Consider the following 57,671-nt stretch of genomic DNA (forward strand, 5'->3'; position numbering starts at 1 on the left):
CGCCCGGGTGCTCGCCCGAATTGCGGCTGCCCGCTCCCGCCCCGTCTTCCCGGCCCGTTCCGACCCCCTGTCGACCCCCCCGTGGCCCCCCCTGTCCGACCCCTGCCGGCCCCGCGCCCGCCCGGACGCGGGGCCGTGCTCCCCGTCCCGCTCAGATGCCGCCGTTGACCACCGCGTTCTGGGCCGCGCCCGCGGAGACGTTCCACTTGGCGAGGATCTTGTCGTACTCGCCGCTGCGGATCAGCTGGTCGACCGCCTTGGCCAGGACGTCCCGCAGCTCGGTGTCCTCCTTGCGCAGCGCGATCCCGTACGGGTTGGACCGGGACTGCGAGCCGGTCACCTCGAAGCGGTTGCCGCCGTCGGTGGTCTTGGCCGCGTAGGCGGCCACCGGGAAGTCGTTCAGGCCGGCCTGCGCGGCGCCCGAGGCGACCTCGGCCAGCGCCTTGGAGTCGGTGTCGAACTTGTGCACGGTGAGCGGCTTCCCGGCCCGGGTGCAGGCCGTCACCTGACGGGTGACGATCTCGTCCTGGGTGGTGCCCTGCTGCACCGCGACCGTCCGGCCGCACAGGTCGTCCAGGGTGTGGATGCCCTTGGGGTTCCCCTTCGGCACCACCAGCGAGGTGCCGGCGATGAAGTAGTCCACGAAGTCCACGCCGGGGCCGGTCTGCTTGCCCGTGTCGTCCACGCCCTCCCGGCGCTGGCGGATGTCGCTCAGCGCCGACATCACCACGTCGAACTGCTTCTTGTGCAGGTCCGGTATCAGCTTGTCGAACGGGGTGTCGACGTACTCGACCCGCAGGTCGAGGATCCGGCCGAGGGCCGTGGCGATGTCCGGGTCGAGACCGTCCGGCTTGCCGTCGGCGCCGCGGAACTGCACCGGCGGGTAGTTCACGTCCATCCCGATCCGGAGCGTCTTCGCCGTCTGCTGGGCCTTCGGGATCTTCCCGCGGATCTCCTGGAGCGGGTCCTTCGCGGCCTCCTCGCCGCCGCCGCCGCAGCCGCTCAGCAGCAGGGCTCCGGCGGTGGCCAGCGCGAGTGCGGCGGCGGCCGGTCGTCGGGAGTGGGGGCGGTGATGCATGGAGGTGCTCCTGTGGGAGGGGTGGAGTGGCACCGCAGCGTCGCGGAGGTGTACGCGAGATGGCGGGATGAGGGATCCTCCCATCCCGCTCTGCCGGGCCCGTGGGCGGGTGTGTCAGAATTCGGTACCGGGTGACCCCCGACGCTCGAACCAGACCGCCGAGCCGCAACCGGCTCGGGGTGCGCAGGAACGGAAGTCCATGACGTCGACTCCGTATCCGAGGCACCGGCCTCCCCTCCGTGTCTGCGTTCACTCCTGCGGGTGCGCGTGCTCGTTCGCCATTGCCGCCGCCGGGGCCCGGTGCTCGCGACACCTGGTGCCCCAGGTGGCCGTGAGGCGTATGACAAGCATGTGACTTGGACGAAAAGGCATGGGTGCGATGCCGTCGTCCGACCTACGCTCGGCCCGGAAGCACAACGCAGCTCACACAACTCGAATAAAACCCTCATCCGAGGGCGCTCGTCCGACGGCGGCGCCCCGACCCGGCCTTCCCCGGGGGCGTCCCGGCGTCCCCGGACACCGGTTACCGGTCACCGCTGACCGGACGTCGAGCCCGGCCGGGCCGTCCGCTCCGTCGGTGGTGCGCCCTCGCTCGATCAATGACGAAGAGGTCATCGTGGCAGCGGAGATCATCCACAGCACTACCCAGGACACCGACGATCCGGTCGACGCCGTGTTCGCGCTCCACCGCGGCGGCAAGATGGAGGTCCGGGCGACCGTCCCGGTGCGCGACGCGGACGACCTGTCCCTCGCCTACACCCCCGGTGTCGCCCGCGTCTGCACGGCCATCGCCGAGCAGCCCGAGCTGGTCAACGACTACACCTGGAAGGCCAACACGGTGGCCGTGGTCACCGACGGCACCGCCGTGCTCGGCCTCGGCGACATCGGCCCCGAGGCCTCCCTGCCGGTCATGGAGGGCAAGGCGATCCTCTTCAAGCAGTTCGGCGGCGTGGACGCCGTGCCGATCGCGCTGGCCTGCACCGACGTGGACGAGATCATCGAGACCGTGGTCCGGCTGGCGCCGTCCTTCGGCGGGGTCAACCTGGAGGACATCTCCGCCCCGCGCTGCTTCGAGATCGAGCGCCGGCTCCAGGACGCCCTGGACATCCCGGTGTTCCACGACGACCAGCACGGCACCGCCATCGTCACCACCGCGGCGCTCTGGAACGCGGCCAAGGTGACCGGCCGGGAGATCGGCTCGCTGCGGGCCGTCATCTCCGGCGCCGGCGCGGCCGGCATCGCGATCGCCAAGATGCTGCTGGCCGCCGGCATCGGCGACGTGGCGGTCTGCGACCGCAAGGGCGTGGTGTACGAGGGCCGCGGCGACCTCACCGACGTCAAGGCGGAGATCGCCGCGCTGAGCAACCGGACCGCCGTCAAGGGCTCGCTGGCCGACGCGCTGAAGGGCGCCGACGTCTTCATCGGCGTCTCCGGCGGCACCGTGCCGGAGGAGGTCGTCGCGACCATGGCCGAGGGCGCGTTCATCTTCGCCATGGCCAACCCGAACCCGGAGATCCACCCCGAGGTCGCGCACAAGTACGCGGCCGTGGTGGCCACCGGGCGCAGCGACTTCCCCAACCAGATCAACAACGTGCTGGCCTTCCCCGGCATCTTCGCCGGTGCCCTGCAGGTCCGGGCGACCCGGATCACCGAGGGCATGAAGCTGGCCGCCGCCAAGGCGCTGGCCGGTGTGGTCGCGGACGAGCTGACGCCGCAGAAGGTGATCCCCTCGCCGTTCGACGAGCGGGTCGCCCCGGCCGTCAGCAAGGCCGTCGCCGAGGCCGCCCGCGCGGAGGGCGTCGCCCGCCGCTGACGCGTGCCGGGGGAGCGCCGCCCTTCCGGGGGGCGCTCCCCCGCCCCGGGACGCGCGTCACACGGTCACGCGGTTCCGGCCCCGGGCGCCCGCCGCTATCGTCCGGACCATGTTTGCTGCCTACGCCGCACGAATCGACGCAGACGACCCGCTCGCCGGGCTGGAGCTGGGCGAACGCCCCGAACCGGAGGCCCGCCCCGGGTGGAGCGTGGTCACGGTCAAGGCCGCCAGCCTGAACCACCACGACCTCTGGTCGCTGCGGGGGGTGGGCCTGCCGGCCGGGAGGCTGCCGATGATCCTCGGCTGCGACGCCGCCGGGATCGACGAGCACGGCAACGAGGTGGTCCTGCACTCCGTCATCGGCCAGTCCGGCCACGGCGTCGGACCGGACGAGCCCCGCTCGATCCTGACCGAGCGCTACCAGGGCACCTTCGCCCGGCAGGTGGCCGTCCCCACCTGGAACCTGCTGCCCAAGCCCGCCGGGCTCTCCTTCGAGCAGGCCGCATGCCTGCCCACCGCCTGGCTGACCGCCTACCGGATGCTGTTCACCAACGCCGGGGTGCGTCCGGGCGACACCGTCCTGGTGCAGGGCGCCGGCGGCGGCGTGTCCACCGCGCTGGTGGTCCTCGGCAAGGCGGCCGGGCTGCGGGTCTGGGTCACCGGCCGGGACGAGGCCAAGCTCGCCCGGGTCCTGGAGCTCGGCGCCGACGCGGCGTTCCCCAGCGGGGCCCGGCTGCCCGAGCGGGTGGACGCGGTGATGGAGACGGTCGGCGCCGCGACCTGGTCGCACTCGGTGAAGTCGCTCCGGCCCGGCGGCACGATCGTCATCTCCGGCGCCACCTCCGGCCCCAGCCCGGCCGCCGCGGAGCTGAACCGGATCTTCTTCCTGGAGCTCAAGGTGGTCGGCTCCACCATGGGGGACAAGGACGAGCTGGCGGGACTGCTCTCGTTCTGCGCCACCACCGGCGTCCGCCCGGTGATCGACACGGTGCTGCCGCTGGCCGGGGCCCGGGACGGCTTCGCCCGGCTCGCCGCGGGCGACGTCTTCGGGAAGATCGTCCTGACCCCCTGAACGCGGAGGTCCGGCACCCCCCCGGGGGGTGCCGGACCCGGTGGCCGTCGGGCGGATCAGCCCAGCAGGCGCTTCAGCCGCTCGCCGGCGGCGGCCAGCACCGTACGGGCCTCGGCCAGCCGGTCGGGGCCGACGCCGCCGTCCCGGGCCGCGTCGCGGACCTGGTCGCGGAACCGGTCGAGCAGCCGCTCCAGCTCCCGGGCCGGGTCCCCGGCCGGGTCGGTGGCCGCCCACCCGGGCAGGTCGGCCGGGGCCGCGCCGGCCGACTCCTCGTCGTCGAGGTCGATCCGGGTGACGGTGACCTTCTCGGCCGCCCGGTCGGCGGTCCGCCCGGCGCGCCCGGCGCGTCCGGTCCGCTCCCCGGCCGACTCGTCGGTCCGCTCCTCGGCGGGGTGGCCCCAGCGGGCCGCGTCGGCGAGCCCGGCCAGGCCCTTGGTCAGCTCGGAGAGCCCCTCGGCCAGTCCGGTCGGCCAGTCACCGCGCGCGGCGTGGTCGCGGACCTGCTGCTCCACCCGGCGCTTGATCCGCAGCGCCTCCTGCTGCGCCGCCGTGCGGGCCGCCCGGGACTGCTCGCGCAGCCGGCGGGCCTCCTCCTCGGCCGCCTTGGCCTTGGCCTTGGCGGCCTTCTCCTGCTCCTTGGCCCGCTTGGCCTGGTCCCTGGCCTGCCGCTTGAACTCGGCGAACTCCTCCTTGGCGCGCTGCCAGGCCTCCTTGTCGCTCCACGGCCCGGACCACGGGCTGCCCTCCCCGGTGCCGCCCCCGTTCCCGTCCCCGTCCGCCTCCGGGGCTCCGGGCCCGCTCCGCCGGGCCTGCTTCGCGGCGCCCCACAGCTGCTCGCGAAGGTCCTTGGCGCTGTCCCGGACGTCTTCTCGGATCGCCCCGGCGAGCTGGGTCACCGAGTCGTGGATCTCCAGCTCCAGGTCGTCCAGCTCGCCCTGCCGGGCCTCCAGCTCGGCCCGGCCGGCGTCGGTGAGCCGGTAGACCTTGCGGCCGCCCTCGGTGCTGTGGGCGACCAGGCCCTCCTGCTCCAGCTTGGCGAGCCGCGGGTAGACGGTGCCGGCCGAGGGCGCGTACAGGCCCTGGAACCGCTCCTCCAGCAGGCGGATCACCTCGTAGCCGTGCCGCGGTGCCTCGTCCAGCAGCTTGAGCAGGTAGAGGCGGAGCCGGCCGTGGCCGAAGACGGGCGTCATCTCAGGCCTCCTTGGTGAGGTCGGGGCCCTTGGTGAGGTCGGCGGCCGGCAGTTCCCGGACCACCACCTGGGCGTCCTCCTCGGCGTCGGGCCGGTGCAGCACGGTCACCGCGCCGGAGACGGTGGTCACCGAGAGGCTGCCCTTGCCGTCGCCGAGCTGGCCGGAGAGCCGCTTGGTGCCCCAGGAGCCGGCGACCTTGAGCTGCTCGAAGGAGGAGGAGAGGTCGCCGCTGGTGGTGCCGGCCTCGACCTTGGTGTCGGCGAGCGACGGGAGCCGGATGCCGACCGGGCCGCTGACCGTGGTGACCTTGATCTCGGTCGGGGTGGCGGCGGCGAGGTCCAGGGTGACCGCGCCGGTGACGGCGTTGACCGAAACCTTGTCGGCGGTGCCGGCGACCACGGTGAGCTGGCCGGAGACGGTCTTCAGCTTGAGCTGGCCGGCCACCGACTGGGCGTCGACGTCGCCGGTGACGGTGTTGGCGTCGGTGCGGCCGGTCAGGCCGACCAGGGTGACGTCGGCGCTGGCGGTCTGCGCCGAGACGTGCGCGGTGAAGCCGGAGACCGTCGTCGCGGCCGAGACGGTGCCGACCTTGACCTCGGTGCCGGCGGGCACGGTCAGGGTGACCGCGGCGGTCCGCTTGTGCTTGAACGAGGAGAAGAAGCCCTTCACCGAGTCGACCGACTTGAGGACGTCGCCGAACTCGTTCCAGCTGCTGAGGTCCTTGTAGGTGACGGTGAGCACGCCGTCGACGAGGGTGACGTGCAGCGGCTCGCCCTTGAGCTCGGTGACCTCCAGGCGGGCCGGTCCCTCGGCGGCGACCACGTTGACCGTGCCGTCGACGGTCCGCACCTGGAGGGTCCGGACCTCGTCCTCGATGGTGATCCTGTCGGGTCCCTCGACCGTCCACTGGCTCATGTCTGTCGCCTCCCGTTGGTGACTCGCGATGTATCGCGTTCTCTCCTGAAAACGATATATCGCGTGACGGCGAAGTCAAGGGAATCCGCCCGGACCCCGACCCGGAGCGGACCCGGACCGGACCCGGAGGCCGCCCCCGGGCGTCCCCTACGGGGCGGGCCGCGGCGGGAAGCACGGAGGGCCCGGAGAGCGGTTGCTCTCCGGGCCCTCCGGGCCGTGGCCTGCGGCGGCCTACCGGGTCACTCGTCGTCCTCGTCGTCGAGCCGGGCCAGCCAGGTGGCCAGCCGCTCGACCGGGATCTCGAAGTCCGGGTTGAGGTCGACGAACTCGCGCAGGCGCTCGGCCAGCCACCCGAAGGTGACCTCCTCGTCGCCGCGCCGGCTCTCCAGCTCCTCGATGCCGCGGTCGGTGAAGTACACGGTTCGCTCCGGTCCGATGGGGATTCGACCCGGTCAGGATAGTCGGGTCAGCTGGCGCGCCAGGTGGACAGGGTCACCTTGGCCGCACCGGTGGTGGCGTCCGCGACCTCGACCGCGGCGATGGCGATGTTGCGGGTGACGCGGTCGCGGATGCAGAGCAGCCGGCCCGGGGTGACCCGGTTGAAGGTCAGGTCGGTGTCCGGCCGGGAGTCGATCGCCACCGCGCACTGCTCGGGGGAGACGGTCGCCTCGGTGATGACCGCGAAGTCCGACTTGCTGTCGCCGGAGCTGGCGAAGGAGTCGGCCCGGCTGCCGCTGGAGGTGGACTCCCGGCTCAGGCCGAGCCCCCACTTCAGGTCGGAGCCGCGCGGCACGACGTTGCCCGTGGTCAGGTCGATCCGGTAGGCGTCGCTGGAGTACTCGGCGGCCGGGATCGACAGCGGCTTCTTGTCGATCACCGGCTGGTAGCCGGTCGGCCGGGCCGGGGCGGTGACCCCGGCGCCGGAGGAGGCCGGCAGGGGCGCGGCGCTGACCGGCGAGGAGGCCGCGGACGGGCTCGACGTGGCCTTCGGAGACGAGGCGGCGGCCGGGGTGCTCGGCGCGGTCTCGGCCGGGGTGGTCGGCGCGGGGGCGGGCTGGGACGCCCCCGCGCCGCTCTGCGCGCTGCTCGACCTGTCGTCGTCCTTCTTCATCTTCTCCATCAGCACGACGCCGCCCGCGGTGCCGCCGAGCGCCATCACCAGGGCGACGGTCAGCAGCACCTTCCAGGAGACGCCGCCCTTGCGCTTCGGCTCCGGCGCGGCCGCCGCGGTGTCGGTCACCACCGGCCCGGGCGGCGGGGTGTCGTAGGACGGCGGCTCCTGGCGGAGCTGGACGGTCGGCGGCGCGGAGAGCACCGGACCGGTGGGCGCCTCGGTGGGCGGCTGCGCGGTGCCGTACGCGCCGAGCGCGGGCGGGACGAAGCCGGGCGGCGGGGTGCCGGGCTGGGTCGGGCCGTAGCCGGAGCCGGGCGCGGTGGGGGCGAACCCGGGCGGCGGGGTGGCCGGCTGGGTGGGCCCGTAGCCGGAGGGCGGGCCGAAGGCCGGCGCGCCGCCCGGGAGGGTCGGTCCGGTGGCGGGCTGCGGCGGCGCGGTCGGCGGTCCGGCCGGGGCCGGGGGGAGGGTGGGAGCGGCCGGCAGCGGGGTCGGCGGCGTCTTCGGGAGGTCGGAGCGGCGGGTGATCTCGGTGTTGACCTGGCGGGGCAGCCAGTCGTCGGAGAACCGCAGCTGGCCGCCGACCACCGGGTGGTTGCGGGCGATGTCGATGATCTCGGCGGGCCGGGGCCGGTCCTCGGGGGACTTGGCCAGGCAGCGCAGGATCAGCTCGCGCAGGCCGGCCGGGACGCCGTCCAGGTCGGCCTGCTCGTGCACCACCCGGTAGAGCACGGCGGTGTCCGGGCCGTCCCCGAACGGCGCGGAGCCGGCGGCCACGTACGCGGCCAGCGCGCCGAGTGCGAACACGTCGGTGGCCGGGGTGACCGGGCGGCCCTGGGCCTGCTCGGGGGACATGAAGGCGGGCGAGCCGATCCGGTAGCCGGTGCCGGTGAGCGCGGTGGCGTCGGCGGCCCGGGCGATGCCGAAGTCGATCACCCGCGGGCCGTCCCCGGCCACCAGCACGTTGGCCGGCTTGAGGTCGCGGTGGACCACCTCGACGCTGTGGATCGCCTGGAGGGCCTCGGCGATGCCGCCCATCAGCAGCAGCACGGTGCGGACCGGCAGCGCGCCGTTCTCGCGGACGACCTGCTGGAGCGAGGGGCCGGGGACGTACGCGGTGACCAGCCAGGGGGCGTCGCCGTCCAGGCCGCCGGAGTCGATCACCTGCGCGGTGTAGAGCCCGTGGATCCGCTGGGCGTTGGAGACCTCCTGCGCGAAGCGGCGGCGGAACTCGCCGTCCTCGGCGAACTCCGGGCGGACCACCTTGAGCGCCACCGGCCGACCGCCGGGCGTGTACGAGAGGTAGACCCGGCCCATGCCGCCGGCCCCGAGCCGGGCGAACAGCCGGTAGCCGCCGACCTCCCTCGGGTCGTCCGGGTGCAGCGGCTGGAAGACCGGCGGGAGCGGTGAGGAGGCGTCCGTTGGCGTGTCGGCGGTCATGCGGTTGTTCCCCCTGGGAGAGCGGTGACGTCGTCCGACCGCGTCCCGGGCACGTTGACGGGAGCCCCGACGGCGGTCTGGCGAGGCCTAACCTATCGACCCGTCAGGCTTCCCCGCAGGTCGGTACCGCTTTGGTTGCAGAGCTGGGACCTTCGCACACGCCTCCGTGATACGGCGCCGGCCCCCCGCGCGACCCTGGGGACCAGGGTTGCGCGGGGGGCCGGACGGGTCGCTGCCGGGGGGCCGGCCGCCGGGTCAGAGGGTGTAGATCTCCTCCAGCAGCGCCTGCTGCTCGGCGGCGTGGCGCTTGGCCGAGCCGACCGCGGGGGCCGAGGAGGCCGTGCGGGCGACGCGGCGCAGGCGGGCGCCGTTGGCACTGCGGCCGACGACGACCTGGAGGTGGTCGACCAGGTTCATCGCGATGAACGGCCAGGCACCCTGGTTGGCCGGCTCCTCCTGGGCCCAGACGAACTGGACGTCCTCGCCGTACTTGGCCAGCTCCTCCTGGAGCTCGGCCACCGGGAGCGGGTAGAGCCGCTCGACCCGGACGATCGCCGTGTCGGTGATGCCGCGCTCGGTGCGGGCCGCCTCGACGTCGTAGTAGAACTTGCCGGCGGTGATGACCACCTTGCGGACGTTCGCCGGGTCGACGGTGGTGTCGCCGATGACCGGGCGGAACGAGCCGGACAGGAACTCGTCGGTGGCGCTCGCCGCGGCCTTCAGACGCAGCATCGACTTCGGGGTGAAGACGACCAGCGGCTTGTGGTGCGGGTTGTGCGCCTGCCAGCGGAGCAGGTGGAAGTAGTTCGACGGCAGGGTCGGCATGGCGACCGTCATGTTGTTCTGCGCGCACAGCTGCAGGAAGCGCTCCGGGCGGGCGGACGAGTGGTCCGGTCCCTGGCCCTCGTAGCCGTGCGGCAGCAGCAGGGTGACGCCCGAGTGCTGGCCCCACTTCTGCTCGGCGGAGGCGATGTACTCGTCCACCATGGTCTGCGCGCCGTTGACGAAGTCGCCGAACTGCGCCTCCCACATGACCAGCGAGTTCGGCCGGGTCAGCGAGTAGCCGTACTCGAAGCCCATGGCCGCGTACTCGGACAGCAGGCTGTCGTACACGGTGTAGCGGGCCTGGTCCTCGGTGAGGTACTGCAGCGGGGTGTAGTCCTCGCCGGTCTCCCGGTCGATCAGGACGGCGTGCCGCTGGCCGAAGGTGCCGCGGCGGCTGTCCTGGCCGGCCAGGCGGACCGGGTGGCCCTCCATGAGCAGCGAGCCGATGGCGAGGGTCTCGCCCATCGCCCAGTCGATGGTGTTGTCCTCGACCGAGGCGGCGCGGCGCTGCAGCTGCGGCAGCAGGCGCGGGTGGACGGTCAGCCAGTCCGGCAGGTTGACCTGCGAGGCGGCGATCCGCTTGACCATCTCCTGGGAGATGCCGGTCTGGATGTTGACCGGGAAGTCGGCGACCGGCTTGCCGTTGGTGGCGACGGCGGGGGTCTGGGCGGCGTCGCGGACCTCCGCGAAGACCTTCTCCAGCTGGCCCTGGAAGTCCTGGAGCGCCTGCTCCGCCTCTTCCATGGTGATGTCGCCGCGACCGATCAGGCCCTCGGTGTAGAGCTTGCGCACCGAGCGCTTCTTGTCGATCAGGTCGTACATCAGCGGCTGGGTGAACGACGGGTTGTCGGCCTCGTTGTGACCGCGGCGGCGGTAGCAGATGAGGTCGATCACGACGTCCTTGTGGAACTCCTGGCGGAACTCGAAGGCGAGCCGCGCGACGCGGACCACGGCCTCCGGGTCGTCGCCGTTCACGTGGAAGATCGGGGCCTCGATCATCCGGGCCACGTCGGTGCAGTACATCGAGGAGCGCGAGGAGGCCGGGGCGGCGGTGAAGCCGACCTGGTTGTTCACCACGACGTGCACGGTGCCGCCGGTGCGGTAGCCGCGCAGCTGCGACATGTTCAGGGTCTCCGCGACGACGCCCTGGCCGGCGAAGGCCGCGTCGCCGTGGATCTGGATCGGCAGCACCGGGAAGGTGGTGCCGCCCTGGTCCAGGATGTCCTGCTTGGCGCGGGCGATGCCCTCGACGACCGGGTCCACGGCCTCCAGGTGGGAGGGGTTCGCGGCGAGCGAGACCTTGATGGTCTCGCCGTCCAGGCCGGTGAAGGTGCCCTCGGAGCCGAGGTGGTACTTCACGTCGCCGGAGCCGTGCATGGACTTCGGGTCGAGGTTGCCCTCGAACTCGCCGAAGATCTTGCCGTACGGCTTGCCGACGATGTTGGCCAGCACGTTGAGGCGGCCGCGGTGGGCCATGCCGATGACGGCCTCGTCCAGGCGGTGCTCGGCCGCCGAGTCGATGGTGGCGTCCAGCAGCGGGATGAGGGACTCGCCGCCCTCCAGCGAGAAGCGCTTCTGCCCGACGTACTTGGTCTGCAGGAAGGTCTCGAAGGCCTCGGCCGAGTTCAGCCGGCGCAGGATGCGCAGCTGCTCCTCGCGCTCCGGCTTGGTGTACGGCTTCTCCAGGCGGTCCTGCAGCCACTTGCGCTGCTTCGGGTCCTGGATGTGCATGTACTCGATGCCGACGGTGCGGCAGTACGTGTTGCGCAGCAGGCCGAGGATGTCGCGGAGCTTCATCATCCGCTGGCCGCCGAAGCCGCCGACCGCGAACTCGCGCTCCAGGTCCCACAGGGTGAGGCCGTGGGTGGTGACGTCCAGGTCGGGGTGCTTGCGCTGCTTGTACTCCAGCGGGTCGGTGTCGGCCATGAGGTGGCCGCGGACCCGGTAGGAGTGGATCAGCTCGATGACGCGCGCGGTCTTGTTGACCTCGTCGTCGTGGGTGGTGGCGACGTCGGTGGCCCAGCGGACCGGCTCGTACGGGATCCGCAGCGACTCGAAGATCTCGTCGTAGAAGCCGTTCTCACCGAGCAGCAGGCGGTGGATCTCGCGCAGGAACTCGCCGGACGCCGCGCCCTGGATGACGCGGTGGTCGTAGGTCGAGGTCAGCGTCATGATCTTGGAGACGCCGAGGCGGGCCAGGGTCTCCGGGGCGGAGCCCTGGAACTCGGCCGGGTACTCCATGGCGCCGACGCCGACGATGGTGCCCTGGTTCTGCATCAGGCGCGGCACGGAGTGCACGGTGCCGATGCCGCCGGGGTTGGTCAGCGAGACCGTGACGCCGGTGAAGTCGTCCATGGTCAGCTTGTTGGCGCGGGCCCGGCGGACGATGTCCTCGTAGGCCTGCCAGAAGCCGAAGAAGTCGAGCGTCTCGGCCTTCTTGATGGCCGCGACGACGAGCTGGCGGTCGCCGTTCGGCTTGACCAGGTCGATGGCCAGGCCGAGGTTCACGTGCTCCGGCTTGACCAGGAAGGCCTTGCCGTTCTCCACCTTGTAGCTGTGGTTCATCCCGGGGGAGGCCTTGACGGCCTGCACCAGGGCGTACCCGATGAGGTGGGTGAAGGAGACCTTGCCACCGCGGGCGCGCTGCAGGTGGTTGTTGATGACGATGCGGTTGTCGATCAACAGCTTGGCCGGGACGGCGCGGACCGAGGTGGCGGTCGGCACCTCCAGCGAGGCGTCCATGTTGGTCGCGACGGCCTTGGCGGGGCCGCGCAGCGGGACCAGCTCGGGGCCGGTCGCGTCGGCGGCGGGCGCCGGCGCCGGGGCGGCGGCCTTGGGGGCCGGGGGCGCGGCGGGGGCTGCGGCGAGCGGCGCGGGGGCCGGGGCGGCGGCCGGCGCGGCCGGAGCCGGGGCCGGGGCAGCCGGAGCGGCCGGAGCAGCAGCGGCGGCGGGGGCGGCGGCGGGGGTCGGCGCGGGGCCGACCTGGGTCGCGGCCTGGGTCACTGGGGTCACCTCGGTACCGGGCTTGTAGTCGGCGAAAAAGTCCCACCAGGCTCGGTCGACCGAGTTCGGGTCCTGGAGGTACTGCTGGTAGATCTCGTCGACGAGCCACTCGTTGGGGCCGAAGCCAGTGGAGCTTGCCGAGCTGTTGGAGGTTTCATGGGACTGTGGCGACACGGCGGCAACCGCCCTCTTCCGCTTCCTTTTGGGATGTTTGGACAGCGGGGATTAAGGCTACGCCTCTGACCAGTGATCGCGCAGTCCCCGGGGCTCAGGCGTCGCCCAGATCACAGTCCTGACCTGCAGTTTGGCTGAAAATGTGCGTTAGAAGGCCGCATTCGAGGGGAACCGATCGCGCCTGACCGCATCATATACTCGGGCAAAACCGGACATAAGTATTCGGTTGACCGGCGGACTCCGCCGCGCACGTCTGTGTCGCTTCTGTGACATGCGGGCGAAGTCCGCTCGACGCGAACACGGTCGGGGCGACCCGGCCGGAGGTCAGCGCGGGCCGGGCAGCCGGACTTCGATCCGGCAGCCGCGCTCGGCCTCGGCGACCTCGATCCGGCCGCCGTGCAGGTCCACCGCCCAGCGGGCGATGGCCAGGCCCAGGCCGGTGCCGCCGTCGGCGCCCGGCCCGGAGGCCGTCGCGGTGCCGCTGCGGCTGAACCGCTCGAAGACCCTGGTCCGGTCGGCCGCCGGGATGCCCGGGCCCTCGTCCTCGACCTCCAGCAGCAGGCCGCCCGGCCTGTCGCCGGGCCGGGCGCGGACCGTCACGGTGCCGCCCGGCGGGGAGTGCTTGCAGGCGTTGTCGACCAGGTTGGCGACCACCTGGTGGAGCCGTTCCGGGTCGGCGACGCCGGTCAGTCCGAACGGGCTGACCTCCAGGGCGAGCCGGACGTCGCCGCGGCGGGAGAACGCCCCGCCGGCCGTCGCGCCGTCCACGGTGACCCCGCGCAGCACGCCGTCCAGGAACTCGCGCACCTCGAAGGGGCGGGCGTCCAGGTCGACGACGCCGTCGTCGATCTTGGACAGGTCGAGCAGGTGGGCGACCAGGCGGCCGAGCCGCTCGGTCTGCTCCAGCGCGGCACCCAGGGTCGCCGGGTTCGGCTGGACCACGCCGTCGACCACGTTCTCCAGCACGGCGTGCAGCGCGGCGATGGGCGTGCGCAGCTCGTGCGAGACGTTGGCGACCAGCTCGCGGCGGTGGCGGTCGGCGGCCCCGAGATCGGCCGCCATCTGGTTGAAGGTCGCCGCCAGCTCGCCGATCTCGTCGCGCGAGCCGACCTCGACCCGGCGGGTGTAGTCGCCGGAGGCCATCGCGCGGGCGGCGGCGGTCATGTCGCGCAGCGGGGCGGTCAGCCCGTGCGCGAGGAACTGCATGAAGAGCAGCGAGGCGATCATCGAGAAGATCATGATGATCCGGATCTGGGTCTCGGACCGGATCGCCACGACCACCATGCCGGTGGCCAGGAAGACCGAGACGATCACCAGGAGGGCGAGCTTGCCCTTGATGGAGCGGACCGGGTCGAGCGGCCGGATGTCGGCCCAGACCCGGCGGGCGGCGCGCGTGGCCAGCGTGGGCGGCCGGCTGCCGTCGGTGTCCCCGTTGCGTTGCTGTGGAAAGGTCATTGGTCCCCTGTGATCCCCCGCGTGATCCCTCGGGCGGTGCGCACGGCGGTTCGGGACACGGGCCCCCCGGAGGCCCGTCGCCCGAGGCGCCGCTACGAGAGCGGGGCCTCCAGCGCGTACCCGACACCGTGGACGGTGCGGATCCAGCTGGCGCCGATCTTGCGGCGGAGCGCCTTGACGTGGCTGTCGACGGTGCGGGTGCCGGACGCGTCCGTCCAGTCCCACACCTCGGCCAGCAGCTGCTCGCGGGTGAGTACCGCGCGCGGCTGTGCGGCCAGGCAGGCGAGCAGGTCGAACTCGGTCGGCGTCAGGTGGACGTCCCCCGAGGCCAGCCGGACCCGGCGCTGCACGTGGTCGATCTCCAGCTCGCCGAAGCGCAGCGAGCCGAGCGCGGGCGTCCGGGCGGCCTGCTGGGCGCGCTCGACGCGGCGCAGCAGCACGTTGACCCGGGCGGCCAGTTCGCGCATGGAGAAGGGCTTGGTCATGTAGTCGTCGGCACCGACGCCGAGTCCGACCAGCAGGTCCGTCTCGTCGTCGCGCGCGGTGAGCATCAGGACCGGTACCGGGCGCTGGGCCTGGATCCGGCGGCACACCTCCAGCCCGTCGAAGCCGGGCAGCATGATGTCGAGGACGACCAGGTCGGGCTGCCAGGTGTGGAAGCCGTCGACGGCGCCCGGGCCGTCGTGGGCCACGGCGACCTTGAAGCCCTCCGCGCCCAGCCGGGCCGCGATGGACTCGGCGATCGTGGGCTCGTCCTCCACCACCAGCACTCTGCGCTGGCTGCTCACCGTGCCGCCGTTGTTCTGGTTGTCCTGCTGAATTTCTGTCACGGTCACGCCACCGCCCCCAGGGCTGCGGGCCGGCCACCTGTGGGGATGGCGAGGCTCCGCTCGTAGTCTTGATTCCGTCGTGGACTGTGCCGGGTCCGCCGTCCCGTTGCGCGTGCGGCATCGGAGGACGGGTGTGGACCGTCCTTCTTCTCCCGCACACTCCGCAGCGTACGGACAGAGGATGCCTCCCGGCAGGCGGACCGGACGTTTCCGGCCCGCGGACCGGCCTTTCGGGCCGGTTTCCGGACCCACTCGGAAGTGGGCACGGGCCGATACCTTACCCGGCGATTTTTCACTCCGTAACGGTACGTATGCACATGAGTTGACACCAAGCCGCCGGTCAGGGGGGCTACCGCCGCGTAGTCGGAGGGATGGTCTGGACCAATGTCGGGTCTCGACCGGTATCGGGATACTCACGGCATTTTCCCAGCCGGCTCCCAGGAGCCGGCCGTACCGTGGGCACGACAAGTCGTGGAGGTGGGACTACCGGAGCGCCCCGGTACGTTGGCACCGGGCGGGGCCGGTGGCTGCGGGCGGTGGAGCGGAGGCGACATGACGGAGCGGCAGGCGTCCGCGGGGCCGTACGGGCCGCCGTACGGGATGCTCCGGCACGGACTGCGGGCCGGCCCGGTCGAATGGGTGCTGGCCCGGGTGCCGACCCCCCGGCGCAACCCCTTCGCGCTCGGCTACCTCGCGGTGGTGGCCACCACCACCACCTTCGCGGTGCTCGCCGATCCGGAGCTGGTCACCCGCCTCCAGGAGGCCTCCAGCTCGGACGGGAACAACCTGTTGCACCACCCGCTGCGGGCGCTCCTGCTCAGCGGCTTCTGGGTGGCCGGCACGGTCTGGATGCCGTACCTGTGGGCCTTCGCCCTGACCGTCGCCCCGCTGGAGCGCAGGGTCGGGGCGACCCGGGCCGCCGCGGTCTTCGCGGCCGGGCACGTCACGGCCACCCTGCTCTCCCAGGCCGTGGTGATCGTCGCGGTGGAGACCGGGCGGCTGCGGGCCTCGGCGCTCGACGACCTGGACATCGGGGTCAGCTACGGGGTGCTGGCCAGCCTCGGCGCGCTGGCCGGCCTGCTCTCCGTGCGCGGCCGGCTGCTCGGGCTGGGTCTGGCCGGGGCGCTGATCGCCGAGCAGATCGCCACCGACCGGGACCTGGTCACCGGCGTCGGCCACCCGGTGGCGCTGCTGGCCGGGGTCGCACTCTGGCGCTGGCTGCGCCGCTGGGACGGCCACGGGCCGGGGCGGGGCCGGGTCGCGGTGCCCGCCGGGGTGCCGAAGCAGGCGCCCGCGCGCGGGCGGGCCGCGGTGCTGGACCGGCTGTAGCGGCGTCCGCCGTCCGCCTCCGTTCGCCTCCGTTCGCCGCCCGTCCGCGGTCGTGGTCCGTTCCGTCCGCCGCGGTCGGTCCCGGTCGGCGGCCGGGGCTTCCGCGGATCACCGCGAGGTCTCGGCCGGCGGTTTTTGACAGCTCCGCCGGGGTCTTCCCGGGCCCGCCCGGCGTTCGCTCACGGCGAACACGGCCCGGGGAACATCCGGCGCCCGCCAAGCCTTAGTCAGGTCGACTCAAGTTCGCTGACTGGGGAGAGATCATGGCATCGACGTCCACACCGCTCACCCTGCCCGTGCTGCCCCTCGACGACGAGGTCGTGCTCCCGGGCATGGTCGTCCCGCTGGACCTGAAGGACACCGAGGTCCGCGCCGCCGTCGAGGCCGCGCGCGCCGCGGTCACCGGGACCGGCAGGCCCCAGGTGCTGCTGGTCCCGAGGGTGGACGGCTCGTACGCGGCCGTCGGCACCCTCGCCACCGTCGAGCAGGTCGGCCGGCTGGCCGACGGAGACCCGGCCGCACTGGTCCGCGCCGTGCGCCGGGTGCGGATCGGCGTCGGCACCACCGGGCCCGGCGCCGCGCTCTGGGTCGAGACCACGCCGTTCCGGGAGTCCTCGGTCGGCACCCCGGTGGCCGGGCGCGCCGCCGAGCTGCTCAAGGAGTACAAGAACCTCTCCACCCAGTGGCTGCGCAAGCGCGGCGCCTGGCAGATCGTCGACCGGGTGGCCGCCATCGAGGGCGTCGGCGAGCTCGCCGACAACATCGGCTACGCGCCCTTCGCCACCGCCGAGCAGAAGCTCAAGGTGCTGCTGGAGGCCGACCAGGTCGCCCGGCTGGAGTACGCGCTCGGCCTGCTCCGCGACCACCTCGCCGAGGAGGAGGTCAACGACACCATCCGCAAGGACGTCGAGGAGGGCGTGGCCAAGCAGCAGAAGGAGTTCCTGCTCCGCCGCCAGCTGGAGGCCGTCCGCAAGGAGCTGGCCGAGCTGAACGGCGACCCGGCCGACGAGGAGGAGGACTACCGCGCCCGGGTCGAGGCCGCCGGCCTCCCGGAGAAGGTCCGCGAGGCCGCCCTCAAGGAGGTCGACAAGCTGGAGCGGGCGAGCGACCAGTCGCCCGAGGGCTCCTGGATCCGCACCTGGCTGGACACCGTGCTGGAGCTGCCCTGGAACGAGCGGACCGAGGACGCCTACGACATCGCCGGCGCCCGCGCGGTGCTGGACGCCGACCACGCCGGCCTGGCCGACGTGAAGGACCGCATCGTCGAGTACCTCGCGGTCCGCAAGCGCCGGGCCGACCAGGGGCTCGGGCAGGTGGGCGGCCGCCGCGGCGGGGCGGTGCTGGCGCTGGTCGGCCCGCCCGGCGTCGGCAAGACCTCGCTCGGCGAGTCGGTGGCCCGCGCCATGGGCCGCAACTTCGTCCGGGTCGCGCTCGGCGGCGTCCGGGACGAGGCGGAGATCCGCGGCCACCGGCGCACCTACGTCGGCGCGCTCCCCGGGCGGCTGGTCCGCGCGATCAAGGAGGCCGGTTCGATGAACCCGGTCGTCCTGCTGGACGAGATCGACAAGGTCGGCTCCGACTACCGGGGCGACCCGGCCGCCGCCCTGCTGGAGGTGCTCGACCCGGCGCAGAACCACACCTTCCGCGACCACTACCTGGAGGTCGAGCTGGACCTCTCCGACGTGGTCTTCCTCGCCACCGCCAACGTGCTGGAGGCCATCCCCGAGCCGCTGCTCGACCGGATGGAGCTGGTCAGGCTCGACGGCTACACCGAGGACGAGAAGGTCGTCATCGCCCGCGACCACCTGCTCCCGCGCCAGCTGGAGCGGGCCGGCCTGCGGAGCGAGGAGGTCTCGGTCGACGAGACGGCGCTGCGCCGGCTGGCCGGCGAGTACACCCGCGAGGCGGGCGTCCGGAACCTCGAACGGTCGATCGCGCGGGTACTGCGCAAGGTCGCCGCGCAGAGCGAGCTCGGCGAGCGCCGGCTGCCCGCCGCGGTCGGGGCCGACGACCTGCGCGCCCTGATCGGCAGGCCGCACCACGTCCCCGAGGCGGCCCAGGAGCCGGCCGAGCGCCGCACCGCCGTCACCGGGGTCGCGACCGGCCTGGCGGTCACCGGTGCGGGCGGCGACGTCCTCTACATCGAGGCCTCGCTCGCCGACGCCGAGACCGGCGGCACCGGGCTCACGCTGACCGGCCAGCTGGGCGACGTCATGAAGGAGTCCGCCCACATCGCGCTCTCCTACCTGCGCTCGCGCGGCGCCGAACTGGAGCTGCCGGTCACCTCGCTGCGCGACCGCGGCGTGCACCTGCACGTCCCGGCCGGGGCCGTCCCCAAGGACGGGCCGAGCGCCGGCATCACCATGACCACGGCGCTGGCCTCGCTGCTCTCCGGCCGCAAGGTGCGCACCGACGTGGCGATGACCGGCGAGGTGTCGCTGACCGGGCGGGTGCTGCCGATCGGCGGGGTGAAGCAGAAGCTGCTCGCCGCCGACCGGGCCGGGGTCACCACGGTGATCATCCCCAAGCGGAACGAGGCCGACCTGGACGACGTCCCGGCCGAGGTGCTGGAGCGGCTGACCGTCCACCCGGTCTCGGACGTCCGGGAGGTGCTGGGGCTGGCCCTGGAGCCGGCCGCGGTGCTGGTCGCCGCCGCCTGACGCGGGCCCGCGGCCCGGCCTGCCCCCCCGGGGGGCCGCGCCGGGCCGCGACCGCAGGGTGAGACGACCCTTGTGAGACACCCCGTCAGCCGGGCAGGCTGGCGGGGTGGATCGCCATGCGCACCTGAGCCGTCGACTGGACGTCGACCTGGCGCACGCATGCTCCGCGATCTGTCGCCGCGCGCACTGACCAGCGCGGTGACCCACCCGGCGCCCCCCGCCGGGAACCCCCTCCCGGGTGGTGTGCACCGCCGTGCGCGGTCCGCCTGCTCACTCACCCGATGGGACGACACCCCATGCGCTTCGCGCTGCCTCCGCGTGCCGCCGTGCTCGCCGCCGCCGCCCTCCTCCTCGCCTGCGCCGCCCCGGCGCACGCCGCGACCCCGTTCGGCCCGCTGCCGCCGCACAACCCGTACGCGGGCCCGGACGGCACCGCCACCATGCACGGCGACACCGGCTCCTCGGACGCCACCCCGCTGCCCGGTCCGCCGCCCGGCCCGCTCACGTCGCACCGGGTCGCGCTCCAGTCCGCCTGCCCGACCGTGCTGGTCGGCTCCGACGGGTACCCCGTCGCCCTGTGCACCGCGATCTTCGGGCTCACCCCCACCGTCCACCTGCTCGACCCGGCCGACGGCGGCTCGCTCGCCGAGCTGCCGCTCGCCAAGGGCTCGCTGCTCGGCGGCGTGTACGCCTACCTCGACCACCAGGACCGGCTGGTGGCCGTCGACGGCGACCGCAACCTGCTGCGGATCGGCCACCGGCGCGACGCCACCGGCCGCTGGGAGCTGTACGTCGCCTCCCGGCTCCCGCTGACCGGGGCGGTGCCCGCCGGCGACGCCGTCACCGGGGTCTCGCCCGACTGGCAGGGCCGGGTCTGGTTCGCCACCGGCGGCGGGGTGGTCGGCACCGCCGACGACCGCACCGGCGCCGTCCGCGCCCTCGCGCTGCCCACCGGGGAGCGGATCGCCAACTCCATCTCCACCGCCCCCGCCGGCACCGCCGTCGCCACCACCCACGCGACCTACCTGCTCACCGCCGACGCCGACGGCACCCCGCGGATCGCCTGGCGCCGGGCCTACGACCGGGGCCCCGGCCGCAAGCCCGGCCAGCTCAGCTGGGGCACCGGCTCCACGCCGACCTTCTTCGGCCCGGGCACCGGCACCGACTACGTGACCGTCGTCGACAACGCGGCCCCCACCGTGAACCTGCTGGTCCACCGCACCTCGGACGGCTCGCAGGTCTGCTCGGTGCCGGTGCTGAAGAAGGGCGGCAGCGGCAGCGAGAACTCCCCGGTGGCGGTCGGCAACACCGTCCTGGTCGCGAGCACCTACGGCTACCCGTACCCGAAGCTGCCCGCCGACGCCGGGCCGGCCGTGCCCTCCTCGGGCCGGTTCACCGGCGGCCTGAGCCGGGTCGACGTCCGGGCCGACGGCTCCGGCTGCGACCTGGTCTGGGACACCGGGGTCCGCTCGGCCGCCGTCCCCCGGCTCTCCACCGCCGACGGGCTGATCCACACGGTGCTGCGCCGGCCGGTGATCCCGGGCACCACGGCCACCTCGGAGCTGGACCCGTACGACTACGCCGAGGTCGACCCGGCCACCGGCGCGGTGGTGCGCACCGAGTACCTCGGCGCGGGCTTCCTCTTCGACACGCTCCAGATGGTCGGCTCGATCGCCCCGGGCGGCGTGGTCTACCAGGGCACCACCACCGGCGTCCTGCGGATCACCGCCGGCTGACCCGGCGGCGCGCGGGTCCCGGGCCCGCGCGCCGCCCCGGAGGTCCCGCCGGCCCGCCCGGCCCGCCCGGCCGCCCGCCGGCCCGGCCGCCCGCCAGCCCCGCCGTCGCCAGGAGCGGCGGCGGGCCCCGTGCCAGACTGCGAGGATGGCGTCACCCACGCAGCGCGTCCTGTCCCGGGTGCCGGCCGGGCTGCGCCCGGTCCTCCTCCGGCACCGGCGGCTGGTGAAGTTCCTGCTGGTCGGCAGCTGCTGCTTCGCCCTGAGCGTGGTGATCAACTACTCGCTGCGGCTCACCCTGCTGGCGCACAAACCGGTGGTGGCGCTCACCGTGGCGACCGTGGTGGCCACCACGGTCTCCTACGTGCTCAACCGCCGGTGGGCCTTCCGGGCCAACGGCCGGCAGCGCGAGGCGCTGCTCTACCTCGTGGTCAGCGTGGCGGCGGTCTGCGTCAACGACCTCCCGCTGATCGTCTCCCGGTACGTGCTGAACCTGCGCGAGCCCTGGATCAGCCCGTTCGCCCAGGAGCTGGCCGACTTCCTCAGCGGGATGGTGCTGGGCACCTTCGTGGCGATGCTGTTCCGGTTCTGGGCCATGCAGCGCTGGGTCTTCACCCGGCTCGCCGAGCCCGTCGCCACCCGGGCGGAGCAGCCCTGACGGGATCCCGGCAGCGTCGCGCGCGCCGGCCCCGGGCCCTTCCCCGGGCCGTCCCCCGACCGGCCGAGGACCGGCCGAGGACCGGCCGAGGGCGGGCGGGAACGGACGGCGAAACCGGGCTACGCTGCAGACGAGTGTGCGGAAGCCGAGCGGGGTGAGGGCGATGCGCGAGACGGACGGTCTCCGGTCCGGGCCCGCCAGCCAGCAGGGCATGCGCCGGGCCAACCTGGCGCTGGTGCTCGGGGTCATCGCGCGCGCCCCGCGCTCCCGGGCCGAGGTGGCCGCGGACACCGGGCTGACCCGTGCGGCCGTCTCCTCGCTGGCCGAGGAGCTGATCGCGGCCGGCCTGGTCGCCGAGGAGGGCCCGGCCGCCCCCAGCGGCAAGGTCGGCCGGCCCGGCACCGCGCTCGGCCTCGCCCCGGACGGCCCCGGCGGCCTCGGTGCCGAGATCGGCGTCGAGCACCTGGGCGCCTGCGTGGTCGACCTGCGCGGCGAGGTCCGGTCCTGGCGCCGGCAGGAGATTCGCAACCGGGACCGGCGGCCCGCCGCCGTCCTGGCCGACCTGGCCGAACTGCTCCGCCGGGCCGTCGCCGAGGCCGGACTGCGCCCGGCCGGGCTGGTCCTGGCGGTGCCCGGACTGGTCGGCTCCGACGGCGCGGTGCTCCAGCGGGCCGCCAACCTCGGCTGGCGGGACGTCCCGGTCACCGCCGAGCTGCGGCTCGCGCTGCGCGCCGCCAACGCCGAGGAGCTGGCCGAGCTGCCGATCCGGGCCGACAACGAGGCCAACCTCGGCGGGCTGGCCGAGCTCTGGCTCGGCGGCGGGCCCGACCACTTCCTGCACGTCTCCGCCGAGGCCGGGGTCGGCTCGGCGATCGTGGTCGGCGGACGGCTGCTGCGCGGGGCCCGCGGCTACGCGGGCGAGCTGGGCCACGTGCCCGTCCACCCGGACGGGCCGCGCTGCGCCTGCGGGGCGCACGGCTGTCTGGAGCAGTACGCGGGGGAGACGGCGGTGCTGCGCGAGGCCGGACTGGAGGGGATCCGCGGCGACTGGGTGGCGCTGCTCGCCGAGCGCGCGGAGGCGGGGGACGAGGAGGTGCGGGCGGCGCTGGCCGGGGCCGGGACCGCCCTGGGCATCGCCTCGGCGGGCGCGGTCAACCTGCTCGACCCGGCCGAGGTGGTGCTCGGCGGCGGCTACGCCCAGCTGGCGCCCTGGCTGCTGCCGGCCATGCGGGCCGAGCTGGCCGTCCGGGTGACCGTCCGGCCGTGGACGGGCGACCGGCTGACGGTCTCCCGGCTGGGCCGCCGCGGCCCCCTGCTGGGGGCCGCGGTCGGCGTGGTCCGGTCGGTCATCGCCGATCCGGGGCGCCCGGAGGACTGAGACCGGCCCGCCGGCGGGCCGGTCCCCGCCCCACCGGTGTCAGTCGTTGACCAGCTCGCGGGTGAGGTGCCGCGGCCGGCGGAGCACCGCGGCGAAGGTGACGGCGACGCCGACCGCGGCCCAGACCAGCAGGACCACCAGCGGCACCGCGAGGTCCGAGCCGTCGAAGTAGGCGATCGAGCGGACCGCGTCGGTGCCGGCGCCGTTCGGGAACCAGGCGCCGATGGCCCGCCAGAACGCCGGCATCATCGGCGGCGGGAAGACGCCGCCGGCGCTCGGGTTGCCGAGCACCACGAAGAGCAGCACCGCGATCCCGATGCCGATGATGTCGAACAGGCACTGCAGCGCCATGGTCACCGCGCCGACCGCGAAGACCACCAGGGCACCGACCGCCGACAGGCCCCAGAACGAGCCCGGCAGCGCGTCCAGCACCGGCTGGACGATGATCGTGCCGCCGATGCCGGCCGCGATCGAGTACAGCGCCAGGGTGCCGAGCCGGATCAGCGCCCGGTCGGCGTTGGCGGGCTTCGCCCCGGCGCTGACGCCGAGGATCGAGGCGACCAGGTAGCCGCCGACGCACCAGCCGATCACCAGGTAGAAGGAGGAGAGCCCGTTGGCGTCCCCCTTGGCCAGCGGGACGACGTCCTCGACCTTGACCGTCCGGCCCTGGGCCTTCTCCAGCCCGGTGACGATGGTCTCGGCGGCCCGGGCGGCGGACGGCCCGCGCGCGTTGGCGACCAGCAGCACGTCCTCGGTGGAGGCCGGGTTCACCACCAGCGCGGCGTAGATCCGCTGGTCCTTGATCTGGGCGGTGGCGGTCTCCGCGTCCGGCGCGGTGACGGCCTTCACGGCCTCGTCGGGGACCGACTCCAGGCCCGCCACCAGCTGGGGCGCGACCTGCGGCGGGGCGACCACCGCGATCGACAGCTCGTGCGGGGTCGGGTGGTGCAGCGCACCGACGTACGAGGTGATGAAGCCGAGCTGGAGGAGGAGCACGGCGATCACCAGCAGCGCCGCGCGCGGGGTGACCGCGCCCTTCAGTTCGGCGGCGAGGCCCTGCTTCGGGGCGGGCTGCGGCGCCTGCTCCGGTGCCGCGGCCTGCCCTGGTCCCTGCCCTGGGGCGGTCATCCACATCTCCTTGCGTATCGGGGGAAACCGGATACTTAATAGCATGAACTAGTTTCGCCGAGGTTTCTCCCGCGCCGTGTCCGGCCTCCGCGGCTGCGGGATACTGGCGCGGTGACTGCGGAGAACGAGCGTGAAGCGCCCCTGCTGGCGGTGGAGCGCGAGGTGGGGGTGCTGTTCCGGCGCGGCCGGGCGAGGGTGGCGGAGCTGTCCCGGCGGGTCCACCCGCAGCTGGAGGGCACGGCGTACAGCATGCTCGGGTACATCGAGCAGGCCGGGTCGGTGCGGGTGACCGACGTGGGCGTGCACTTCGCCGTGGGGAAGGCCACCGTCAGCCGGCAGATCCGGGCGCTGGAGGAGCTGGGGCTGGTGGACCGCGAGGCGGACCCGCTGGACCGCCGCTCGGCGCTGGTCTCGCTCACCGAGGACGGCCGGCGGCGGTACCTGGCGGCGCGGGACGCCCGGATGGCGCGGGTCCGCGAGCTGATGGGCAGCTGGTCCGGTGACGACGTGGTCCGTTTCGCGGAGCTGCTGCACCGCTTCAACGACGTGGTCGGTGAGTCTGCGGTGCACTAGCCGCCGTGCGGCGGCGGTCGTGCGGCGGTGGCCGTGCATCGGTGGTCGAGGGAGCCCGGGCCGGGATCGGTCCGGGCTTTACTTGCCCTTGACGAATGTTGCCCAAGTCAACCAACGGTCTTATGGTTGCTTCAGGCAACTATTCTAAGGACCTCGATGACCGTCACCACCCCTGCCTCGACCGGAGCCGCCGCCGCTGCTGCCACCGACCGACCGATGACGCACCGGCAGGTGATGGAGGCGCTGTCCGGCCTGCTGCTCGGCCTCTTCGTGGCCGTGCTCTCGTCGACCGTCGTCTCCAACGCACTCCCGCGCATCCTCACCGACCTGCACGGCGGCCAGTCCGCCTACACCTGGGTGATCACCGCGACCCTGCTCACCCTCACCGCCTCCACCCCGATCTGGGGCAAGCTCTCCGACCTCGCGAGCAAGAAGCTGCTGCTCCAGATCGCCCTGGTGATCTACATCGCCTCCTCCGCCCTGGCCGGGCTCTCCCAGAACACCGGCCAGCTGATCGCCTGCCGCGCCCTCCAGGGCATCGGCGCCGGCGGCGTCACGGCACTCGCCCAGATCTGCCTCGCCGCGATGGTCCCGCCGCGCGAGCGCGGCCGGTACAGCGGCTACTTCGGCGCGGTCTTCGCGCTGGCCACCATCGGCGGCCCGCTGATCGGCGGCGTCATCGTCGACACCTCCTGGCTCGGCTGGCGCTGGTGCTTCTACGTCGGCATCCCGTTCGCGCTGGCCGCGATCCTGGTGCTGCAGCGCACCCTCAAGCTGCCGGTGGTCAAGCGCAAGGTGAAGATCGACTACCTGGGCGCCGCGGTCATCACCGCCGCCGTCAGCCTGCTGATGATCTGGATCACCCTGGCCGGCAAGAACTACGCCTGGCTCTCCTGGCAGACCGCGGCCATGGTCGGCGGCGGACTGCTGCTGGGCGCGCTCGCCGTGGCGGTCGAGCGCCGCGCCGCCGAGCCGGTCATCCCGCCGGGCCTCTTCCGCTACCGCACCGTGACCCTCTCCGCGCTGGCCAGCGTGCTGGTCGGCATCGGGATGTACGGCGCGACCACCTTCCTCAGCCAGTACTTCCAGCTGGCCCGGGAGAAGTCCCCGACCATCGCCGGACTGATGACGCTGCCGATGATCCTCGGCCTGGCCGTCTCCTCCACCGTCGCGGGCAAGCTCATCACCAAGTACGGCAGGTGGAAGGCCTACCTGGTCGCCGGGACGCTGCTGCTGGCCGTCGGCTTCGGCCTGCTCGGCACCGCCCGGGCCGACACCGACTACGGCCTGCTGTCCGTCTACATGGCGATCACCGGGATCGGCCTCGGGCTGACCATGCAGAACCTCGTCCTCGCGGTGCAGAACACCGTGCCGCGCAGCGAGCTCGGCGCGGCCAGCTCGGTGGTCACCTTCTTCCGCACCATGGGCGGCGCGATGGGCGTCTCCGCGCTGGGCGCGCTGATGAACAACCGGGTCGGCCACTACCTGACGGAGAACCTGGCCGCCGCGCACGTCCCGGCGGCCGGCGGCGGACTCGGCGGCGGCATCCCGGACCTGCACAAGCTGCCCGCCCCGCTGGTGCCGCTGGTGACCGACGCCTTCGGGCACGGCGTGGGCGTGGTCTTCCTGGTCGCGGCGCCGTTCGCGCTGCTGGCCTTCGTCACGGTGCTGTTCATCCGCGAGACGGTGCTGCGCACCGGCCGGGAGTGAGCCGGCGGGGGCCGCTCCGGCGGGGCTGAGCCCCGGCGGGAGCCCCTGGCCGGGAGCGGGTCGGGACCGGGGTCGCAGGGGCCTGCTCCCGACCGCCGGCCGGGGTGCTCGGGAACGGCGTGAGGGCCGGGAGTGGTGATCCACTCCCGGCCCTCACGCCGTTCCCGAGCGTCCGTCGGGCGACTCCGTCGGGCGACTCCGTCGGGCGACTCCGTCGGGCGACTCCGTCGCGCCGGTCGCCCGGCTGCGGCCGCCCGCGCCGCTACTTGCCCGCGATCAGCGTCAGCCCGTAGAGGACGGCCGCGCCGCAGACGGCGAAGCAGGCGTACGCGCCGGCCAGGGCCAGTCGGCCGCCGGCCACCGGGGCGTCCGACGGGCCGGCCGCCTCACGGCGTGCGGCGAGCGCGGCCTCGTGGCGCGACAGCGCCAGGATGCCGAGGGCGAAGACGGTGACCACCGCGACGGTGATGCCGAAGCTGAAGCCCGCGGTCTGGGCCAGGGCGTTCCACTTGATGTGCATGGTGTTGAGCTCCTCAGCCTGCGGCGGTCAGGCCGCGACCGTGGTCGAGGCGGGGGTCGGGGTGGCGGGCGCGGCGGCCGGGCCGACCTCGACCGGGGTGACGTCCTGGACGTCCCGGTGGTCGTTGACGTTGTCCGCGCCGACCGGCTGGCGGCGGGAGACGGCCCACATGGCACCGGAGCCGGCCACCAGGGCGGCGCCGACGAGGACCACGCCCCAGGTGCCCTGCTCGGCGAGGAAGGCCGCGAGGCCGGCCACCGTGGCGGCGGCGGGCAGGGTCAGGCCCCAGGTGTAGACCATGCGGCGGACCAGGCTCCAGCGCAGCTCGGCCTTCGGGCCGCCGAGACCGGCACCCATGATGCCGCCGGAGCAGACCTGGGTGGTGGAGAGGCCGAAGCCCATGTGCGAGGAGGTCAGGATGACGGTCGCGGCGGCGGACTCGGAGGCGAAGCCCTGTCGCGGCGTGATGTCCGCGAGGCCCTTGCCCATCGAGCGGATGATCCGCCAGCCGCCCATGTAGGTGCCGATCGCGATGGCCGCGCCGGCCGAGATGATCACCCAGGTGGGGGGCAGCGCGCCCTTCGGCAGGGCGCCGACCGAGACCAGGGTCAGGGTGATGATGCCCATCGTCTTCTGGGCGTCGTTGGTGCCGTGGGCCAGCGAGATCAGCGAGGAGGAGAAGATCTGGCCGGTCTTGAAGCCCTTGGAGACGGTCTCGCCGTTGCTCTTGCGGGTGATCGCGAACGCCAGCTTGGTGGCGCCCCAGGCCGCGAGTCCCGCGACCAGCGGGGAGGCGACCGCCGGGATCAGGATCTTGGAGACGACGGTGTCGAAGTTGACGCCGTTGACACCGACGCCGACCACGGTGGCGCCGATCAGGCCGCCGTAGAGGGCGTGCGAGGAACTCGACGGCAGGCCGCGCAGCCAGGTCAGCAGGTTCCAGAGGATGGCACCGACCAGGGCCGCGAAGATGATCTCCGGATGGATGCCGGCCTTCTCGTTGACGATGCCGCCGGAGATGGTGGTGGCGACCTTCACGGACAGGAACGCGCCCGCGAAGTTGAGGACGGCCGCGATGGTGACCGCGACCTTGGGCCGAAGGGCTCCCGTGGCGATGGAGGTGGCCATCGCGTTGGCGGTGTCGTGGAACCCGTTGGTGAAGTCGAAGGCGAGCGCCGTGATGATCACAACGGCCACCAGGAACGAGATGTGTTCCATACCCAAACAATCGTCGTAGTTGTCGCACTGACGTTGGTGTCGTGCGCGACGCTAGGGACGCTTGGTGAACGGAAGGTGAACTGGCATCGGACTCACGGTTCCGAGGGTGTCCCCGAGGTTGCCGTGACCTTGCCGTCGCGTGTCGCCCACTGCGCTGAGCTGGACGTTAGCGAGGAATCGCCCGCTTCATCCGTTTTGTTGAGAGCTGTCTCACAGCCCGACCGTAGAATTCACCGAGCCGTACGGGTGCGGTCTGTTTCCGGCGAGTAACCCGTGGCAGGATCGGCGGAGATCCGGGGACCCCGGAGCACGGGCAGGCGGGGAGGGCGAGACCCATGGGCGGGGCAGGCCAGCACACGGAGCGGGCGGGCACACGGCCGGCGACCGGCAGACGACCCTGGGTGCGGGCCGCCCTGCGCTGCGGAGCCGTCCTCGCGGCCGCCGCGCTGGCCCTGCCGCTGGCCGGACAGGCCTACGCGGACCCGGTGCCCCCGGCCCCCGGCAGCACCGCCCCCGCCGTCCCGGGGGCCGACCCGCTCGCCGAGGCCAGGGCCACCCTGAGCCCGCTCCTCGACCAGCTGCACACGCTCTACCAGGGCGCCGAGGCGGCCACCGAGCAGTACAACGCCGCGGTCGCCAAGGTCGTCGAGCAGCAGGCCGCGCTGGCCGAGCTCAAGAGCAAGCTGGAGCGCCAGCAGAAGCAGGTCGACGCGGGCACCGACATCGCCGCCCAGCTCGCCGCCGCCCAGTACCGCAACGGCGCCGTCTCGGCCTACGCCGAACTGCTGCTCTCGAAGGACCCGTACGAGGCGGTCACCATCGCCGAGCTGCTGTCCGCCGCCAGCCGCTCGCAGTCCGAGTTCCTCAACAAGCTGACCGTCGACCGCGACGCGCTCGCCGGACTGCAGAAGCAGAACGAGGAGGCGCTGGCCACCTCGCAGACCCTGGTCACCCAGCAGGACGCGGCCAAGGCCAAGATGGCCACCGACCTCGCCACCGTCGAGCAGCTGGTCTCCTCGCTCACCGGTGCCCAGCGCGCCGATCTGGAGAAGCTGGAGAAGGCCAAGGCCGACGAGGCCCAGATCGCCTTCCTCGCCACCGGCGTCCTCGGCCAGGGCGAGCGCACCCCCTCGCAGGCCGGCCGGGCCGCCGTCGCCTACGCGCTCGCCCAGCTGGGCAAGCCGTACGTCTGGGGCGGCGCCGGGCCGGACGTCTTCGACTGCTCCGGTCTCACCTCGCAGGCGTGGCTGCACGCCGGCAAGCCGATCCCGCGCACCAGCCAGGAGCAGTGGGCCCAGCTGCGGCACATCCCGCTCAACCAGCTGCGGGCCGGCGACCTGATCATCTACTTCGAGGGCGCCACGCACGTCGGGATGTACATCGGCGGCGGCCTGGTCGTCCACGCGCCCCGGCCGGGCTCGTACGTCAAGGTGGCGCCGATCGGCGGCAACCCGATCCTCGGCGCCGTCCGGCCCGACCCGGACGGTGCGGCCGACGAGGCCGGCGGCGCCTGGAAGGTCCCGGACCTGCCGGCGGGCTGGGACACGGTCACCGCGATCGCGCCGAGCCCGCTCAACCAGGTGCCGGGCACCCCCGTCCCGCCGACGCCCGTGCCGGCCACGCCGCCGACGCCGACGGGCACCCCGACCGACCCGGGGACGGGCGCGCCGACCACGCCCACCGGGACGCCGACCGACCCGGGGACGGGGACGCCGACCACGCCCACGGGCACCCCGACCGACCCGGCGACGGGGACCCCGACCGGCACCCCGACGGGCACGCCCACCGGGACGCCGACCGGCACCCCCACCGGGACTCCGACGGGCACCCCGACCGACACGCCCACGGGGACGCCGACCGGCACCCCGACGGGTACGCCGACCGACTCGCCGAGCGGCACGCCCACCGGCACCCCGACGGGCACGCCCACGGGCACGCCGACCGAGACCGGGACGCCCTCCTCGTCCGGCTCGGCGAAGGCCACCGGCACCGCCTCGGCCTCCGGAACCCTCCCGCCCGGCCAGAACTGACCGGACCCGCCCGAACGCGGACGTGCCCGCCGGACCGATCCGGCGGGCACGTCCGCGTCCGCGCCCGGCGCCGTCCCGCGTCGGGCCCCGCGCGCCGCGGGGGCCCGGCCGGCGGGGTCAGGCCCCCGCGCCGCTGTCGGGTTCGAAGCGGATGACGACGGCCTTCGAGGTGGGGGTGTTGCTGATGTCCGCCGTGGAGTCGAGCGGGACCAGGACGTTCGTCTCGGGGTAGTACGCGGCGGCGCCACCGCGCGCGACCGGGTAGTGGACCACCCGGAAATGCGGGGCGCGGCGCTCCACGCCGTCCTTCCACTCGCCCACCAGGTCGACGTACGCGCCGTCGGCCAGGCCGAGCTCCGCGGCGTCCCCGGGGTTGACCAGGACCACCCGGCGGCCGCCGCGGATGCCGCGGTAGCGGTCGTCGAGGCCGTAGATCGTGGTGTTGTACTGGTCGTGCGAGCGGAGCGTCTGCAGCAGCAGGCGGCCGGGCGGCACCTCGGGGGCGGTCAGCGGGTTGACCGTGAAGTTGGCCTTCCCGGTGGCGGTCGGGAAGGTGCGGGTGTCGCGCGGGCCGTGCGGCAGGGTGAAGCCGCCGGGCCGGCGGACCCGGTCGTTGTAGTCCTCGAAGCCCGGCACCACGCGGGCGATCCGCTCGCGCACCGTGTCGTAGTCGGCGGCGAAGTCCTCCCAGGGCACGGTGTCCTGCGGGCCGAGCGTCGCCCGGGCGAGCCGGCAGACGATGGCGACCTCGGAGAGCAGTCCCGGCGCCGGCGGGCGCAGGCCGCCGCGCGAGGAGTGCACCTGGCCCATCGAGTCCTCGACGCTGACGAACTGGGCGCCGCGCGCGGTGACGTCCCGGTCGGTGCGGCCGAGGGTGGGCAGGATCAGCGCGCGGGCGCCGGTGACCACGTGCGACCGGTTGAGCTTGGTGGAGACGTGCACGGTCAGCCGGCAGCGGCGCATGGCCGCCTCGGTGACGCCGGTGTCCGGGGTGGCGGCGACGAAGTTGCCGCCCATCGCGAAGAACACCCCGACCCTGCCGTCCCGCATGGCGCGGATGGTGTCCACCGCGTCGAGGCCGTGCTCGCGCGGCGGCTCGAAGCCGAACTCCCGGCCGAGCGAGTCCAGGAAGGCCGCCGAGGGGCGCTCGAAGATGCCCATCGTGCGGTCGCCCTGCACGTTGCTGTGGCCGCGGACCGGGCAGACCCCGGCGCCGGGGCGGCCGACGTTGCCGCGCAGCAGCAGGAAGTTGACCACCTCGCGGATGGTCGGGACGGAGTGCTTGTGCTGGGTGAGGCCCATCGCCCAGCAGACGATGACCTTCTCCGAGGCGAGGACGAGCCGGCCGAGCTCCTCGATCTGCTCCCACGGCAGGCCGGTGGCGGCGAGCACCTCCTCGCGGCTGGTGCCGCGGGCCTCGGCGGCGAACTCCTCGAAGCCGTGGCAGTGCTCCTCGACGAAGGCCCGGTCGACGCCGTCCTTCTCCAGGACCAGCTGGTTGAGCGCCCGGAACAGGGCGAGGTCGCCGCCGAGCCGGATCTGCAGGAAGAGGTCGGTCAGCTTGGTGCCGTGGCCCACCAGGCCGCGCGCCTGCTGCGGGTTCTTGAACCGCTCCAGACCGGCCTCCGGCAGCGGGTTGACGCTGACGACGGTCGCGCCGGCCCGCTTGGCCCGCTCCAGCGCGGAGAGCATCCGCGGGTGGTTGGTGCCCGGGTTCTGGCCGGCCACGATGATCAGGTCGGCCTGGTAGAGGTCCTTGAGGCTGACGCTGCCCTTGCCAACGCCGAGCGTCTCGGTGAGCGCCGAGCCGGAGGACTCGTGGCACATGTTGGAGCAGTCCGGCAGGTTGTTGGTGCCGAGCCGGCGGGCGAACAGCTGGTAGGCGAACGCGGCCTCGTTGCTGGTCCGGCCCGAGGTGTAGAACGCGGCGCCGTCCGGGGTGTCCAGGGCGCGCAGCTCCTCGGCGATCAGCGCGAACGCGTCGTCCCAGGAGACCGGGGTGTAGTGGGTGGCGCCCTCGTCCAGCAGCATCGGCCGGGTCAGCCGGCCCTGCTGGCCGAGCCAGTACCCGGAGCGCTCGGCCAGCTCGGCGACCGGGTGGGCGGCGAAGAACTCGGCGCGGATCCGGCGCTCGGTGGCCTCCTCGGCGACGGCCTTCGCGCCGTTCTCGCAGAACTCGGCGGTGTGCGTCTTGCCCGGCTCGGGCCAGGCGCAGCCGGGGCAGTCGAAGCCGTCGGGCTGGTTGACCTTGAGCAGGGTGGCCATGGTCCGGCGGGCGCCCATCTGCTCGGCGGCCATCCGCAGGCTGTGGCCGACGGCGGGCAGGCCGGCCGCGGCGTGCTGGGGCGCCGACACCCGGGGGGCGTCCTGCGCCGGATCGCTCTGCGGGGCCTGCTTGGCCATGACTGCGCTCCTCGGATCGTCCGGCCCGCAGCGCCGTCGCGGGGGCCTGCCCCCATCCTTCCATCCGTTCGGGTGACGGGGCAGGGGCGAGGGCCGTCGTGGCGGCGGGGCGGGGGCGGCCGGGGAGCGGGGGAGCGCAGGTGGCGGGCGGTGCGGACGGCCGGGACGGCGGCGGGTGGTGGCCGGTGCGGGTCCGGTCCGCCGGGGCACGGGGCACGGGACGCGCGCCCCGTGCCCCGTGCCCCGGCGGGGGCGGCTCAGACCGCGACGGCCGACCCGGTCCGGGCCAGCGCGCAGAGCAGGGCCCGTGCGGCGGCGTCGTTCTGGCGGAAGCCCGGCGAGTCGGTGCGCGGCCGGGCGAAGGCGGCGGCCGCCCGCAGGCTGGTGTGCGGGCCGAGGGCGGTGCGCCGGGGGTGCGGTCCGTCGTCGAGGGCCGGGTCGAGGAGCCGGCTGTCACCCGGCCGGATGGTGACCAGTCCGGAGCGGTGGGTGTACTCCTCGTCGGTGACGACCTCCTCGACGATGCGGCCGGTGCGGTGCAGGTCGCGCAGGAGCGGGTCCCGGGTGCGGGACAGGGCGTGCCGGGGCAGGTAGGCCTCGACCAGCGCGGTGGCGGTCACGGTGTGGCCGGGCACGGTGGCGCCGGAGGCCCGCCAGGTGCCGGTGGCCTCGTCCCGTTCGACCTTGACGCCGGCGCCGAGGAAGCGGACCACCCCGGCCTCGGAGAGCGCGAGCAGCTGGCGCAGCCGGAAGCCGGGCGGGCCGGAGGCGAGGTAGCTGAAGTAGCCGAAGAACCACTCGTCGACGTCCTCGGCGACCGAGCGGGCGGTGAGCCGTCCGGAGCCGAGCACCCGGGGCAGCTGGGCGAACAGCGAGAGCAGGGCGAGGAAGGCGCCGAGGTCGGCGCTGTACGCGGGGTCGGCGCGGCGGTCGGCGTCCTCGGTGATGTAGCGGCGCAGGTGGTCCTGGAGTTCCCCGGTGCTGCCGAGTTCGACGCCGGCCAGCGGGAAGTCGAGGCGTTCGAGGTCGAGCCGGTCGGCCGGGTCGGGGACGGCCCGTTCGACGAGCGCGTCCAGTTCGGGGGAGTACCAGTCGTGGGCGTCGTAGCCGGCCAGGAACTCCGTCCAGGGCAGCGCGGTGCGCTCCGGGTGGGCGTGGAACAGCTCGTGGTAGTGGCCGAAGCCGATGTCCTTGGCCATCAACGGCCAGACGTCGCGCCGTAGTTCGATCGGGTCGGGCCGGTCCAGCAGGGCGTCGACGGCGGTCGCGTCGAAGTAGCGGGGGAGCGGTGCGCGCGGGCCCTGGAGCCGGTAGTCGGTCTTGGAGTGGTACGGCACCCCGCGCCGTGAGCCGACGTGGATCACCGGCTCCCGGCCGGAGGGGTGGTAGACCAGACCGGCGCCGCCCTGTTCGAAGCGGCCGCCGCGGCCCTCGGTGAGCAGGGCGACGAGGTCGACGAAGGCCAGTCCGAAGCCGCGCAGCACGGTGTGCTCGCCGGGGGCGATGCCCTCCAGGTCGGCGTCGGCGGAGAAGGCGGGCGCCAGGTGGTAGCGGCCGTGCCGGGCGGCGAACCCGGCGTCGGCGGCGTACCGGGGGTCCGGGGCGGAGTCGAGGTGGCCGAGGGTGAGGACGACGTGGTCGGCGGTGAGCACCCGGTCGGTGAGGTGGACCAGCTGCGGGCCGTCGGCGGGGCCCTCGACGCGGTGCGCGGTGTCCCGGTGGACGGTGACGGTGACGTGCGGCGGCAGGTCGGCGACGGCGCGGCGGAACACCCAGTCGAGGTAGGCGCTCTGGGCGCGCCGGGTGGGGAAGTCGGTGGGGGCCAGGGTGCGCAGTTCGGCCAGTACGGCGGGGTCGGATATCTCCTGGTGGGGCTCGAACTCCTCGATGTGGGCGGCCCATTCGGCGAGCGAGGGGCCGGGGCGGACCGGCCCGTCGATGGTGGAGCGCTCGTCGGTGAACATCGTGACGTCCTCGGCCATCGAGTTCATCCGCAGCAGCGGTGACTGCTCGTGGCGCCAGATCCGGCCGGCGCCGGGCGGGTACGGGTCGACCAGGTGGATGTGCAGCGGGCGTTCGGCGGGCAGCAGCTCGGTGGCGTTGGCGGCGATCCGCTCCAGCAGTCCGGTGCCGCGCGGGCCGGCGCCGACGATGACCAGGGTGCTCGCGGCGGTCATCGGACCGTCTCCTTCGCCGGGGTGCGGCCGGGGCCGGACCGGGTGTCGGCGGTGTCGGCGTCCGCGGCGGTGCGCAGCCGCCGGTACGCGGCCCGGGCCTTCTGCAGCGGGGTGGGCGGCAGCCCCTCGCGGGTGGCGCCCCTGGCGTAGTGCCGCTCGACGTAGTACTGGCCGACGGACAGCACGGTGGTGATCACGATGTACCAGATGGTGGCGACCATCAGCATCGGGATGACCTGGTAGGACTGCAGGTAGACCAGCTGGACCGAGTACAGCAGGTCGGAGACGGCCAGCACGCTGATGATGCTGGTCCCCTTGAGCGCGCTGATCAGCATGTTCCCCGCGGTGGGCACGATGGAGCGCATCGCCTGCGGGACGACGATCCGCAGCAGCACCCGGCGGCGGCCGATGCCGAGCGCCGCGGCGGCCTCCAGCTGGCCGCGGTCCACGGAGAGGATCCCGCCGCGGACCACCTCGGCGGCGTACGCGGCCTCCAGCAGGGTGAGCCCGACGACGGCGGTGAGGGTGGGGCCGAAGAGGTTGACGGTCTTGACGGTGAGGAACTCCGGGCCGAACGGGATGCCGATGCCGAGGGTCGGGTAGAGCGCGCCGATGTTGAAGAACAGCAGCAGCTGGACCAGGGCGGGGGTGGAGCGGAAGATCCAGATGTAGACCCAGCTGAGCGTGCGCAGCACCGGGTTGGAGGAGAGCCGCATGGTGGCGAGGACGGTGCCGAGCACGAAGCCGAGGGCGAGGGTGACGGCGGTCAGCCACAGCGTCAGGGTGAGCCCGTTCAGCACCGAGGTGGCGGTGAACCAGTCGGCGACCACACCCCACTGGAACGCCTGGTTGCGGACGAGTGAGTTGGCGACCATCACGAAGACGAGCAGGGCGACGGCGGCGGAGACCCACTGGCCGGGGCGGCGGCGGGCGACGATCCGGGCGTCGGCCGCCGCCGCGTCGGGGGCGGTGGCGGGTGGCGGTCCGGCGGTCTTGGTGAGGGCGGGGGCGGGGAGGACGTCCTGCGGGGTGGCCATGCGGAGGCTCCAGGCGGGAGGGCGGAGATGCGGGCAGGCGGGGGTACGGCGTGGTCACGTACGGCGGTCGCGGCCGGCCCGCGTCCCTCAACACGGCCGGCCCTGCACTGCACTCCTTTTCGATCGTACGCATGCGCGATCGGCGCCTGTCAAGGGTGGTGAGCCAGGGTCCCGGAGTGTGTCGCGGGGCGACAGGAGATCGCAACAGAGCGGTAATGGAGGGTGGTTGACGCCGTGCGTGGTTCACTGCTCAACTTGAGCCCATGTACGCCGAGCAGCCCCTGGTCACCCGCGACCACATCGACTTCGGTCGAGTGTGGTCCGCGGCGTGTCGCGGCTGACCCGGCAGCGGGCCGTCCAGCCGGCCCCGTCCTCCTCCGGAGGGCCCTCCCTCGGTGCCCCGTCGCCCTCGACGGCGCGGGCCGGGAGAGCCGTCAGTCACTGACGGTTCGTCAGACGCGCGCTGCCGCCGCCCCCTTCCTCCCCAGCTCTGCGCTCCGGCAGTCCCCCGTCCCGTCCGGTCACTCCAGCCACCCCGGCCGTCCAGGCCACGACGGCCGCCCCGGTCACCCGGCCGTCCCGGCCACCGCCGCCACCGCACCGTCCCGCACCCGCTCCTCCGGCACCACGGCCTGGCCCCGCCACGGCCCTCTCCGGCCTGCCCACCCGCAGCCCACCGGACTGCGCACGACCCGAAAGGTTCCACCACCATGCCCGTCGAATTCCTCGGCATAGCCGCCACCGGCGACGGTTCGGAGACCACCGCCCGCACCACCGCCGCGTTCGACCGCGACTACACCCTCCGGCTGGCCCGGGCCCACGAGGACCACGGCTGGGACCGCGTGCTGTTCGCCTACGGCGCCGGCGCCCCCGACCCCGCGCCCGCCGCGGCCTTCCTCGCCGCACACCTCGACAAGCTGCAGATCCTGCTCGCCCACCGGCCGAACGTCTCCTACCCGACCTTCGCCGCCAAGACCTTCGCGACCCTCGACCGGATCAGCAACGGCCGGCTCACCGTCCACTTCATCACCGGCGGCAACGACCACGAGCAGCAGCGCGAGGGCGACTTCCTCACCAAGGACGAGCGGTACGCCCGCACCCGGGAGTACATCGGCATCGTCAAGAAGGCGTGGACCAGCCGGGAGCCCTTCGACCACGAGGGCGAGCACTACCGGTTCAACGACTTCGTCTCGGACGTCTTCCCGGTGCAGCAGCCGCGCCCGGGCGTCTCCTTCGGCGGCTCCTCGGAGGCGGCCTACGCCGCCGGCGGCGCCGAGGCGGACGTCTACTGCCTCTGGGGCGAGCCGCTGGCCCGGACCGCCGAGCAGATCGAGCGGGTGAAGGAGGCGGCGCGGGCCGCCGGGCGCACCGACGTGCCGCGGATCCAGGTGGCGTTCCGGCCGATCATCGCGCCGACCGAGGAGCTGGCCTGGGAGAAGGCGTACCGGACGGTCGACGCGATCAAGGCCCGCCGGGAGAGCGGCGAGCTGATCCGCCGGGGCCGCCCGCAGGGCGCCGTACCGGAGAACACCGGTTCGCAGCGGCTGCTGGAGATCGCCGAGGCGGGCGAGCGCTACGACCGCGCGCTCTGGACCCCGACCGCCGCCGCCACCGGCGGGGCCGGCAACTCCAACGCGCTGGTCGGCACCCCGGAGACGGTCGCCCAGGCGCTGCTCGACTACTACGACCTCGGCGTGGACATCCTCTCGGCGCGCGGCTACGACCTGGTCGGCGACACCATCGACTTCGGCCGCCACGTGATCCCGATCGTCCGCGAGGAGGTGGCCAAGCGGGACGCCGAGAAGGCGGCCCGGGCCGACCGGGCGGAGCGCGACCGGCAGCAGCTGATCGCGGTGCAGGCGTGAGCGGCGCCCGGCCAGGGACCGGCCTCGACGTCGAGGTCCGCCGGGTCACCGTCGACGACCCGCTCGTCGAACCGCTGCTGCGCGAACTCACCGAGGAGTACGTCAACCGGTACGGGCCGTCCGCGCACAGCGAGATGACCCGCTTCCCGCCCGACAGCTGGACCGAGCCGCACGGCGTGCTGCTGCTCCTGCTGGAGAACGGCGAGCCGGTGGCCGGCGGCGCGTACAAGCGCTACGACGAGCGGACCGCCGAGGTGAAGCGGATGTGGACGCACTCCGCGCACCGGCGGCGCGGTCTGGCCCGCCGGGTGCTGACCGAGCTGGAGCAGGCCGCCGCGGCGGTCGGCTACCGCCGGATCTACCTCACCACCGGGCCGCTCCAGCCGGAGGCCAAGGGCCTCTACCTGGCCACCGGCTACACCCCGCTGTTCGACGTCACCGCCGATCCGCTGACCATCGGGCCGCTGCCGTTCGAGAAGCACCTGAAGTGACCGTGACCGTCTCCGCCGGACCCGGCCGCACCCCGCCCCGCACCCCGCACCCGCGCCGCACCCCGCACCTCCCGAAAGGCACCGCACCCGTGAGAACCACCACCGCCCGCCGCCTCCTGCTCGCGACGACCGCCCTCCTCCCGGTCCTGGCGCTGGCCGCGTGCGGGTCGGACCCGAAGGCCGCCTCGCCGGGCGCCGGCCAGCAGGCCGCCTCCGCCGCCGCCGAGGACCTGGTCTCCGGCATCAAGAAGTCGGACACCGCGGCCGCACTGCTGCCCGCCGACGTCCGCTCCGCCGGGACGGTGAAGTTCGGCTCCTCGATCGGTGCCCCGCCCACCGCGTTCTACGTCGACCAGGCCACCAAGAAGGCGGCCGGGGTGGACATCGACTTCACCGACGCGGTGGCCAAGGTGCTCGGCCTGACGGTGCAGCGCGAGGAGGCCGCCTTCGAGACCATCCTGCCCGCGCTGGGCAGCGGCAAGTACGACGTCGGCACCGGCAACTTCGGGGTCACCACGACCCGGCTGAAGACCATCGACTTCGTCACCTACATCGACGACGGCCAGGGCTTCGCGGTCAAGAAGGACAACAACTCCATCGAGCCGGTGACCGACCTGGTGCAGCTGTGCGGGCGCACCATCGGCACCGGCGCCGGCACCACCTTCGAGACCACGCTCAACGCCAAGAAGAGCGTCTGCACCGACGCCGGCAAGCCGCCCTTCGAGGTGAAGGCGTTCAGCGACACCGGCGCGGTGCTGACCAGCCTCCAGCAGGGCCGGGTCGACCTCGTGATGTCCACCATCAACGGCCTGCGCTACCAGGCCGCCCAGGAGGCCTCGGGGACCAGGTTCCTCGGCGAGTTCCACCGCCTCGACGTCGGCTTCGCGTTCAAGAAGGGCTCCCCGCTCACCCCCGCGTTCCAGGCGGCGGTCAACCAGCTGATCAAGGACGGCAGCTACGAGCGGATCCTGAAGAAGTGGGGGGTGGCCGACTCGGCCATCAAGGAGTCCCAGATCAGCCCGCCCGAGCACGCGTGACCCCCTGTCCGGGCCCCGGGCCCCTTGGAGGAATCCCACCATGACCGTCACCACCACCCCGGCCGTCCTCGGCAAGTCCGCGGACAGACCGGCCACCGCCCCGCTCGACATCGGCGAACTCGCCGGACTGCGCACCGTCCGCGCCCGGCACCCCTGGCGCTGGGCGGCCGGCCTCGGCGCCCTCGTCGTCCTCGCCCAGTTCACCCACGGACTGGTCACCAACCCCGGCTGGGACTGGGCGACCTTCCGCGTCTACTTCTCCGCCGAGACCATCCTGCGCGCGGTCGGCCGGACCGTCGAACTCACCGCCTACGGCACCCTGCTGGGCTTCCTGCTGGGCGCCGTGGTGGCCGCGATGCGGCTCTCCCGCAGCGCGATCCTGCAGTCCATCGCCTGGGCCTACGTCTGGGCGTTCCGCTCGATCCCGCTGATCGTCCAGCTGGTCTTCTGGTTCAACCTGTCGTACCTCTACAAGCGGTTCGGCGTCGGCATCCCGTTCGGCCCGACCTTCGGCGACTTCGAGACGGTCGGCGTCCTCGGCGCGCTCGGCGCGGCCGTGCTCGGCCTCGGCCTGCACCAGGCCGCGTTCGCCGCCGAGATCATCCGCGGCGGCATCATCGCCGTCGACGCCGGCCAGCGCGAGGCCGCCGCCGCGCTGGGCGTGCCGCGCTGGCGCCAGGCCTGGCGGATCGTGCTGCCGCAGGCGATGCGCAGCATCCTGCCGTCCGCCGCCAACGAGGTGATCTCGCTCTTCAAGGGCACCTCGGTGGTCTACGTGATGGCCATCGGCGAGCTCTTCTACCAGGTGCAGGTGGTCTACGGCCGCACCGGCCGGGTGGTGCCGATGCTGATGGTCGCCACCGTCTGGTACGTGCTGCTCACCACCGTGCTGTCGATCGGCCAGTACTACGTCGAGCGCTACTTCGCCCGGGGCGCCGACCGCAACCCGCCGCCCACCCCGCTCCAGCGGGCCCGGGCCTTCGCCCGGGGCCTGCGCGACCGCACCGGCCCGCCGAAGACCGGCCCCGTGACCGTCGGCCCCGTGACCGCCGGCCCCGACAAGACCGCCCCCGGAGGACGCTCGTGACCACCACCGTCAAGGAACCCGCCACCGCCGGGGGGCCCATGGTGCAGGTCCGCGGCCTGCACAAGAGCTTCGGCCCGCAGGCCGTGCTGCGCGGCGTCGACCTCGACGTCCCGGTCGGCTCGGTGACCGTGGTGCTCGGCCCGTCCGGCTCCGGCAAGTCCACCCTGCTGCGCTCGATCAACCACCTGGAGAAGGTCGACAGGGGCTTCGTCGCGATCGACGGCGAGCTGATCGGCTACCGCCGCTCCGGGGACCGGCTGCACGAGCTGAAGGAGCGCGAGGTCCTCCGGCAGCGGACCAACATCGGCTTCGTCTTCCAGAACTTCAACCTCTTCCCGCACCTGACCGTGCTGGAGAACATCGTCGAGGCGCCGGTCAGCGCGCTGCGCCGGTCCAAGGCCGAGGCCAGGGCGCGGGCGCTGGAGCTGCTCGGCCGGGTCGGGCTGGCCGACCGGGCGGACGCCTACCCGCGCCAGCTCTCCGGCGGCCAGCAGCAGCGGGTGGCGATCGCCCGGGCGCTGGCGCTGGACCCGAAGGTGCTGCTCTTCGACGAGCCGACCTCGGCCCTCGACCCGGAGCTGGTCGGCGAGGTGCTCGACGTCATCAAGGACCTCGCGCTGGGCGGCACCACGATGATCGTGGTGACCCACGAGATCGGCTTCGCCCGCGAGGTCGCCGACACCGTGGTCTTCATGGACGACGGCGTGGTGGTCGAGCAGGGCCCGCCGGCGGCCGTCCTCGACGACCCGCAGCACGAGCGGACCAAGGCCTTCCTGGCCAAGGTCCTCTGACCCACCCTCCCGTACGACCCCCTCCCATCCCGCAGGAGTTCCGCCATGTCCCTACCCCGTCGCGCCCTCGTGACCGCCGCCGCCGCGCTCGCCGCCGCCCTCACCCTGGCCGCCTGCGGAAGCTCCTCGGACGCCGCGGCGGACCTCGCCCCCGCGAAGGGCAGCACCGCGCCGAACGGCACCACGGTGAACCTGACCCCGAACCAGAACCGGGTGACCACGCCGAAGGTCGACGCCCTCGCGGCGCTGCTACCGGAGGAGGTCAGAAAGCGGGGCACACTGACCGTCGTCGACTCGCTCGGCACCACCCCGCCGCTGGACTTCTACGCCAACGACGACAAGACCATCATCGGCGTCGAGCCCGACATCGCCGTGCTGATCGGCAACGTGCTCGGCCTCAAGGTCGAGTTCAACCCGGTCTCCTGGGAGAACATCTTCGTCGGCCTGGACAGCGGCAAGTACGACGTCGGCATCTCCAACATCACCGTCACCGAGGCCCGCAAGGAGAAGTACGACTTCGCCACCTACCGCCTGGACATCCTCGGCTTCGAGGCGAAGAAGGGCAGCGGCTGGAAGGTCACCGGGCCCAAGGACATCGCCGGCAAGACCATCGCCGTCTCCTCCGGCACCAACCAGGAGAAGCTGCTGATCTCCTGGAACGAGGAGAACGCCAAGAACGGCCTGAAGGCCGCCGACATCAAGTACTTCCAGAGCTCCTCCGACTACTACCTGGCGCTCTCCTCCGGCCGGATCGACGCCTATGTCGGCCCCAACCCGGTGGCCGCCTTCCACGGCGTGCAGACCGGCGAGACCGAGGTGATCGGCACCTACTCGGGCGGCGGGGCGGACGTCCTCGGCAAGATCGGGGCCACCACGAAGAAGGACAGCGGCCTGGTCCAGGCGCTCAACGGCGCGATCAACGAGATCATCAAGAACGGCACCTACGGCCAGGTGCTGAAGCGCTGGGGGCTGGAGGCGGAGGCCGTCCAGACGTCCGAGATCAACCCGGTCGGCCTGCCCAAGCCCAAGCCCTGACCCGTTCACCTCCAGGCCTTCCCCCACCGCTATCGTGACCCGGTCAGGATGAACGGCGTTCGGATCCGGCGGACTTGGGGGAAGGCATGAAGGCGGACGATGTCGTGGGCGGCCGCTACCGGCTGGACCGGGAGCTCGGGCAGGGCGGCTTCGGTGTGGTGTGGGCCGCCTACGACGAGACCATCGGCCGGCCGGTCGCGCTCAAGGTGCTCTCCGAGGAGAAGGCCAGCGACGAGGAGGCGGTCAGCAGGTTCATCCGCGAGGCCAAGACCGTCGGCGGCCTCTCCAACCCGCACATCGTCACCCTGCACGACTACGGCCGGGTGCAGGACGGCCCCCGCTGGACCCACTACCTGGTGATGGAGCTGGTCCGGGGCCGTCCGCTCTCCGCGCTGCTCCGCGACGGCACCCCCGACCTGACGGTCTCCCTCAAGTGGACGCGGCAGGTCTGCAAGGCCCTGGACGCCGCGCACCGCTCGGGCGTGGTGCACCGGGACATCAAGCCCGAGAACATCATGATCGCCGACACCGGCGAGGCCAAGGTGCTGGACTTCGGCATCGCCCGGCTGCTCACCCAGTCCGGCAGCGGGCTCACCTCCACCGGCGTGGTCATCGGCACCCCGCCGTACCTGGCGCCCGAGTGCTGGGCCGGCGGGCGGATCGACGGCCGGGCCGACCTGTACGCGCTCGGCGTGCTGCTCTACCAGCTCTGCACCGGCCGCCGCCCGTTCAACGCGGGCTCGGCGGTCACCATGATGTACCAGCACCTCAACGAGGCGCCGCCGCCGCCGCGCACCGCCGACCCGGCGCTCGACCGGCTGGTCCTGCAGCTGCTCGCCAAGGACCCGGCCGACCGGCCCGCCGACGCCGCCGAGGTCCGCAGGCGGCTGCGGGACGTCAGGCTCGGCCCGGACCCGGAGCAGCTGCGGACCAGGGCGGACGACGCCTGGCGGCGCGGCGCGGCCGGCTCGCCGGAGCGGGCCGTGGAGCAGCTGACCGCGCTGATACCGGAGTTCGCCCGGGCCTTCGGGCCGGCCGACCCGCGGACCCTGCGGACCTGCCACGACCTGGCGCTCTGGCTGGCCCGCTCGGGCAGTCCGGGGGCGGCCGTCGCGCTGCTGCGCGAACTGGTCCCGGCCCTGGACGGCCACGAGCGGGCCCGCACCGACGTCGAACGCGACCTGGACCGCTGGGAGCGCGAGACGGTCCTCGCGGGCCCCGGCCCGGTCCGGCCGCTAGTGCTGGCCGAGCTGCTCGACGGCACGCCGCAGCACGGCTGAGCCGTCCTCGACGACCGGGTCGCCGTGGCCGAACAGCACCGTCCGGGACTCCAGCGCGGCCAGTCGGCGGAACGACTCGACGGCCAGCGCCGGATCGGTGTTGAAGACGCCGGGCATGGTCCGGCCGTCCACGTTGGCCGCGATGTCCCCGGTGAACAGCACCCCGGGGCCGGGCAGGTGCAGCGCGATCGAGCCGTCGGTGTGCCCCGGCACGTGCACCACCACCGCGCCGCCGCCGAAGCCGAGCACGTCGCCGTCCCCGACCTCGCGGTGCACCTCGCACGGCGGGGCCGGGGGCCGCGGCGGCAGGCTGTCCCAGATCTGCTGCTCGAAGGGGCTCAGCACGAACGGCGCGGGCTCCTGCTCGCCCCGGATCACCGGGGCCTCCAGCCGGTGCGCCACGACCTCGGCGCCCAGCCGCTTCGCCAGTTCGGCCGCCGAGCCGGTGTGGTCCTCGTGGTGGTGGGTGAGCACGATGGTGCGCAGCGCGGCCGGGTCGGCGCCGACGGCGCGGATCGCCGCCTCGATCGCGTCGGCCTGTCCGGCGATGCCGGTGTCGACCAGGGTGAGCGTGCCGTCCTCGTCGCGCCAGAGGTAGACGGTGCCGAAGTCGAGGGTGATCAGGGTCAGTTCGGGGCGTATCCGGGTGGTCTCCATGCTCGGATCCTGGACCGGCGGGTGACCGTTCACTCCTCCTGTTCGCCCTGGGCGTGGGGTGTTCGCCGTCGGCGTGACGGCGGCCCCGGCCCTGCCGGCGGGGCGCGGACGGCGTGCGGCGGCGTACCCGCGAGGTGCGGGCTGCGTGCGGCGGGGCGCGGGCTGCGTGCGGCGGGGCGCGGGCGGGGTGTCAACCGTGCGGGCACCCGAGAATCGGCCGCCCGGACTGTGCGGGTTGGGAGGATTTCGCCGACCGGGACGGTCTGGTCCCGGGGCGCGGGCCGTTGATATACCTCGCAGACAAGAGGCCGGCGCGGTCCGAGACCGCCCCGGTGAGCTGCGACGAACTTGATGGTGAGGCTCAGATGAAGCTCCTCCGTGTCGGCCCGCCGGGCGCCGAACGCCCGGTCGTGCTGGGCCAGGACGGCACCGCGTACGACCTCTCCGGGGTGACCCCGGACATCGACGGCGGGTTCCTCGCCGGGCTGGACGCCACCGCGCTGGCCGAACTGGCCGGAGCGGCCGCCGCCGGGCGGCTGCCGGTCGCCGACATCGCGGGCCGGCGGGTCGGCGCGCCGGTCGCCCGGCCGGGCAAGGTGGTGGGGATCGGCCTCAACTACCGCGACCACGCGGCCGAGGCCGGTGCGGCGATCCCGGACGAGCCGGTGATCTTCCTCAAGCCGAGCTCGACCGTGGTCGGCCCGTACGACGAGGTGCTGGTGCCGCGCGGCGGCGAGAAGACCGACTACGAGGCCGAACTGGCCGTGGTGATCGGCCGCACCGGCCGCTACCTGGAGGACCACGCGGCCGCGGCCGCGGTGATCGCCGGGTACACGATCGCCAACGACGTGACCGAGCGGGCGTTCCAGTTCGAGCGCGGCGGCCAGTGGGACAAGGGCAAGTCGGCGGAGACCTTCACCCCGCTCGGGCCCTGGCTGGTCACCGCGGACGAGGTGGCGGACCCGCAGCGGCTGCCGCTGCGGCTCTGGGTCAACGGCGAGCTGCGGCAGGACGGCTCCACCGGGCAGATGGTCTTCCCGGTGCTGGAGCTGGTCCGGTACGCGAGCTGGTTCATGGTGCTGGAACCGGGCGACGTGATCGTCACCGGGACCCCGGCCGGCGTCACCCTCGGCCGCCCGGGCACGCCCTTCCTGGCGCCGGGCGACGTCGTCGAGATCGAGATCGACGGGCTCGGCCGCCAGCGCCAGGTGCTCGGCAAGGCCTGACCGCCCGCGCCCGGCCCCGGGCACGGGGGTCGGGCCCCACGGCGCGGGCACCGCGGGCAGCCGCTGCGGCGCGGGCACCGCGGGAACCGCGTGCACCGCTAAGGCGCGAGCACCGCCCGCAGCCGCGCCGTCCGCGGCGAGTCCGTGCCCTCCAGGACCAGCAGCGAGGACAGCACCCCGGCGGTCTGCGGATCGTGCAGCGCCGTCGCCGCGGCCATCGCCACGAACTGGTCCACCAGCCACTCCCGCAGCTCGGTGACCGGCAGCGCCCGCCCCTCGTCCAGCCAGCTCAGCGAGGCGCCCTCGACCACCGCGATCCACGAGCGCACCAGCAGGGTGAGCCGCGGCCCCGCCTCGCGCACCCCGAGGTGGCGCAGCGTCCGCTTCAGCGCGGCCCGCCGGACGTCGTCCACGATCGCCGAGGTCCGGGCCGTCTCGACCACCGAACCGCCGCGCAGCAGCGCCGAGTAGCCGGCGCCGTGCTCCTCGACGAACGCGAAGTACCGCTCCAGCACGGCGGCCAGCTGCTCGGTCGGCGTGCCCGCGAGCGGTACCGCGAACCGGCCGGTCAGCTCCTCGGCCGCGCTGCGCAGCGCGGCCTCGTACAGCTGCTGCTTGCCGCCCGCGAAGTAGCGGTACACCAGCGGCCGGGAGGCCCCGGCGGCCTCCGCGACGTCGTCCAGCCCGACCTCCTCGGGAGGGCGGGTGGCGAACAGCTCCAGCGCCACCGCGATCAGCTGCTCACGCCGCTGCTGCACCGGCAGCCGCCGGTATCCGGCGCGCCGCGGCCGGGCCGGCTCGGGGGCGGGCGGGACGGGCGCTGAGCTGGCTTCCATGGCGGCCAGCGTAACCGCCGCGGGCCGGATCGGATCCGGGCGTGCACCGATCTTCCGAACGAACGTTTGCGGACGTCCCGGGCCTGCGCGCCCGCGCGCCCGCGCACTCGGCGGCCCCGCGCGCCCGCACTTCGGCCCGCCCCGCGCGCCCCGTTCACCCGGATGTCCCAGCCGGCCCCGGGCCGTAGGACACGCGCGGGCCCGCCGCCCCCGGCCGCGGCCCGAACGGGCCCGCCAGGGCCGTTCGGCACCCGTCCGCCGCGTCGGCCTCAGCCGTGCACCGGCCCCGCCCTGGGCCCCACAGCACCCGCCCGCCCCGCCGACCTCGGCCACGCACCGGACCCGCCCCGAGCCGAAGGGCCGCGCCGGTGCCGAAAGCGAGAGCGCGAGGAGGCCGCGAGGAACGAGCGGCATCGGAGCGCCGACCGTCGGCACCGGATCAAAGCGGCCTGGAGGCGAGCGGGCGAAGATGGAGCCCGGAGGCGAGCGGGCGAAGATGGGAGAGCCTGATCGTCCGCCGTACCGAGGAGGGCCCGCCGGATGGCGCAGACGCTGGAGCGGCCGAGCCGGGTCCGCAGACTGCTCGGGCTGCCGCGCGCCGTGTGGCGGTGGGTCCGTTCGGCGCCCGGGACGTACCTGTGGCTGCTGGTCCTCGGGGTCACCAGCTTCGTGGTGGCACGGATGGACCCGGCGAGCCTGGACTGGTTCCTGGCGGCCCGCTCGACCAACCTCGACCAGCTGAGTTCGCGCCCGGTGCACGCCCTGGTGGCCAGTGCGCTCTGGACCGAGCAGGCGAGCTGGCCGCTGTACCTCGTCCTCTTCACCGTCTTCCACGCCAATGCCGAGCGCTGGCTGGGCACCGTGCGCTGGTTCACGGTGGCCGCCGCCTCGCACGTGCTGGCCACCCTGGTGAGCGAGGGCCTGGTCGCCTGGGGGATCGTCCGGGGCAGTCTGCAGCGGAGCATGGCGGACACCGTGGACGTCGGGGTCTCGTACGCGCTGGCCGGGGTGGTCGCGGTGCTCACCTACCGGTTCGCCGGCGGCTGGCGCCTGCTGTACGGGGGAGGGGTGCTGCTGTTCTACTCGGTACCGCTGGCCGTCTCGCACACGTTCACGGATCTCGGGCACTTCAGCGCCGTCCTGATCGGCCTCTGCTTCTTCCGCTTCGGGCGCGGACGGCCGCTCTGGGATCCGGGTCCGGCGCTGCGGCGGTGGTGGTCCCGCCGCCTGCCGGGCTGAACGTTCCGGCGAAAACCGGGCGTTCGTCCGAATTGGCCGGTCCATGCCACCAGTGGGGGGCTTGCAAACGGCCCGGGCCGCGAAATGATGTCCGGATGGCTGAACTGATCACCTCCGACGGCACCACCCCGCGCCGTATCGCCGACGACCACGTGCGGGAGCTCGCGGAGCTCGACCCGCTGACCGCGGTGTACCTGGGCCTCAATCCCGAGGACGACCGCCTTCCCGACCTCTCCCCGGCCGGTACCGGGGCGATCGCCGCGCTCGGCCGCCGAACCCTCGCCCGGCTCGGCGAGGCCGAAGCCGCACTCGACGCGGCCGAGGCGTCCGGTGCCCCCCGGGACGAGGCCGAACGGCGCTGCGCCCGGCTGCTGCGCGAGCGGCTCACCGCCGAGCTCGCCGTGCACGACGCGGGGGAGGAGTACCGGGCGGTCCGCAACCTGGGCTCGCCGGTGCACAACGTGCGCGAGGTCTTCACCCTCATGCCCACCGACACCGAGGAGCAGTGGCAGCTGCTCGGCCGCCGCATCGCCCGGGTGCCGGCCGCCCTGACCGGGTACCGCGAGACGCTGGCCGAGGGCATCGAGCGCGGTCTGCTGTCCGGCCCCCGGCAGGTGGCCACCGTGATCGGCCAGCTGGGCGAGTGGCTGGAGGGCGAGGTGCCGGGCGGCTGGTTCGGCGAGCTGGTCCGGGAGGCCCCCGAGCCGCTGCGCGCGGGCCTCGCCGAGCACGCCGTGGCCGCCGCCGGGGCGCTCGCCGAGCTGCGCGACTACCTGCGCGACCACTACGGTCCGGCCGCCGCGGGCGGGCCCGACGCGGTCGGCCGCGAGCGCTACACCCGGTGGGTCCGCTACTGGACCGGCGCCGACCTCGACATCGACGAGGCCTACGCGTGGGCCTGGCGGGAGTTCCACGACCTCGACGCCCAGATGCGGGTCGAGGCCGAGAAGGTGCGTCCCGGGGCGGCCCCGATGGAGGCGATGAAGTGGCTGGAGAGCGACGGCCCGGCGCAGCACGGCGCCGAGGCCGCCCGCGGCTACCTCCAGGGCCTGATGGACCGGGCGATCTCCGACCTCCAGGGCACCCACTTCGACCTGGCCGAGCCGCTCACCCGGGTCGAGTCGATGATCGCGCCGGCCGGCAGCGCCGCCGCGCCGTACTACACCGCACCCTCGCTGGACTTCACCCGCCCCGGCCGCACCTGGCTGCCCACCCTCGGCCGTGACCGCTTCCCGGAGTGGGACCTGGTCTCGACCTGGTACCACGAGGGCGTCCCCGGCCACCACCTGCAGCTCGCGCAGTGGAACTACGTCGCGGACCGGCTCTCCACCTACCAGGTCAGCGTCGGCGGGGTGAGCGCCAACCTGGAGGGCTGGGCGCTGTACGCCGAGCGCCTGATGGACGAACTCGGCTACCTGACCGACCCGGGCCACCGGCTCGGCTACCTCAACGCCCAGATGATGCGGGCGCTGCGGGTCATCGTCGACATCGGCATGCACGCCGGCCTGGACTTCCCGGCGGACTCGCCGTACCGGCCGGGCGAGCCGGTCCTGCCGGACACCGCGCGCGAGTTCTTCGGCCTGTACTGCGGGCTGTCGGCGGACTTCCTGGACAGCGAGCTGGTGCGCTACCTGGGGATGCCGGGCCAGGCGATCGGCTACAAGCTGGGCGAGCGCGCCTGGCTGCGCGGGCGGGCGGCCGCCCGGGCGGCGCACGAGGCGCGCGGCGAGGACTTCGACCTCAAGGCCTGGCACATGGCGGCGCTGTCGCAGGGCTCGCTGGGGCTGGACGACCTGGTCGCGGAGCTGTCGGCGCTGTAGCCGCCGCACCTCGGGCGCGGGGACCGTCCGGCGGGCCCCCGGGGACACCTCCCCGGGGGCCCGCCCGGTTTCGCCCGCCCGGTTCCGGGCCGCCTGCGCCCCGCCCGCCCGGGCCCGGTTCGCCTGGGCCCGGATCCGGGGGGCCCGCCCTCCGGGCCGGGGCATCCTTCCTCCGGTCCGGGACCGCTCGGCCTCCGGTCCCGGACCTCTTGGTTCGTTGGTCCCATTTCACCCGATTTGGTGATGTTTTTCCTTGCCATCCGCTCTGGCGCGAGTTTGGCTTGAAGACGACTGCGTGACCTCTCCGCACCTCTCCGGAAAGGCTCCCCGTGTCTTCCACAGCTGCCACCCGTCACGAGACGCCGGACCCCCGCCGTTGGTGGGCCCTGGCGGTCATCGCCATCGCCCAGCTGATGATCGTCCTCGACATCACCATCGTGAACATCGCCCTGCCATCGGCCCAGAAGGACCTCGGCATATCCGACGCCGACCGGCAGTGGGTGATCACCGCCTACACCCTGGCGTTCGGCGGCCTGCTGCTGCTCGGCGGCCGGCTCGGCGACCTCTACGGCCGCAAGCGCGTCTTCACCATCGGCCTGCTCGGCTTCGCCCTCGCCTCCGCGATCGGCGGCGCCGCGAGCGGCCCGGAGATGCTGTTCGCGGCCCGGGCCCTCCAGGGCGCCTTCGGCGCGCTGCTCGCGCCCTCGGCCCTGGGGCTGCTCTCCACCACCTTCTCCGACCCGAAGGAGCGGAGCACCGCCTTCGGGATCTTCGGCGCGATCGCCGGCGGCGGCGCCGCGATCGGGCTGCTCCTCGGCGGACTCCTCACGGAGTACCTGAACTGGCGCTGGTGCCTCTTCGTCAACACCCCGATCGCGATCGCGACGGCCTTCGCCGCCTTCTCCGTCCTGTCCCGCGACCACATCGGCAAGGGGAAGCGGGTCAAGCTGGACCTGCCGGGCGCGGTGCTCGGCTGCGGCGGCCTGCTCGCCATCGTGTTCGGCATGTCCGAGGCGGTGAGCCGGGGCTGGGGCGACTGGCTGGTCCTGGGCTCGCTGGTGCTCGGCGTCGCCCTGCTCGCCGTGTTCGTGCTGGTCGAGAAGCGGACCCCGCACGCGCTGCTGCCGCTGCACATCGTCGCCGAGCGGAACCGCGGCGGCGGCGCCCTGTCGGTCGGCCTGGCCATGGTCGGCATGTTCGGCCTGTTCCTGTTCCTGACCTACTACCTCCAGGTCATCAAGGGCTTCTCGCCGGTGATGTCGGGCGTCTCCTTCCTGCCGATGACCGCCGCCATCGTGATCGCCTCCACCGCCATCTCGGCCAGGCTGATGACCAGGGTGCCGTCCCGCAACCTGATCGGCCCCGGGCTGCTGCTCGCGGCCGCGGGCATGGCGTGGCTGACCCAGATGAAGGTGGACAGCCCCTGGGTCGGCATGGTGCTGCCCGCCGAGCTCCTGCTGGGCTTCGGCATGGGCCTGGTCTTCATGCCGTCGATGAGCCTGGCCACCCTCGGGGTCGCGCCCAACGAGGCCGGCGCGGCCTCGGCCACCATCAACTCGGCCCAGCAGGTGGGCGGCTCCTTCGGCACCGCACTGCTCAACACCATCGCGGCGAGTGCCACCGCCAGCTACCTCGCGACCCGGATCGGCGCCGATCCGGGGGTCCAGGCCCAGGGCGCGGTGCACGGCTACGTGGTGGCCACCTGGGTGGCGATGGGCATCCTGCTGGTGGCCGCACTGATCGCGTTCGTGATGATCGACCACCGGCCGGCACCGGGTGAGGCCACCGGTGCGACGGGCGACGCCGCCGGGGCCCCCGCCACGGCGGGCGCCCAGGCGCCGGGACCGCGGCAGCGCGCCTCCTGAGGCCGTCGCCCGTCGCCGCCGGGGCCCGCCGCGAGGCCACGCAGTCATCCTCCGGCCCGCCCCGCGTCCCCGCCGGCTCCCGCCCCGTTCCCGCCCCGTCCCGATCCGGCCCCGACCGGGCGGGACGGGCCGGGGCCGGGGCGACCGACGGGGTCGACCGGCTGAATTCTCATCCGCCTCCCAGCCGCGCATCACGGCCCTCCCAGCTCCGACCGCCATAGTCGGAGCGTCCTCACACCGACGCCGACCAGGGCAGGAGCCGACCGGGCATGGGCCAGCACCGCCGCCGCAGACCACGACGCCGCCTCCCGGCCCGCACCGCCCTGACCCGCGCCACCCTGCTCGGCACGGCCCTGTCCGTCCTCACCGCCGCCGCCGTCCTGGCCGGCAGCCACGGCGCGACCTCGGAGGCGACCGGTGCCCGGCCGTCCGGCCCCGCGGTCCGGTCCTCCGCCCCGGTCGCCCCGGCCGCGCCGGCGCAGCCCGAGAGCCCCGCCGGCGCGGGCACCCCCTCGCCCGCGCCGACGGCCGCCTCCGTCACCGACCCGCCCTCCCCGGACGAAGCCTCCCCGTCCGCCGCCTCCCCGTCCGCCGCCTCCCCGTCCGCCGCCACGCCGTCCGTCACCGCCCTGGGCACCACCGCGGTGGCACCCGCGACACCCGAGGCGGCCACCGTCGGCGCGCTGTTCACCGGCAGCGTCCGCCCCGGCAACCACTTCTGCACCGCCAGCGTGCTGCACAGCACCACCGGGAACCTGCTGCTCACCGCCGCCCACTGCCTGGACGACCCGGACGGCGTCACCTTCGTCCCCGGCTACCGCGACGGCCGGGCCCCGTACGGCACCTGGCGCGTCACCGCCGTGCACACCACCGACGGCTGGTCCCGGGACGGCGACCCGGACGAGGACTTCGCCGTCCTGGAGACCGCCGCCGACGCCACCGGCCGCCGGATCGAGGACGTGGTCGGCGCCAACCCGCTCGGCACCGACGAGCCCTTCGACGCCACCGTCCGCCTCTACGGCTACCCCTCCGGCGGCGAGGACCCGATCCTCTGCACCAACACCACCGGACGGCAGAGCGCCTACCAGCGCGTAGTCGACTGCCCCGACTACCCGGGCGGCACCAGCGGGGGCCCCTGGATCTCCGCGGCCACCGGCCACGTGGTCGGCGCCATCGGCGGCTACCAGGAGGGCGGCGACACCCCGGACGTCTCGTACAGCGCCTACTTCGACCACACCGTCGCGGCGCTCTACGCCGAGGCGGCCGCCGCGGCGGCGCCCTGACCGCCGTAGCGGTTCCGGTGCCGTTCGAGGGAGCGCACCCGGGGGACGGCGGCCGGTACCGCCGCCGGTCCGCAACAGCCGACGGCCCGGAACCAGGCCGCGCGCCAGGCGGCGATCCGGTCCCCGGGGATGCCGCAGCAGCGGACGTAGGTGACCAGCAGCGGCTCCGAGGGCATCCGTAACCCGGCCAGCACGTCCGCCAGGGTGCTGCGCGGCAGCACCCCGAAGCCGCCCGTCCGGGCCCGCTCCTGGAGCTCGCGCAGCGAGGGCTGCCCGGCGGCCAGCCGGAGCCGGAGCATGGCCTCCAGCAGGTGGGCCGGTTCGTAGACCAGCTCCAGTCTTCGGGCCCTCCCGCCCGGTGGCGCCGCACCGGGCCGCCGTTCGGCCCTGGCGGCGGCCGTGCCCGCCCCGGCGGCGGCCCGCTCCCAGCGCTGCCGCGCCTCGCGGACCGACGCCCCGCAGGCCGCCGCGTACGCCTCGACCACCCCCAGCCGGGGCAGTGCGGAGCCGCTGTCGGCCCGCGACAGGGTGGCCGGCGAGCACCCGGACCGGGTGATCCGGCCGGCCATCTGCCGGTAGGTGAGGCCCGCCTCCGCGCGCAGGGCGCGCAGCCAATGGGCCAGTTCGTGGTGCGGTGCCGCCGGGGGCACCGCGTTCTTGCGTCGCGCCATTGCCGCCCTCCCCACGGCGTGCCGCCCGGTCGGCCGTCGTTCCCGGTAACGGCCGGAACCTGGTCCGACCGGTTCGGCCAGCCGACTGCGGTGCGATGTCGTGAATCGCCTCGAATGACGTTCCGGGTGGTACACGTATGGGTGCGACCACGGTAGTCATCGGGTTCTACCAAGGTCAATGCCCTTTGCCTCTTCTTTGCATCATCCGGTGTTGTAGAAGTTACCGCGGCAGGGTCTTGCCGGGGCCGGTTGATTCAATTCGTCCGGAATGCGGCGGAACGGATTCCGCCGCTCTGGCCTGGTCGAAGACGGTCCGGCCGGCCCCCGGTCGAGGCGACTGTCCGGCGCCGGCGGGTCGAGTGGCCCTTGCGGCGGGCTTTACCGGTCTGTTGGCATTGGCGGCGTCCGCAGCGGTATTTCGGAACTCTCGAAGGAGACATTATGTCGCCCACGGAAAACGCTGATTTCGCCGTCCTGGTCGAGCTGCTCAAGGACGTCAAATCCGGTCTGGAAGGCGAGTCGATCACCCCGGCCGACTCGGTGGTGGAGGACCTCGGGCTGGATTCCCTGGACCTTCTCCAGCTGGCCCGGAAAATCAACCGCCGGCTCGGCGTCGACTTCGACCTCGACAGCTGGAACGAGACCGCGGCCGAGCACCGCCGCACGGTCGGCTCGATCCTGGCCGTGGTCGCGGCGGCCCAGCGTGTCTGAGCGGCCCGGGACCAAGCCCGGCACCGGTCGGGTCGCCCTGGTGACCGGCGGCTCGCGGGGGATCGGCGCGGCCGTCGTGCACCGCCTGGCGGCCGAGGGGCTGACCGTGCACCTGGTCTACCGCGAGGCCGAGGAGGCCGCCCGGAACGTCGTCGCCGCCGTCGCGGCGGCCGGCGGCCGGGCGGTCGCCCACCGCGCCGACGTCGCGGACGAGAAGCAGGTCGTCGACCTGGTCGAGCGGATCGCCGACACGGAGGGCGCGCTGCACGTCCTGGTCAACAACGCGGCCGTGATCGACGACCGGCTGGTCGCCGCCACCCCGACCGCGCACTGGGAGCGGGTGCTCCGGATCAACCTGACCGGCCCCTTCCTGGCCTGCCGGGAGGTCCTCCCCGTCATGCTCGACCAGGGCTGGGGCCGGATCGTCAACATCTCGTCCAACTCGGTGCGGATCCCCGGCCCCGGCCAGAGCGCCTACGCCGCCGCGAAGGGCGGACTGGAGGCGCTCACCCGGACGCTGGCCGTCGAGGTCGGCCGCAAGGGCATCCGGATCAACACCGTCGCCCCCGGCAAGGTGCGCACCGAGATGACCGACGCCGTCGCCGAACGGCTCGGCTCGGACGGCGCCGGCACCCGCTGGGGCCTGCCCGAGGACATCTCCGGCCTGGTCGCCTTCCTGTCCGGCGACGAGTCCGACTACATCCAGGGCCAGACCTTCACGGTGGACGGCGGCCGGCTCGTGATGCGGGCCGCCGCCGGGGCCCGGCCGCGCCGGGCGGGGGTGCCGGCGTGAAGTACTGGGAGGACCTGGTGGGCGCGCCCGACCACCGGTTCGGTCCGCTGGTCTTCGGCGGCGACCTGCTCGACCGGCTGCTCGACCTGATGGGCGAGAAGCACCCCGTCCACGACGACGACGCCTTCGCCCGCGCCCTCGACCGCAGCAGGCGGATCGTGCCCGGCGGCTTCATCCACTCGATCACCTCCGGCTGGGTGGTCCAGCACGGCTCGCCGGCCGCGGTGGTCGGCCTGCGGACCCTGGCCTGGGACTTCGTCCGCCCGCTCTACCCCGACACCCCGTTCTGGTTCACCACCCGCACCGGCCGGTCCGTCGAGATCGACGACCGGCTCGGGCTGGTCGAGTCCACCCGGCGGGTGCACGACGACAACGACCGGACCTACGCGATCGGCCGGATGAGCGTGGTGGTGCTGCGCCGCGCCGCGGCCGTCGCGCTCACCCCCGGACCGGACCCGGCCGCCCCGGGACCCGCCACCGAACCGGCGCGGGCGGCCACCGCCCCCGCCCGGACCAGCGAGAGGACAGAACGATGACCGACGACTCCGCGAACAACCCGCCGGCCGCCCCGCTGCCCGGCCCGCTCGCACCCCGGCCGCTGGAGGGCCGGGTGGCCCTGGTCACCGGCGGCTCGCGCGGCATCGGCGCGGGCATCAGCCGCAAGCTCGCCGCCTGGGGCGCCACCGTGGCGATCAACTACGTCGACCGGGGAGGGCCCGCGAAGGAGCTCGCGGCCGAACTCACCGACTCCGGCGCCACGGTGAGCCTGCACCGGGCCGACCTGTCCGAGGCGACGGCCGCCGAGGAGCTGCTCGCCGAGGTCGGCGAGGCCCACGGAGGGGACCTGCACATCCTGGTCCAGAACGCGGCGGCCACGAAGTTCTCCCTGCTGGAGAACGCCACGCTCAGCCAGTGGCAGTTCGTCCAGGACACCAACGCCCGCGCCACCTGGCTGCTCGCCAAGCACGCGGTGCCGCTGATGAAGGGCCGCCCCGGCGCCCGGTTCATCACCATCACCAACTCGACCACCACCCGGATCGTGCCGCGCGCCGGGCTGCTCGGCGCCGCCAAGGCCGCCCTGGAGAACCTCACCCAGTTCCTGTCCTACGAGCTGGCGCCGCACGGCATCGTCGCCAACTGCGTCCGCCCGGGCCTGGTGCAGACCGGCGTCTTCAGCGTCCGGCCCGACTTCAACCACGGGGTGCGGCACGAGCTCGCGGTCTCCCCGTGGACGGACGGCCAGATGACCACCCCCGAGAACAGCGCCGACGTGGTCGCCATGCTCTGCCTCGACGAGGCCTCCTGGATCGTCGGCCAGACCATCACGGTGGACGGCGGCTACGCGGTCTGGGGCAACCTGAACAGCCCGCTCCGGGTCGGCGAGTGACGCGGGGAAGGGGGACCGCGCCATGTCCGACGTGATCGTGACCGGCACCGGGGTGGTCTCCCCGGCCGGTCTTGGCACCGAACCGCTCTGGTCCGCGATGGCCGCCGGCCGGTCGTTCTTCGACCCGGCCGGGCCGCTGCCCTGGCCGGTGGCCGCGGTCGACCGCGGCTCCGTGCAGTGGCCGCCCGGCAAGCCCTGGATCGACAACCGCAAGTACGCCAACCTGGCCGCCTACTGGGCGGTCGAGGCGGCCAGGCTCGCGCTGCGGCAGGCCGGCCGCGACCCGGACGCCCCGGACGGCCCCGGCTGGGGCGACCCGGAACGCGGCGGCACCGTGATGGCCGTCGGCAGCACCGGCGACGAGCTGGGCGACGTGATGCCCCGGCTCGCCGGGATGGCCCTGGACGACCCGCGCCCGCTCGCCACCCTGCTCTACGAGGAGGTGCCGGACTACTCCTACATCCGCGGCATCCCCTCCCAGCTCGGCCAGTTCGTCTGTATGACGACGGGCTTCCGGGGCTCCAACGTCGCCGCCTACGGCGAGGTGGCGGCCGGCGGCCTGGGCGCGCTGGCGCTCGCGCTGCGGCTGCTGGAGAGCGGCGAACTGGACCGGGTGCTGGTGGTCGGGGTGGCCCCGCCGTCCTCGGTCTCCGCACTTGCGTCCTTCGACCGGGACGAGCCGATCGGCACCGAGGCCGCCCCGGGGCGCGGCCCGTTCGACGAGGAACGGGCCGGGCCGCTGCTCGGCCAGGGCGCCGCAGCCGTCCTGCTGGAGCGGGCCGCCCCGGCGGACGCCCCGGCACCCCGGGCACTGGCCCGGCTGCTCGCCTGCGAGACGGTGGTCGCCGCCGACCGGGCGAGCGCGACCGGCCTGGCGGTGCGGGCGGCGCTCCGCCGGGCCGGCGGCCGGCCGGACCTCTGGTGGGCGCACGGCTCGGGTTCGCCGGCCGCCGACCGGGAGGAGTGCTCGGCCGTCCTGCCCCAGGTCGGCGCGGTGCCCGTGACCAGCAGCAAGGGCACCCTGGGCCTCGCCCTGGAGTGCTCGGCGCTGATCGACACCGCCCTCGCGGTCGAGTCGCTGCGCCGCGGCCAGCTGCCGCCGGTCGGTCTGCTGCGGCGCCCCGACCCCCGGCTCGGCGGCCCGGACACCGTGACCGGGGCGGCCCGGCCGGTACCGGGCCTGGGCACCGCCCTGGTCACCGGGATCGACCACGGCCGGGGCACCGCCTCGGCAGGCGCCCTGGTGCTCGGCGGTGTCACCGGTGACCCGCGCGACCACCACGCACGGCGGGAGGAGGAGCTGTGACGGACGACGACATCCTGATCACCGGCATGGGCGTGGTCACGCCGATCGGCGCGACCGTGGAGGACTTCTGGGAGGCCAACCTGGCCGGCCGGTCGGGCGTGGTCGCCGAGGACCGGATGGACCTCAGCGGGCTGCCCTGCGGCTGGGCGGCCGGCCTCATCCCCGAGGACATCAGGAAGGAGGTGTCCGAACGCTGGGGCGACCCGGACCGCACCTGGGGGGACACCCTGCTGCACTGCGTCGTGGACCAGGCGCTCACCGACGCGGGCATCACCGGCCCGGTCGGCGGCGACGTCGCCGGACTGGTCTGGTCCCGGGTCTGGCCGGGGCCGAGCGGCTCCTTCCCGCAGGACTACGCGGTCCACTTCCGCGAGCTCGGCCAGCGCTACCGGCGGATCGGCAACGACCCGGCGGCCGTGCTGGAGAGCCTGCGGAGCCGTCGGCTGTCGGCGGAGGCCTCGGACCACTCGGCCTTCCCGGTCGAACTGGCCGGACGCCTCGGCGTACCGCTGATCGCCTCCCGGGTGGAGGCCACCTGTTCCGGCGGCCTGCGCTCGATCGCCGAGGCGGTCCGGCTGCTGCGCCTCGGGCGGGTGGAGGTCGCCGTGGTCGCGGTCTCGGTCTCCCGCAACACCCAGTACGTGCTCTCCCAGTACGGGCAGCTGATGGCGCTGTCCCGCTGGAAGGGCGATCCGGCCCACTCGTCGATGCCGTTCGACCGGCGCCGCTCCGGCATGGTGATCAACGAGTCGGCCGGGGCGCTGGTGCTGGAGACCGCGGGCCACGCCGCCCGGCGCGGAGCGTCGGCGCACGCCGTGGTCGGCGGCTGG

General features: G+C 73.9%; 45 protein-coding genes (1 of these 45 only partly in view). 28 read left to right on the plus strand and 17 right to left on the minus strand.

The features are described 5' to 3' along the window. Nucleotides 1-151: 151 nt before the first annotated feature. A complete protein-coding gene (locus tag OG550_RS23430; RefSeq protein WP_327680585.1) occupies nt 152-1,078 on the minus strand; it encodes an ABC transporter substrate-binding protein in 927 nt (308 codons plus the stop codon). Nucleotides 1,079-1,694: 616 nt separating this feature from the next. On the opposite strand from OG550_RS23430, the gene OG550_RS23435 reads away from it, so the two are divergent. Both OG550_RS23435 and OG550_RS23440 read left to right on the plus strand, forming a co-directional pair. After that, nucleotides 1,695-2,891 carry an NAD(P)-dependent malic enzyme gene (locus OG550_RS23435; RefSeq protein WP_327680587.1) on the plus strand — a complete coding sequence of 399 codons (1,197 nt, stop codon included), beginning with the start codon at nt 1,695-1,697 and terminating at the stop codon, nt 2,889-2,891. A gap of 109 nt (nt 2,892-3,000) precedes the next feature. Further along, complete coding sequence (locus OG550_RS23440; RefSeq protein ID WP_327680588.1) at nt 3,001-3,963, plus strand: zinc-binding dehydrogenase; 963 nt, start codon at nt 3,001-3,003, stop codon at nt 3,961-3,963. Between the two features lie 56 nt (nt 3,964-4,019). Here OG550_RS23440 and OG550_RS23445 read toward each other — a convergent pair whose 3' ends face one another. The 7 genes from OG550_RS23445 to OG550_RS23475 all read right to left on the minus strand — a co-directional run bounded on the left by OG550_RS23445 (nt 4,020) and on the right by OG550_RS23475 (nt 14,907). Continuing rightward, nucleotides 4,020-5,153, minus strand: coding sequence for a PadR family transcriptional regulator (locus OG550_RS23445; protein ID WP_327680590.1), 1,134 nt, complete (start codon nt 5,151-5,153; stop codon nt 4,020-4,022). Between the two features lies 1 nt (nt 5,154). Next, complete coding sequence (locus OG550_RS23450) at nt 5,155-6,069, minus strand: DUF4097 family beta strand repeat-containing protein (protein WP_327680592.1); 915 nt, start codon at nt 6,067-6,069, stop codon at nt 5,155-5,157. Between the two features lie 239 nt (nt 6,070-6,308). Beyond that, nucleotides 6,309-6,488, minus strand: coding sequence for a DUF6104 family protein (locus tag OG550_RS23455; RefSeq protein WP_031068881.1), 180 nt, complete (start codon nt 6,486-6,488; stop codon nt 6,309-6,311). Nucleotides 6,489-6,535: 47 nt separating this feature from the next. Then, on the minus strand, nt 6,536-8,620 hold the full coding sequence (locus OG550_RS23460; RefSeq protein WP_327680594.1) for a serine/threonine-protein kinase: 2,085 nt from the start codon (nt 8,618-8,620) through the stop codon (nt 6,536-6,538). 255 nt (nt 8,621-8,875) lie between these two features. After that, complete coding sequence (locus OG550_RS23465; RefSeq protein ID WP_327680596.1) at nt 8,876-12,622, minus strand: multifunctional oxoglutarate decarboxylase/oxoglutarate dehydrogenase thiamine pyrophosphate-binding subunit/dihydrolipoyllysine-residue succinyltransferase subunit; 3,747 nt, start codon at nt 12,620-12,622, stop codon at nt 8,876-8,878. 324 nt (nt 12,623-12,946) lie between these two features. Further along, the gene (locus OG550_RS23470; RefSeq protein WP_327680598.1) at nt 12,947-14,077 is read right to left on the minus strand and encodes a sensor histidine kinase; all 1,131 of its coding nucleotides are present in this window, start codon (nt 14,075-14,077) and stop codon (nt 12,947-12,949) included. A gap of 92 nt (nt 14,078-14,169) precedes the next feature. Then, nucleotides 14,170-14,907 carry a response regulator transcription factor gene (locus OG550_RS23475; RefSeq protein ID WP_327680600.1) on the minus strand — a complete coding sequence of 246 codons (738 nt, stop codon included), beginning with the start codon at nt 14,905-14,907 and terminating at the stop codon, nt 14,170-14,172. Between the two features lie 552 nt (nt 14,908-15,459). Between OG550_RS23475 and OG550_RS23480 the strand changes: the two genes are divergently transcribed. The 5 genes from OG550_RS23480 (at nt 15,460) to OG550_RS23500 (ending at nt 22,665) form a co-directional block, all read left to right on the plus strand. Continuing rightward, nucleotides 15,460-16,236 (plus strand): rhomboid-like protein, encoded by a 777-nt coding sequence (locus OG550_RS23480; RefSeq protein WP_327680602.1) that lies wholly within the window; start codon nt 15,460-15,462, stop codon nt 16,234-16,236. Nucleotides 16,237-16,499: 263 nt separating this feature from the next. Next, nucleotides 16,500-18,896: an endopeptidase La gene (gene lon, locus OG550_RS23485; RefSeq protein ID WP_327680604.1), complete on the plus strand. Its 2,397-nt coding sequence runs from the start codon at nt 16,500-16,502 to the stop codon at nt 18,894-18,896. A gap of 281 nt (nt 18,897-19,177) precedes the next feature. Next, nucleotides 19,178-20,632, plus strand: a complete 1,455-nt coding sequence (locus OG550_RS23490; RefSeq protein WP_327680606.1) for a hypothetical protein — start codon at nt 19,178-19,180, stop codon at nt 20,630-20,632. A gap of 145 nt (nt 20,633-20,777) precedes the next feature. Then, nucleotides 20,778-21,287, plus strand: a complete 510-nt coding sequence (locus OG550_RS23495) for a GtrA family protein (protein ID WP_327680608.1) — start codon at nt 20,778-20,780, stop codon at nt 21,285-21,287. A gap of 163 nt (nt 21,288-21,450) precedes the next feature. Continuing rightward, complete coding sequence (locus OG550_RS23500; RefSeq protein ID WP_327680610.1) at nt 21,451-22,665, plus strand: ROK family transcriptional regulator; 1,215 nt, start codon at nt 21,451-21,453, stop codon at nt 22,663-22,665. A 39-nt stretch (nt 22,666-22,704) separates the two neighbouring features. On the opposite strand, the gene OG550_RS23505 is transcribed toward OG550_RS23500, so the two are convergent. Then, nucleotides 22,705-23,793, minus strand: a complete 1,089-nt coding sequence (locus tag OG550_RS23505; RefSeq protein WP_327680612.1) for an ABC transporter permease — start codon at nt 23,791-23,793, stop codon at nt 22,705-22,707. A 111-nt stretch (nt 23,794-23,904) separates the two neighbouring features. Here OG550_RS23505 and OG550_RS23510 point away from each other — a divergent pair, with 111 nt between their 5' ends. Together OG550_RS23510 and OG550_RS23515 are read left to right on the plus strand one after the other, a co-directional pair. After that, entirely contained in the window at nt 23,905-24,366 is a 462-nt protein-coding gene (locus OG550_RS23510; protein WP_327680614.1) for a MarR family winged helix-turn-helix transcriptional regulator, read from the plus strand. A gap of 156 nt (nt 24,367-24,522) precedes the next feature. Then, nucleotides 24,523-26,076, plus strand: coding sequence for an MDR family MFS transporter (locus OG550_RS23515; RefSeq protein ID WP_327680617.1), 1,554 nt, complete (start codon nt 24,523-24,525; stop codon nt 26,074-26,076). A 262-nt stretch (nt 26,077-26,338) separates the two neighbouring features. Here the strand turns inward: OG550_RS23515 and OG550_RS23520 are convergent, their stop codons facing one another. Then, nucleotides 26,339-26,596, minus strand: coding sequence for a hypothetical protein (locus tag OG550_RS23520; protein WP_327680618.1), 258 nt, complete (start codon nt 26,594-26,596; stop codon nt 26,339-26,341). A gap of 27 nt (nt 26,597-26,623) precedes the next feature. Next, a complete protein-coding gene (locus OG550_RS23525) occupies nt 26,624-27,814 on the minus strand; it encodes an inorganic phosphate transporter (protein ID WP_327680619.1) in 1,191 nt (396 codons plus the stop codon). A gap of 335 nt (nt 27,815-28,149) precedes the next feature. On the opposite strand from OG550_RS23525, the gene OG550_RS23530 reads away from it, so the two are divergent. Continuing rightward, nucleotides 28,150-29,844, plus strand: coding sequence for a C40 family peptidase (locus tag OG550_RS23530; RefSeq protein WP_327680621.1), 1,695 nt, complete (start codon nt 28,150-28,152; stop codon nt 29,842-29,844). A 117-nt stretch (nt 29,845-29,961) separates the two neighbouring features. Here OG550_RS23530 and OG550_RS23535 read toward each other — a convergent pair whose 3' ends face one another. The 3 genes from OG550_RS23535 to OG550_RS23545 all read right to left on the minus strand — a co-directional run bounded on the left by OG550_RS23535 (nt 29,962) and on the right by OG550_RS23545 (nt 35,461). Beyond that, nucleotides 29,962-32,247 carry an FdhF/YdeP family oxidoreductase gene (locus tag OG550_RS23535; RefSeq protein ID WP_327680623.1) on the minus strand — a complete coding sequence of 762 codons (2,286 nt, stop codon included), beginning with the start codon at nt 32,245-32,247 and terminating at the stop codon, nt 29,962-29,964. A gap of 257 nt (nt 32,248-32,504) precedes the next feature. Next, nucleotides 32,505-34,424 carry an FAD/NAD(P)-binding protein gene (locus OG550_RS23540; RefSeq protein WP_327680625.1) on the minus strand — a complete coding sequence of 640 codons (1,920 nt, stop codon included), beginning with the start codon at nt 34,422-34,424 and terminating at the stop codon, nt 32,505-32,507. Next, on the minus strand, nt 34,421-35,461 hold the full coding sequence (locus OG550_RS23545; protein WP_327680627.1) for an amino acid ABC transporter permease: 1,041 nt from the start codon (nt 35,459-35,461) through the stop codon (nt 34,421-34,423). Before OG550_RS23545 ends, OG550_RS23540 begins: the two co-directional genes overlap by 4 nt. Nucleotides 35,462-36,171: 710 nt before the next feature. Here OG550_RS23545 and OG550_RS23550 point away from each other — a divergent pair. The 7 genes from OG550_RS23550 to OG550_RS23580 all read left to right on the plus strand — a co-directional run bounded on the left by OG550_RS23550 (nt 36,172) and on the right by OG550_RS23580 (nt 43,047). Further along, on the plus strand, nt 36,172-37,326 hold the full coding sequence (locus OG550_RS23550; RefSeq protein WP_327680629.1) for an LLM class flavin-dependent oxidoreductase: 1,155 nt from the start codon (nt 36,172-36,174) through the stop codon (nt 37,324-37,326). After that, nucleotides 37,323-37,817: a GNAT family N-acetyltransferase gene (locus OG550_RS23555; RefSeq protein WP_327680631.1), complete on the plus strand. Its 495-nt coding sequence runs from the start codon at nt 37,323-37,325 to the stop codon at nt 37,815-37,817. The genes OG550_RS23550 and OG550_RS23555 overlap by 4 nt, the downstream gene beginning before the upstream one ends. A gap of 89 nt (nt 37,818-37,906) precedes the next feature. Then, nucleotides 37,907-38,854, plus strand: coding sequence for an ABC transporter substrate-binding protein (locus tag OG550_RS23560; protein ID WP_327680633.1), 948 nt, complete (start codon nt 37,907-37,909; stop codon nt 38,852-38,854). A gap of 40 nt (nt 38,855-38,894) precedes the next feature. Continuing rightward, the gene (locus OG550_RS23565) at nt 38,895-39,941 is read left to right on the plus strand and encodes an amino acid ABC transporter permease (protein ID WP_327680635.1); all 1,047 of its coding nucleotides are present in this window, start codon (nt 38,895-38,897) and stop codon (nt 39,939-39,941) included. Nucleotides 39,942-39,979: 38 nt separating this feature from the next. Continuing rightward, nucleotides 39,980-40,732: an amino acid ABC transporter ATP-binding protein gene (locus OG550_RS23570; RefSeq protein WP_327684088.1), complete on the plus strand. Its 753-nt coding sequence runs from the start codon at nt 39,980-39,982 to the stop codon at nt 40,730-40,732. A 45-nt stretch (nt 40,733-40,777) separates the two neighbouring features. Beyond that, nucleotides 40,778-41,767 carry an ABC transporter substrate-binding protein gene (locus tag OG550_RS23575; protein WP_327680637.1) on the plus strand — a complete coding sequence of 330 codons (990 nt, stop codon included), beginning with the start codon at nt 40,778-40,780 and terminating at the stop codon, nt 41,765-41,767. 86 nt (nt 41,768-41,853) lie between these two features. Next, nucleotides 41,854-43,047, plus strand: coding sequence for a serine/threonine-protein kinase (locus tag OG550_RS23580; protein WP_327680639.1), 1,194 nt, complete (start codon nt 41,854-41,856; stop codon nt 43,045-43,047). Here OG550_RS23580 and OG550_RS23585 read toward each other — a convergent pair. Next, nucleotides 43,003-43,704 (minus strand): MBL fold metallo-hydrolase, encoded by a 702-nt coding sequence (locus OG550_RS23585; protein ID WP_327680641.1) that lies wholly within the window; start codon nt 43,702-43,704, stop codon nt 43,003-43,005. The two genes, OG550_RS23580 and OG550_RS23585, sit on opposite strands and share 45 nt — an antisense overlap. Before the next feature lie 365 nt (nt 43,705-44,069). Between OG550_RS23585 and OG550_RS23590 the strand changes: the two genes are divergently transcribed. Beyond that, nucleotides 44,070-44,930, plus strand: coding sequence for a fumarylacetoacetate hydrolase family protein (locus OG550_RS23590; protein WP_327680643.1), 861 nt, complete (start codon nt 44,070-44,072; stop codon nt 44,928-44,930). Nucleotides 44,931-45,028: 98 nt separating this feature from the next. Here the strand turns inward: OG550_RS23590 and OG550_RS23595 are convergent, their stop codons facing one another. After that, nucleotides 45,029-45,766 (minus strand): TetR/AcrR family transcriptional regulator, encoded by a 738-nt coding sequence (locus OG550_RS23595; RefSeq protein WP_327680645.1) that lies wholly within the window; start codon nt 45,764-45,766, stop codon nt 45,029-45,031. A 540-nt stretch (nt 45,767-46,306) separates the two neighbouring features. On the opposite strand from OG550_RS23595, the gene OG550_RS23600 reads away from it, so the two are divergent. From OG550_RS23600 to OG550_RS23615, 4 genes are all read left to right on the plus strand, one after another. After that, on the plus strand, nt 46,307-47,005 hold the full coding sequence (locus OG550_RS23600; protein ID WP_327680647.1) for a rhomboid-like protein: 699 nt from the start codon (nt 46,307-46,309) through the stop codon (nt 47,003-47,005). Between the two features lie 95 nt (nt 47,006-47,100). Continuing rightward, nucleotides 47,101-48,825, plus strand: coding sequence for a DUF885 domain-containing protein (locus tag OG550_RS23605; RefSeq protein ID WP_327680649.1), 1,725 nt, complete (start codon nt 47,101-47,103; stop codon nt 48,823-48,825). A gap of 413 nt (nt 48,826-49,238) precedes the next feature. Further along, nucleotides 49,239-50,690, plus strand: a complete 1,452-nt coding sequence (locus tag OG550_RS23610; protein WP_442906171.1) for an MFS transporter — start codon at nt 49,239-49,241, stop codon at nt 50,688-50,690. Between the two features lie 269 nt (nt 50,691-50,959). Continuing rightward, nucleotides 50,960-51,973 carry a trypsin-like serine peptidase gene (locus OG550_RS23615; protein ID WP_327680652.1) on the plus strand — a complete coding sequence of 338 codons (1,014 nt, stop codon included), beginning with the start codon at nt 50,960-50,962 and terminating at the stop codon, nt 51,971-51,973. Here the strand turns inward: OG550_RS23615 and OG550_RS23620 are convergent. After that, the gene (locus OG550_RS23620; RefSeq protein ID WP_327680654.1) at nt 51,940-52,644 is read right to left on the minus strand and encodes a helix-turn-helix domain-containing protein; all 705 of its coding nucleotides are present in this window, start codon (nt 52,642-52,644) and stop codon (nt 51,940-51,942) included. The two genes, OG550_RS23615 and OG550_RS23620, sit on opposite strands and share 34 nt — an antisense overlap. 441 nt (nt 52,645-53,085) lie before the next feature. On the opposite strand from OG550_RS23620, the gene OG550_RS23625 reads away from it, so the two are divergent. The 6 genes in view from OG550_RS23625 to OG550_RS23650 are tightly spaced (at most 22 nt apart) and all read left to right on the plus strand, a layout consistent with a single transcriptional unit that may run on beyond the window. Continuing rightward, nucleotides 53,086-53,355 carry a phosphopantetheine-binding protein gene (locus OG550_RS23625; RefSeq protein WP_327680656.1) on the plus strand — a complete coding sequence of 90 codons (270 nt, stop codon included), beginning with the start codon at nt 53,086-53,088 and terminating at the stop codon, nt 53,353-53,355. Continuing rightward, nucleotides 53,348-54,148 carry an SDR family NAD(P)-dependent oxidoreductase gene (locus tag OG550_RS23630; protein WP_327680658.1) on the plus strand — a complete coding sequence of 267 codons (801 nt, stop codon included), beginning with the start codon at nt 53,348-53,350 and terminating at the stop codon, nt 54,146-54,148. The genes OG550_RS23625 and OG550_RS23630 overlap by 8 nt, the downstream gene beginning before the upstream one ends. Next, complete coding sequence (locus OG550_RS23635; RefSeq protein WP_327680660.1) at nt 54,145-54,684, plus strand: MaoC family dehydratase; 540 nt, start codon at nt 54,145-54,147, stop codon at nt 54,682-54,684. Before OG550_RS23630 ends, OG550_RS23635 begins: the two co-directional genes overlap by 4 nt. Further along, the gene (locus OG550_RS23640) at nt 54,681-55,535 is read left to right on the plus strand and encodes an SDR family NAD(P)-dependent oxidoreductase (RefSeq protein WP_327680662.1); all 855 of its coding nucleotides are present in this window, start codon (nt 54,681-54,683) and stop codon (nt 55,533-55,535) included. The genes OG550_RS23635 and OG550_RS23640 overlap by 4 nt, the downstream gene beginning before the upstream one ends. Nucleotides 55,536-55,557: 22 nt before the next feature. Further along, complete coding sequence (locus tag OG550_RS23645; RefSeq protein ID WP_327680664.1) at nt 55,558-56,841, plus strand: beta-ketoacyl synthase N-terminal-like domain-containing protein; 1,284 nt, start codon at nt 55,558-55,560, stop codon at nt 56,839-56,841. Then, a protein-coding gene (locus tag OG550_RS23650) for a beta-ketoacyl-[acyl-carrier-protein] synthase family protein (RefSeq protein ID WP_327680666.1) crosses the window boundary here: on the plus strand, nt 56,838-57,671 show its 5' portion. The gene runs 474 nt beyond the window's last position; 834 of the gene's 1,308 nt are visible here — the first part of the coding sequence; its start codon is at nt 56,838-56,840; its stop codon lies beyond the right edge, outside the window. The genes OG550_RS23645 and OG550_RS23650 overlap by 4 nt, the downstream gene beginning before the upstream one ends.

Source organism: Kitasatospora sp. NBC_00458 (genome assembly GCF_036013975.1).
In the GTDB taxonomy this organism is placed as follows: domain Bacteria; phylum Actinomycetota; class Actinomycetes; order Streptomycetales; family Streptomycetaceae; genus Kitasatospora.

Coding starts and splice junctions, on each gene's coding strand:
- OG550_RS23570 (WP_327684088.1), top strand. CDS start 39,980: ATGGTGCAGGTCCGCGGCCTGCACAAGAGCTTCGGCCCGCAGGCCGTG.
- OG550_RS23540 (WP_327680625.1), bottom strand. CDS start 34,424: ATGACCGCCGCGAGCACCCTGGTCATCGTCGGCGCCGGCCCGCGCGGC.
- OG550_RS23625 (WP_327680656.1), top strand. CDS start 53,086: ATGTCGCCCACGGAAAACGCTGATTTCGCCGTCCTGGTCGAGCTGCTC.
- OG550_RS23610 (WP_442906171.1), top strand. CDS start 49,239: ATGATCGTCCTCGACATCACCATCGTGAACATCGCCCTGCCATCGGCC.
- OG550_RS23495 (WP_327680608.1), top strand. CDS start 20,778: ATGGCGTCACCCACGCAGCGCGTCCTGTCCCGGGTGCCGGCCGGGCTG.
- OG550_RS23440 (WP_327680588.1), top strand. CDS start 3,001: ATGTTTGCTGCCTACGCCGCACGAATCGACGCAGACGACCCGCTCGCC.
- OG550_RS23545 (WP_327680627.1), bottom strand. CDS start 35,461: ATGGCCACCCCGCAGGACGTCCTCCCCGCCCCCGCCCTCACCAAGACC.
- OG550_RS23530 (WP_327680621.1), top strand. CDS start 28,150: ATGGGCGGGGCAGGCCAGCACACGGAGCGGGCGGGCACACGGCCGGCG.
- OG550_RS23500 (WP_327680610.1), top strand. CDS start 21,451: ATGCGCGAGACGGACGGTCTCCGGTCCGGGCCCGCCAGCCAGCAGGGC.
- OG550_RS23525 (WP_327680619.1), bottom strand. CDS start 27,814: ATGGAACACATCTCGTTCCTGGTGGCCGTTGTGATCATCACGGCGCTC.
- OG550_RS23505 (WP_327680612.1), bottom strand. CDS start 23,793: ATGACCGCCCCAGGGCAGGGACCAGGGCAGGCCGCGGCACCGGAGCAG.
- OG550_RS23450 (WP_327680592.1), bottom strand. CDS start 6,069: ATGAGCCAGTGGACGGTCGAGGGACCCGACAGGATCACCATCGAGGAC.
- OG550_RS23470 (WP_327680598.1), bottom strand. CDS start 14,077: ATGACCTTTCCACAGCAACGCAACGGGGACACCGACGGCAGCCGGCCG.
- OG550_RS23595 (WP_327680645.1), bottom strand. CDS start 45,766: ATGGAAGCCAGCTCAGCGCCCGTCCCGCCCGCCCCCGAGCCGGCCCGG.
- OG550_RS23535 (WP_327680623.1), bottom strand. CDS start 32,247: ATGGCCAAGCAGGCCCCGCAGAGCGATCCGGCGCAGGACGCCCCCCGG.
- OG550_RS23520 (WP_327680618.1), bottom strand. CDS start 26,596: ATGCACATCAAGTGGAACGCCCTGGCCCAGACCGCGGGCTTCAGCTTC.
- OG550_RS23430 (WP_327680585.1), bottom strand. CDS start 1,078: ATGCATCACCGCCCCCACTCCCGACGACCGGCCGCCGCCGCACTCGCG.
- OG550_RS23550 (WP_327680629.1), top strand. CDS start 36,172: ATGCCCGTCGAATTCCTCGGCATAGCCGCCACCGGCGACGGTTCGGAG.
- OG550_RS23605 (WP_327680649.1), top strand. CDS start 47,101: ATGGCTGAACTGATCACCTCCGACGGCACCACCCCGCGCCGTATCGCC.
- OG550_RS23490 (WP_327680606.1), top strand. CDS start 19,178: ATGGGACGACACCCCATGCGCTTCGCGCTGCCTCCGCGTGCCGCCGTG.
- OG550_RS23575 (WP_327680637.1), top strand. CDS start 40,778: ATGTCCCTACCCCGTCGCGCCCTCGTGACCGCCGCCGCCGCGCTCGCC.
- OG550_RS23565 (WP_327680635.1), top strand. CDS start 38,895: ATGACCGTCACCACCACCCCGGCCGTCCTCGGCAAGTCCGCGGACAGA.
- lon (WP_327680604.1), top strand. CDS start 16,500: ATGGCATCGACGTCCACACCGCTCACCCTGCCCGTGCTGCCCCTCGAC.
- OG550_RS23640 (WP_327680662.1), top strand. CDS start 54,681: ATGACCGACGACTCCGCGAACAACCCGCCGGCCGCCCCGCTGCCCGGC.
- OG550_RS23615 (WP_327680652.1), top strand. CDS start 50,960: ATGGGCCAGCACCGCCGCCGCAGACCACGACGCCGCCTCCCGGCCCGC.
- OG550_RS23620 (WP_327680654.1), bottom strand. CDS start 52,644: ATGGCGCGACGCAAGAACGCGGTGCCCCCGGCGGCACCGCACCACGAA.
- OG550_RS23460 (WP_327680594.1), bottom strand. CDS start 8,620: ATGACCGCCGACACGCCAACGGACGCCTCCTCACCGCTCCCGCCGGTC.
- OG550_RS23480 (WP_327680602.1), top strand. CDS start 15,460: ATGACGGAGCGGCAGGCGTCCGCGGGGCCGTACGGGCCGCCGTACGGG.
- OG550_RS23600 (WP_327680647.1), top strand. CDS start 46,307: ATGGCGCAGACGCTGGAGCGGCCGAGCCGGGTCCGCAGACTGCTCGGG.
- OG550_RS23585 (WP_327680641.1), bottom strand. CDS start 43,704: ATGGAGACCACCCGGATACGCCCCGAACTGACCCTGATCACCCTCGAC.
- OG550_RS23590 (WP_327680643.1), top strand. CDS start 44,070: ATGAAGCTCCTCCGTGTCGGCCCGCCGGGCGCCGAACGCCCGGTCGTG.
- OG550_RS23645 (WP_327680664.1), top strand. CDS start 55,558: ATGTCCGACGTGATCGTGACCGGCACCGGGGTGGTCTCCCCGGCCGGT.
- OG550_RS23445 (WP_327680590.1), bottom strand. CDS start 5,153: ATGACGCCCGTCTTCGGCCACGGCCGGCTCCGCCTCTACCTGCTCAAG.
- OG550_RS23515 (WP_327680617.1), top strand. CDS start 24,523: ATGACCGTCACCACCCCTGCCTCGACCGGAGCCGCCGCCGCTGCTGCC.
- OG550_RS23580 (WP_327680639.1), top strand. CDS start 41,854: ATGAAGGCGGACGATGTCGTGGGCGGCCGCTACCGGCTGGACCGGGAG.